Origin of the sequence: Mariprofundus sp. EBB-1 (assembly GCF_003665155.1) — a bacterium.
Lineage (GTDB): Bacteria > Pseudomonadota > Zetaproteobacteria > Mariprofundales > Mariprofundaceae > Mariprofundus.
In genome coordinates this window covers 1-57,671 of record NZ_RCFQ01000004.1, presented here as the reverse complement: position 1 = coordinate 57,671, position 57,671 = coordinate 1, and the positions used below count along the sequence as shown (strand labels likewise).

Here is a 57,671-nt window from a genome sequence, read left to right as displayed (position 1 = left end):
AGCGTACCTGCATGAGCTCTGAAGCCGTTGGAGAACTCATGCCAACGTCGTATGAGCAACTGATAGTAATCGCCCGTGACAGGGGGCGTGAAGACAGACGCATGGCATGGTTATCGCCGGTAGCCTTACTACTGGCAATAACCATGCATCTGCTTCTGCTGCTTCAAATCAATACCCCCGCCACAGAGATGACGCCCGCCATACAGAAAGAAACTATTTTTGATGTTGCTTTGATCTATGAAGCTCAGGCAGCACCTGTCCAACAAACAATTGAACCACCACAGCCTCCAGCCAAACCAGAACCAGAACCAGAACCAGAACCAGAAATTATACCGGCAAAGCCTAAACCGCCGATCATTAAACCGCTTAAAAAGGCGGTTGTGTTACCTAAAAAAATAGCACCAAAAGAACCTCGTTTGGAACAGAAAACGGTTACTACAACAATAGAAGTGCCTGAACGTAAGCTTGTCGCAGTACAACCTGTTAGCATCACAACCGTCACGCCTGCAGTACCTGTATCTTCTCCGGAGCAAATAAAGGCACTACGCCAACAGTATCTCGCACGTATTATGCGCATCATTGAGTCCCGCAAGTCTTACCCATTTTCTGCCCGCCGCCGTCATGTCGAAGGTGATATCCATGTAGCGTTTGAGATCGATCCAACAGGCCAGATCAGTGATGTTAAAATTGATGGAAAATCAGAACTGTTATGTGCATGCACCATGGATGCCGTTAAATCCGGCACACCACTCCCCAAACCACCCACCGAACTGAATGAAACCATCCATGCCAAGTTTATCATGCGCTATCGATTAAAATAAGTTCATCATTCATTTGCGAGTGGCTCTTTTCGAGCAACTCAGGACATTCGGGCGAATGTATAGTTGTGGACAAACTGAAGGGAGAAGCGTGTAGTGAAGCAGAGACGAATCTCGCGAGGAGAAGCATGGACTCCGGAATATACATTGTAACTTTAAACAATGAGCAGCCAATATCTGTTAATGCCCAAGACCCCAGAATTGCTGACCGTGCCATCAAAGTAACCAAACAGAACTGCAAAGTCGGAAAGGCTAAAAACCTTTATATACGAGAAAAGAATTATTTCAGAACATTCGGCAAAGAAAACGTTAACTTCAAGCCGATCGCTTTTGTGGAAAATATTGAAATTGCAGAGAAAGCCATCTTATCTAGGTTGGAATGTTATCGAGTTAGGGGCCGAACTGGTCGTAAAAATGAAAGGTTAGAGGGCATTAGTTCAGACGAAGTGTTGGATATGTATCTGAGGTCTTAGAAGCTTTAGGCATAGATGTTAATAGGTTAAATTACCTATTTAAGAACTGATGGAAAATCATTCAGGAAGCTTGATAAGGGTTGAAATGGTCGATGCTTAGATCGGGTTTCAATTGTTTTTTTGAGTTAGCTTTGCTTTCACCGCTGCTATCACTTATACCTTTTTAAGTTCGTCGCTCACGTTCTTTTATCATAAATATCTTAGACACTATCTTTGTTCCGCTGGCAGGAGCTGTGATCACCTACTGTACTCTTTCCATAGCCAGCCTAATTTAACAAACATATAAATATGTGGTCCGTATCTAGCAGAACACATAAGGGTATGGTGTCGGCCTGATCAGGTTTTGATGATTTCGCGGCCTTCATTAGCCCAGGCACCAAAGCCACCGGCCATGGATTTCACGTTGGTGAATCCCATCTCCTGCAGGGTTACAGCAGCAAGCAAGCTGCGACCACCACTGGCACAATAGATCACGACTTCCTGCTCACGATCAGCAAGTTTTGGATCACGCATCGGAAAATTCAGGTCAGCTTTCAGTTCCAGAATACCGCGCGGAATATTGATGGCTCCGGGTATAAATCCAGCTTGCAACTCGCCCGGCTCACGCACATCCAATAACAACACAGTCTCACCCAATGTGGATGCAACGGCTTCCGTGCTTGTTTCCTGTGCGCTTGCTTTGGCTGCTGCCACAAAATCCTGTAATCCTTTTGCCATCGTTGTCTCCTTCATAAGCGTATTCGTTCAATCATCACGCACTTAAATGGGTTGTGGTTTTTCTTTACCTTTAAGTAGCCTAACCAGCATAAATGCTGCAAAGGCCAGACCAGTCATTGAGATTGCTCCCAGACCTATATGTTTAAGCCACTGACAGAAAAAGACCCAAGCCGTCAGGGTAATAAAAATCAACAGGCCACCAAAGACCTGTAGAATGAACTTATTCACGCCACCAGCGCATTTCGCTGTGGTAAAGATGGCCAGGAACGGGGCACAAATCAAAGACTCTAAACGATTAAGATAATGCGGCTTTTTAAAAAAGAACCAGCCCATAGCAATTACCATCAGAGCAAACACACCGTAATTGACCAATAGCAGGCCAAAATCAATGCTATCCATCCACTGCGGAGGGGTTGAGCTAGTACATAAAAAGTCTCCTCTTTTTTTAACCCATTCTCCCTGCTACTTCCGGAATGTGGACTAGTCTAGCTGTTTGGCGACTGTCTCAAACCGGCCAAACCCGGTCGGTCGGAAGGCTTAGTTAAATATCAATCGAGTATCTGACCCTATCGATCTTTCCAGTCGATTTAGTGTTCGCTCTACCCAGGCGTAAATATCATCCTTGCTGCCCTACATCCGCAGTTCGGTCCGTTCTGTTCCTGCCAGAAATGCGGAAACATCTGCAACCATTTTTATCTTCTTTTCATCCATCTGGATAACCATCCCCATATGATTGACAGAGCTAATGACGATTTCAGACTCATTTCATATTTGAAACGACTCCAGATTGACAATTCACCAGTATACGTCTATTAATATATTGGACTCCTCGGGACGGGGCGTCTTTAATTCCACGGTGGGACTTATGACTGCTGACCAAATCTATTCTGCGATACAAAACATATCATGGTTCAAGGACTTGAATGGTGATTCCCTGCAGCATATTGCTGAACACTCTTACTGTTTCAGGTTTGAAAAAAAACACTCCATTATACGTCAAGGTGATGTCAGTAAAGGCTTGTACATAACGGTTCAGGGCAATATCAAGGTTGCTTTTCTATCGAGGAAAGGTAAGGAGCATATAGTGCGTATTGCCAGCCCCGGACATACCTTTGCAGAAGTTTTGGTATTCACCAAACAAGTTAGCCCTGTAAACGTTGAGACTCTTACTAAGGCTAAGGTAATATTAATCCCCTCTGAAATTCTATTAAAGCTTATTACAGAAGACTCTGTCGCTGCCTGCAACATAATTCACGATCTAAGCCATCAAATGTATATGATGGTTAAATCAATGGGATCCATGACGGTTACCTCTAGTAAGCACCGTGTTATCGGTTTCTTACTTAGTCGGTTACTCGCTAATTCCAATGATGGAGGGCAAGTTACACTGAAACTTGCCAAGTTAGATATTGCATCATCCCTGAACATTACCCCCGAAACATTTTCCAGAATTCTGCATGAACTCAGTGAAGATGGCCTTATAAGCATTAATAATAAAGTCATTGAGGTTCATAGTATTGAAAAATTACGGTCATCATCATAAGCTTTATTATTAGGCTATAATTTTCATCTCTCAATACCAGCCAATCTTGCTACATCTCCCTGCATATCCGCGTTGGGGCGTATTAGGCTCTGTTTACATTAATTTGATAAATAACGAGCAATCGTCCTGTATTACTCTCAGATTAAATGCATGAATACATAATACTTATTCTAGTTAAGGTAAACAGTCCTTAACACGAATTCATTCAGCAGAGGTATTGTTTTTTCAGGTAGGGCACCGAACTATTGATCTATATCAAGAAAAAACTGCCTCAAAGATAACTTGCATCAAGGTGTGCCTAGATTGTTTCGCATACAATTCGTTTTGTTTAGAGCAATGGCAATAACTTCCAACTCGTTGTTTGTCGCATTGTCCCGAGTTGTGAACTTAAAATCATTTAGAACTGGCGGTATCCTAGTATGTCCCGACGTCCGTCAGACTGGAGCACAATCGTGAGACATACTTTTTTGGAACGAATGAAAATAAAAAAGGGAGTGTTATCATGAAAAGATTATCAATAACAATATTATCAGTCTTAACCTTGGGTTTTATTCCTTCTGCTATGGCAGCGGGATCAACGAATCCAAGCGTAAACATTGATGAAGGTATGTTAAGCGCCTTTCAGGAGTTGGTGGTTGTAAACCCTGGTTTGGAAAGAATTAAATATCAAAGTAATACTGAATTTTCCATATCTAGCAAGGACCTGAAGCGTACTAAAAAGGCTGCAGTAGGCCCTGATGGCTTACTTATTACCCCTGTCAAAGGTAAAGTGGGATCCCATCGTACAGTGGCTGTGATGTCAGCTAGCTATGATACCCTTTTATCGGGCCCAGTGGACATAAATAATGTATTTAGTGTGTCGGTCGTTGTTCGCAAGGACAAACCAAAATTTCTCGAAACATTAACGGCTGCAAGACTTACTGGCTCCACCGCCCTTGTGTCCCTGGCAGGTGTGACGCTGCAGGAAGCAAAAGGCCAATTTGGAGGCCAGGTAAGGGTAACAGTGATTAACCCGGTTACAGGTCAAGTTACCTACACAGGTACATACACACACTCAGCTACGATGGGATATCTCGATGTTCGTTCTTCGGCTATCGTGGATGCTGACGGAGATGGTTCAGATGACCTTGTCATCCAGTACAGATCTCCGATCAGCAAACATATAGATCATGTGTCGATCCTTGTTATTTCACTCTCTACAGGGAATGCTATTAACTCATATTTTGAGAATGACACACATTGATTGTTCTTTGCTCTAGCTAAGGTCCTCTCCCCCGAGAATGGGAGAGGGCCTTAGTTTGGGCGTTTGAAAGGTATGTGCTGCATCATTACACTACGGTGTTGTCAAAAGAAATTACGTAGCAATAGCTAAAATAACAATTAGCTATGATGGTTGTCGGTGGCGCCATAGGTGTGGCAGCAGGCACTGTCCTTGGAAGCTCGCGTCTATTTAAACTTAGCTTATGAGATAAACCCTAAGGGTAACATGTGAGAAATCCTCACTTCTGATTTAGCTAAGCTAAACGATCATCCCCTTAGGGTTTTATTGGTGAGAAAAAGGGAGGGGCAAACCTTGATTCGCGGATTTTTTTTAAACCGGGCCCCGATTATATATTTAGAGATGCCCTGAGTGGCCGAAGTTGGCCGACTTGAGTCAGTCGCCAACAAGATGTTGAATGACCTGCTGAATTGATTGCTTTCTGCATAACTAAATTTATGTACTAATAGGAGTCTACAGGGTGGTGTATGCTTCACCTTGGTCTAAGGGGTCAGCAAAAGCCGTACCCGAAAAAAAGGTAAGTATTAAAAATATATATTTCATTGCATCCTCATCAAATAAGCCCCGCCTGGTTCACCCAAGCGAGGCTATAACATCTTATTCCTGCCAGTTCAGAGCATGACCATTCGGACGTGGCAATTGTGGATATGTAATCGCAGGCACTTCGCCGGTTAAGGTCTCAAGAAACGCAACAATATCACTTACATCTTTAGCAGAGAGTTCAGTGTCCAACTGTACCTTAGCCATGATCTTGACGGCTTCGGACAGAGTCGCTGCAGAGCCATCATGGAAGTAGGGCGCTGTCATGGCCACATTGCGCCACGACTGCACGCGGAAAACATGATCATCTGTATCTTTACCGGTCACACTTTGCAGGCCGGTATCTTTACCATACGCAAAGGGAACAAATGCATTGTTGCTGAACAAAGGCCCTGAGTGACAAGAAGTACAACCCACTGCATCTACTTTTTTCATGCCGCGTTTGGCTGCTGCACTAATATCTCCCTTGCCCTGTACAAAGAGATCAAAGGGGGCATTGGGTGTGATCAAAGTACGTTCAAAAGCCGCAATGGCTTTGGCCATATTATCGTATGAGACACTATTTTTACCAAAAACAGCTTCAAATTCAGCATCATAACCAGCCGCTTTCAGGCGTGCCACAGCATATGCTTCAGAATCTGCAGCCATTTCAACCGGGTTCAATGGTGGCCCCTTCGCCTGATCTTCCAGCAGTGGTGCGCGGCCATCCCAGAACTGTTTACTCCAGAAAGCAGCATTCAGTACGGTTGGTGCATTGCGACCACCACGTTGCCATTTATGGCCAAGGGAAAATTTCTGATTATCCACTCCCCAGGTCGCCAAATTATGACAGGAGTTACAAGAAAAATGACCACTTTTTGAAAGGGCTGGTTCAAAATAGAGCTTCTTGCCCAATTCTAATTTGGCCTTACTCATCGGGTTATCCGCCGGGACAGGTACAGCAGAAGGTAATACACCCATGCCGTCCGGAATCTCACTGGCTATCGCATTTAAAGATAGCCCCATCATTGATATCAACATTACAAAATATTTCAATATCTTCTCCTAGCCTGCATTACTGATTTTTTCACGCAATCGTTTTTGATTTTCTTCCAACATTCTCAATGCCTGAAGGCCTAATAACATCGCAAAACCAATGCCCGATGCACCTAAGCCATGCCAGCCCTGCACATCTAACCAGTGACAAGCCAATAGCCATACCACAAAAAGCGGCGCATAAATCAATAGTTGCACAATAGCTGCTCGCCCTTCAGCCAACTTCAATAATAGAAAAGGAATAAACCTGATCCATAATGATTGACGGTGATAAGCTCTCACACTTAGCCCATCAAGACAATGAACAGGACAAAATGTAATGCGACCATCATCATGAGTCTATTGGTACGCCTTTATCTACCAGAGGAAGCGTGAAAATACGTAGAACGATCCATAGTACTGGCCAGCTATGCCAGACCAAATCAAATATATCGACTGGCTTCACCATCGTGCCTGCCATCAGCATATTTATTTTTTGAAACAGATGTGGTTCGGGCACCAGAGGCATAGATCCGAGCAGCAATGCCGCCACAATCAACATCATCATGGGCGGATAGTGCAACCAGATGATGATACGATTCATTCTGCCGTAAATTCCTCAAACGCCTGCATCGCTTCAGCGGCGTACATCAAAGATGGACCTCCGCCCATATAGATGGCCATGCCAAGTGCTTCTGCCAACTCTTCCCTTGTCACTCCTAATGCAATCAGGGCTTTGACATGAAAGCCTATACACCCCTTACAATGACCAGCTACACCAATAGAAAGTGCAATCAGTTCCTTGGTCTTCTTGCTCAATGCACCATCGGCCAGTGCAGCTCCTGCCATCGCCGAAAAGCCCTGCATCACCTCGGGGATATCCTTACGGATGCCACCAATAGTTGCCGAAAGATCCTGGGTATATTCTGCATATGTTTCAGACATGGTTTTCTCCTTTTTTCACCACGAAGTTGCCCTGGGCATCTCCTCTTGCACAAGTGCAATTCACTTATAGTCAAAGACTTTCACCGCAAAGTACGCAGAGTTACGCAAAGTAAATTCAAAAGCAACGCAGCGGAAACCCATGCTAAACTGGACTCCCGATAAAACATCTCGGGAATAACACTTTTAACCGAAATGGTTTTGCCTCTACTCTGCGAAACGCTGTGTTTCTGTGACGTGCACGATGCACAAATGCCTCGGGTGCATGAATGCACTAGAGAGGCCGGTGAAATGTTTTTGATGCTTCTTTATTTCAGGCGTTCGATACCCATGCGTTTCAAGAATGCTTTCTCGATAAAGGGTTCAGATACACCCGTTTTCATTTTACGCATGAAATATTTTTCGAAACCAACTTTGGCAACATGCACCCAGCTACCGCCTTTAGCCCATACCATATTACGCGGTGGAATCTGCGGATATGCGACCAGTGCCACACCGCCATTACCGAAATCTGCCAAACAAATTGCACCCCATGTACCGCACTGCTCAGGTTCTTCACCTTTCAGGTCATGGACAATGTTATGTACAATTGCCGTAGTCATGGATTCAATCATAAAGCCTGTTTTTGGCGTTCCCACCATCAATGGGCATTCTTCTACTGGCGGAATCGCAACGATTACACCCGTGGCAAAAATATTTTTGAATTCCGGGCTTTGCTGATAATCATTGATCTTCACCATACCCAATGGGTTTACCAGACCTTCACAGTTGGCAACTGGGCCAACGCCGCGAAATGGAGGCATCAACATAGCAAATTTATGATCTAACGAACCAGAGGCAATCACTTCTGCGTGACGATTTACTTCTTCATAATCAATGCTGTGTTCATGAACTTCAGTAGTTCTGCAATTGGTAATAAATTTGATATCACGTTTACGCAGTTCTGATTCCAGTAATCCCTTAGAATCCTCTACACCACCCAGACCCAGGTGGCCAATATATGGCTCTGGAGTAATAAAGGTCATCGGTACTTTGTCGCGAATTTTACGGCGACGCAGTTCAGTATCAATAATACAGGCATATTCATAGGCCGGTCCGTAACAGGACACACCTTGCACAGCACCAATCACAATCGGACCAGGATCTTTACAGAACTCTTCAAAAGCATTGTAGGCTTCCACCGCATGATCAACATGACAGATGGAGTGTGAATGCCCTTCCGGCCCCATGCCGGGCACCAATTCAAAGGCTAGGCGTGGGCCCGATGCAATGATCAAATAATCATAATCCAGATGCTGACCGTTGCCCAAACGTAAACGACTTTCATCAGCTAAGATCTCATCCACACCACAGGATAAAAAGTTAATGCCTTTTTTATTCAGGTAAGGAGAACATTCAAAACTAATCTGTTCTTTATCACGCCAACCCACGGCAACCCACGGATTTGAAGGCGTGAAATGAAAGTAATCCACATTGGATATTACTGTCACCTCATGTTCACCACCGAGTTTTTTGAGGGCGTCTTTCATCTCATATGCTGCAGGCATACCGCCAATACCAGCTCCAATAATTGCAACATGTGCCATAGTTATATATCTCCTTCATCGAGGGTATTCACTATGACCCCCTGTAATTATTATATTTATTCGCATAGCCGTGTTATGCGATAGCACCTAAAATAAATGGCATCAGACTCTCAATGATCGGCTCCCAATGGAACCAGAGAGAAGTGCCTATCAGACCAAGTATCAAAAAATGGAACACCGAAAATCGCCCGAACAAATGATTATTTTGAACCATCGTCAGCTGTTCAATCTTCAGTATAATATCTTTAAAAGATTTCCATTCTAAATACCGAGCGTTTTACTCAGATATGCATATTATAATATGATAATATAATTAGTAAAGAATTATTTTACCGGACAGGAATTAATGCCTAGTAGTGTGTATAACGGACAGAAGCTAATCACTGAAGTCAATGCGAAAACCGCCCCTGCACCAATTGCCACCATATCCCATGGACCAGCTACTAGACCGAGTGCCCCTACAGCTATCAGCGCCAAGCCTGCCAACAAACGAACAATTCTATCAATACCACCTACATTTGATTTCATAACAATACCTCCATTAATTTAGGTGTATGCTAATATACTCATATATTAAGTCAGTGACATTGTCACCAAGTGCCTAAGAATAATCTGAAAAAGCAGGATATGGACAGCCGATCACAATTCCGCAGGAAAGCGCTGTGGGTATGCTTTATCACACCCTCTGGGTGAGGCGAATGGACTCCCGGAATCAGAATGATGCGCACAAGCGCCTGAGTTGATAATTGCTAATTAACCCTGATCAATTAACTTTTGCAGCGCTTTCAAATCGCATAAAGTGATCTGATTACGACTTAATTCGACTAGACCATTACGCTCAAAGCTTTTTAACAAGCGACTAATAACTTCTCTCGCTGTACCAAGTTCAACAGCAAGTTCTCTGTGTGTTCGAATCAATGTTAAATCTGTGTTGCTTGCATTTGTGTCGATATTTTTCAGTAATAATCGAGCCAGCCGTACATCCATACGACCAAAAGCCACATCCTCCAATAATAACATCAGATCACATATGCGCTCACCAATATTATTCATGACAAAGTGGCGAAACCCCTCAGAACCTGCCAAGGCATGTTCAAAGATTTTCAACGGCAGCATAACCAGATCCACTTCACTTTCAGCGATGCCTTCAGCCGGGTAACTGCGGGAACCCAATAGACAGGTTGTAGTGAGCATGCAGCTTTGCCCCTCTTCAACACGATACAATACAATTTCATGACCCTGTGGATCCATTTTCTGAACACGCACAGAACCGGAAACCACCAGCACATAAGCCTGGCAAGCATCTCCATCTCGAAATAACACTGTACCGGATTTGACCTGCATACGAACTGCTTTACCCGCATCCATTTGCCAAACATTGTCACTGATATCGTGCAAACGAGGAAATTCCGCCAACCATTCTCGGCTCGATGCTGCTACTGCGCTCATACTAAATACTTCGCAAGGCTTGCATCAAAAGCGGCTTTGCTTCTTTAACCAGACATTCCAAAGCAGCATTATCGATCATACCCCCCATCGATTCAGGATCGATGATTGATACGATCGTCTGCCCATTTTTTTCGCTATACACAATAACATTACAGGGCAACATCAAGCCGAGTTCAGGCTCTAAATTCAACGCCTGATTAGCAAGGTTCGGATTACAAGCTCCCAATATCACATACGGAGACCGATCCACATCGATTTTCTTTTTCAGCGTGTCCGCCACATCAATGCGTGTGAGAATGCCAAAACCAACAGCTTTCAAGGCATCAGTGATCGCGGCCTCAGCTTCCGCCATATCCCCATCAAATACTGTGCTCATGCCATATTCACTCATGATATTCTCCTTATAGACAAAATATTTTTACCACAAAGAACGCAAAGTTTCGCAGAGTAAAGTCAAAATCTATTTGGTATTTTATCCCGCTCTCGCGCTGATTGGTGCATGTTGCTTCTATATCAGCTTATTCTTCTTCGGTTTTACTTTGCGCCCTTTGCGGTGAATGCTTTTATGATTCTGCTACCGGATAACCTGCATTGATCCAGGCCTGCGTACCACCAGAAACATTGATTACGTTATTTCGTCCGCACTCTCTCTTTAAATAGGTCCCTGCCTGAGCTGATCGCATACCGGAGTGACAGATAAGAAACACATCACCCTCTTCTGGAATTTCATCAACACGCGCCATCAATGTATTGAGCGCAATCAACTTCGCACCCGGCACATGCCCATTCTGATACTCATCCAAGCCACGCACATCAATGATAACAAGCGGTTCACTTTTTTCCCGACCCAATAACCAAAGCGGATAGAGTTCATTTACATTTTTTGATTCAAGCATTATTTCTCCACCGGATATCCGGCATCTTTCCAAGCCACAATACCACCCATTATATTTTCAATATTTCTAAATCCGTGTTTGGCCAGTAATTTTGATGCCCGCGCTGAACGCGCGCCTGAATGGCAATACACATAAACCTGCTTATTCTTTGGCACTTCACTCAAACGTTCAGCCAACACCTGTATCGGAATCAGAGTTGCCCCTGCAATATGACCTTCTGCATATTCTTCTGAGGTACGCACATCCAATAGCATAAATGGTACGGGTGACTTATCGCCCTGCAACCAGTGATCATGTGTATGGGCAACAGTGGCATTTTCATAGCCATCCGCCGTCTGTTCACTAAGACCACACGCCGTCGCAACCAGTGGCATCGCCACAACAATTACAGCCATCATTATCAATCGTTTCATATTTCACTCCTTATCATGTGTTTATTATCCAACCTCGTTTCACTACTTCATTCAATCGCAAATAATTTCAGCAACATCCATCCACCCATCACAGTCAACATCAAACTAAAAGCCTTTTGCATATAAGTAGAGGAATACCTGTCAGCTATAAAATTACCCAAATATGTCCCCATGAAGGCCAAAATAACAATGGCGAAAACCGGACTCCAACTCATTTCCAGATTTCCAGCATACCTCAGAGCGGCAACCAGCGAACTTGGTACAATTAACGCCAGCGAATGTGCCACAGCCGATTGATAACTGGCCACACCGAGTATTAACAACAACGGTACGATCAAAAAACCGCCACCTACACCGAGCAGCCCCGTCATAAAACCTGTCCCAAGGCCAGCAAGTATCGAAAGACGACAATCACACGGCATACTTTTGGCATTCACCGTAATGGATTTCATCCATTCACCATGCATTAACCAGGCAACAAACAATACCAGCATAGCAAAAACCATAGATTGCAATTGATTGGACATGTACAAGCCAAGACTTGCCCCCCCAAAGCCACCCAACACACCTCCAAATGCAAAAAAACGATGCAGCCGCCATTCAATCAACTGCCAACGCTTCTTTTGCAACAACGCCATAAGACTAACGCAGGCAACAATCACCAAGCTTGTAGCAACAGCCTGTTTCAGCGGCATACCAAGGCCAAAATGCAGCAATGGAACAGCAACCATACCTCCACCTGCAGCAAACAACGACAACAGTAGTCCGATAAACGGTGCCGCCAACCACAGAGAAAGTGTCACCTTTTACGCACCCGATTGCGTCGGCAGACCAGCACCCTGCCAAGCTCCCATACCACCGGAAAAATTGTAAACCATATCAAAGCCTGCTTTGGCCAGGGCCGTTGCAGCCATTGCAGAACGGTTGCCCGATGCACAGATCACCACAACAGGCTTATCCCGGCTTATTTCATGCATATGTGCTCCCACTTCAGAAAGCGGCATATGCATTGCATCTTTGGCGTGGCCAGAGGACCATTCAGCAGGCTGGCGCACATCCAATATGATATGTTCTTGATGGCGAAACTGCATGTAATCAGCAGCGGAGAGTGATTTTACTCCGGCCAGCTTTGGTGCAAGCACACGCTTCCATAATATCCAGACAATCAAGAGAGCTGATACAACATACACCATGTTTTGTTCAATAAATTCCATTTTTTCTTCAACTCCAGAAAGATCGTTAAGTTAATAAGACAGGCACAGACGATGCCAACTAGGAAGGGAGGGAAGAGAGCACCATCTGTACCTATCAACTGTTTAGAAGTATGTCGGACTTTTGCATTGTTAATCGGCAACCGCTCGCTACAGCTACCTTCAGTCCTACATACTCCTGACTGGACGCAACCGTCTCAGCCGTGTTTGAAACCCAGTTTAGACAGAATAACTTCCATCAAACACCATTGGCTAAAACCAGACTGCAGCAGATTTGCTCCAACAAAAGCGGTGAACCAGAGCCATGTAGGCTCCATAAAGTTCACTCCGTTATAGCGTGTAGAAAGATAAATACTGAGCAGGATAAATGTGCCTGCGATAATGCGAATCATGCGACTAATTGTCATGGTTGAACTCCTATCAAAATCTAAATTTTTTCACCGCTGAGGACGCGAAGGACGCAGAGAAAATCCTTTTTTGTGTTTTTCTTCCCTCTATGCACTCTGTGTCCTGAAGGTGAGGGTGTTTACACAAGAAAAACTTCCCTGAGTGATCGAGGTAATCATTTGGCTCATGCCTTTTCCCGCTGCCACAGGTAATACATCAATGGTGTGATAAACATGGTTAAGATCGTGGCTGCCAGCGTACCAAAGGCCATCGATACACCTAAACCACCAAACACCGGATCACTTATCATCACAGACGTTCCTGCGATCACAGCCAGTGCTGTCAGCAGAATTGGACGAGCACGCACAGCTCCAGCTTCCAGAACTGAATCTTTCACTGAGAAACCCTTGCTGCGGTAATCAAGAATAAAATCAATCAACAGGGTGGAGTTGCGCACCACAATACCGGCCAGAGCGATCATACCGATCATCGATGTAGCGGTGAACGGCTGTCCGGTAATCCAATGACCCGGAAAAATACCGATCATGGTCAGCGCTGTCGGTGCCATCACCATCATCGGCAGGATAAGCTGCCCATAATAGGCCACCATCAATAGGTAAATAAGCACCATCGCCACAATAAAGGCCGCACCCAGATCGCGAAACACATCCAAGGTCAGACGCATCTCACCATCCCACAGCATGTGATAACCAAAAGTGTTATCAGGTGCAGTGTTGGTAAAGCGCATACCCCCGGTTTTGAGTTTAGCCCCGGGCACCACTTCAGTGCCATCTATGGCCCAATCCATCTCCAGAAGTGGATAGACCTGCGAACCCTGTTTCGGTTCGGCCATCACATAGACCACCTGATGGCCATCTTTACTATAGACCGGTTTGGAGGCCACACTCTCTTCAATAGTAGCAAATGCAGATAGCGGCACAGCACCCTGCGAACCGGACACATAGATACGGTGCAAATCTTCTGCATGCGCACGCAGCGCTTTGGGCAGGCGCACATGTAATTTTACCTGATGACGCTCATCATCCGTATGGATAGCCCCAAAATCATAACCCTGTAAAAAGTCGTGCAGGGCAGTTTCTACCTGTGATGTTGCCACACCAAGATGCGCAGCACGCTCTTTATCCACGTGAATATTCAACTGTAGTTGTTCGTCTCCAACTGAATCATCGACATCAACAACATCATAGGTCGCCTCAAATTTTTTGCGCACCTGTTTAGCCAATGCACGCTGGGTCTCATAGTCAGGCCCATAAATCTCAGCTAACAGTGTACCACGTACAGGTGGCCCCGGTGGATCTTCCACCAGCTTGATATTGGCACGCGGATTGGCTTTTAGAACAGGACTTAACAAGTCACGCAGTTCCAGCACGATGGCATCAGAACGGATAGAACGATCATGTTTATCCACCAGATTGACACGTATATCAGCCAGATTAGCTCCCTTACGCAGTACCGCACCACGCAACATACCGTTGAAATCAATGGGGCCGGCCTGACCAACAAAGGTCTCATAATCCACCACCATCGGATGGTTTCTCAGCACATCAGCCACTTCACGCGCCACGCGATCCGTCTCTTCCAGAGAGGCTCCTTCGTACAAATCAATGGTGATATTAAAAGTATTATTATCACCTTTAGGTAACATTTTCAGTTCAACCGTACCCGGCGTCAGTGGGCCGTTAATTCCAGCAGGACGTAAGAACTGCCAACCAGGCTGCATCATGGCAGCCACAAACAGCACCAGCGTCACTAGCCAGAATAACTTGCGTACAATCGGTGATTCAATCAACGGCGTGGCAAGCCGCACATAACTGCGATAAACCCAATCTTTCGTCGCATGATCTTCATGAACTGAATCAGTCGTCTGAATCGTAGTCGGTAAAAAGCGCTGTGCTATCCACGGTGTAAACATATAGGCAATCACCAGCGATGCAGCCATTGCTACCGGTGCATTGAATGGAATCGGCCCCATATATGGCCCCATCATACCGGTCACAAATGCCATCGGAACAAATGCCAGAATCACTGCAATGGTAGCAACAATGGTCGGTTTACCCGTTTCATTGGTCGCCATCACGATCAGGCGTGCTTTGTCCTTTACGGATTTCACACCCTTGTGCAGATGACGATGAATATTTTCGATCACCACGATGGCATCATCCACCAACAGACCAAGTGCTAAAATCAGGGCAAACAGGGTAATACGGTTAATCGTCTGGTCTGCCAGCAATCCAATTGCCAGCACCACAAACAGGATCAGCGGAATATTGAGGGTAACAATAGCCGCCTCACGCCAGCCCAAAAACAGCAACAGAATCAAAATCACCGTACCGATTGCAATACCGAGATGCTCAATCAGCATATTTACTGCTGCATTGGCACGGTTGCCCGAATCACGGGTGATGTTTACCTGCACATTATCGGGGATAAAATCACCTTTAAGTGCATTCAATTTCTCTTCAATGGCCTGCGTCACCACCACGGCATTGGTGCCGCGTTTCTTGGCCAGTGTAATGGACACGGCCGGCAATTCAGGCTCTCCTATCGCTCCCTGAGGTAGATGATGAGCACCAAAACCAATGCGATGAAAATGCTCTACATCACTGGCCCCATCGGAAATATCCGCCACATCTTTTAAATAGATCGGCTTGTTTTTCCACTCGCCAACCACCAGTTGACCGACTTCATTCGCCGTTTTGAGATAACCATCCAACCAGATTTTTGTCTCGTTATTATTGCCCACCAGCGAACCAACAGGTCCACCCGTATTGGCTGATAACAACACCTGATGCAACTGATCCAGTGCAATACGATAAGCCGCCAGCCTGACCGGGTCGAGTTTGATACTGACCTCATGATCACGGCCACCAATAATATTGGCCACCGACACACCTGGCAGTGGACTGAGTTGATCACGTACGCGCTCAGCCAGTCGCTTCAAGGACAAGCCATCCATCTCCGTCGATGAAAGCGTAATTACTGATGCCGGTACATCATCGACATCCAGCGGTTTGACCAGCGGCTGTGAAGCTCCGGCCGGAATACGGTCAAGATTATGCATAATACGATCATAGAGCTTCAACAGGCTTGATTCTTTATCTTCTCCAACCTTGAACACCACCGTCACAACAGCCATTGAATCCATAGCCATGCCGTAGGTATGATCCACCCCGGTCATCTCACGCAACACCATTTCCATTGGTCGGACAATCAGATTTTGCACTTCCTGCGGTGAAGCCCCCCGCATCTGCACAAACACATTAGCAGCCGGCACATCAATCTGGGGATTTTCTTCCCGTGGCGTTACCATCAGTGCAATCACGCCGATTAGAAAAATAAGAATACTGATCATCGGCGTTAAATTGGTGAACATCGCTGCCTTGCCGAGGCGGCCTGCTATATTTAACGGTGGCTGATTGGACATTATTTTTTCGCCTGCAGGCTCATGCCTGTCTGTAAGAAAGGATCCCCATCCCAGGCAATCACATCACCATCGCGTAAACCAGCCAAGATCTCTATCTTGTTATTGGCCGATGTCTCGCCTGTCCGCACCTGTCGATAATGTATAATTTTATGCGCATCAACAATATATACACCCTGCAAACCTGAACGCTCAACGACGGCCGCAGAGGGCACCACCACTGCTTTGCGCATGCCAGTGCTAAAACCTATTTGCACATACATGCCGGCATGTACCGCCGAATCCGCCTGTAGTGCAACTTTGACCAGGAACTGATGGGATACCGCATCTGCAGCTTCAACTACCTGACGCACAGTGCCTATAAGGTGTGATTGTATTGAGGGAATTTCCAAATTAACAGTATCACCGATGTGTATGCTGCTGACAAACTGCTCAGAAACATAGGTTTCCACCAACAAACTGGCAGGGTCTTCCAATGTTAAAATCATTGCTCCTGGCTGAGCCAAATCACCTTTACTTAGGCGTTTTTCAACCACAACACCATTAACCGGCGAACGCACCTCAGCATAGCCCAATTGATTACGCGCCTGAGCAGCCTGAGAACGCGCAACCTTGTAACGCAGACGCACCTTATCCAGCTGTTGCTGGCTGGTGGCATGCTCTTTATAAAGCAGTTCATAACGTTTCAGATCAGCCGTTGCATTGGCCAAAGCCGCCTCAGCCTGAACCAGTGATTGTTTCGCATTGACCGGATCAACACGTACCAGCACCTGACCTTTTTTCACACGGTCTCCTTCACGCACGGATAGTTTGCGAATATAACCTGAAATACGCGAACTGATCGAAACACGGTGATCCGAGGTCACCGTTCCACTGGTAACATAGTGGGATTCAACATCGATAGATTGCAATATTATGCTGCTAGCCTGCGTCACTACCACCTGGGCAGTGCTCTTGCTTCTTTCTCCATCTTCACTGCATGCCTGCAGCACAAATAGTGCCATCAATACCAATACGATTTTCTTATTCATTGGATTATTTTCTCATTCAATGTGCCTACGGCCAATTGCAATACTGCCTTGGCTATAGTCACATCGTATTTAGCCCGAATACTTGCTAAACGCGTCGTATCCACCTGCAACTGCGCGTCAAGCAGGTCGGATGTTTTGGCCAGGCCCTGCTGATAACGCAGTGACTTGATACGTAACGACTCTTCACTCTGCTTGAGTGCTTCGCGTTCACTGGCATCACTGATTTTACTTTCGTCCAGCATGCGCCAAGCCTGTGTTACTTCATTGTGAATCTGCTGTTTAAGGTCGCTAATTTTGTATGCCATATTCATTTCTTTAGCACGAGAAGCGCGCAACCTCGCTCTGTCTGCACCGCCCGAAAAAAGATTCATGCTGACTGTTGCACCAATCATGCTATTGCGATTCTTCAGGGCAGGGGTCGATGCATTCCACTCTTGCCCGGCCACCAGATCCACGCGCGGTAGAAAAGTCGCTTTTGATGCATCAACACCAGCCTTACTAGCCCGATATGAAGCTTCCATGGCTTTTAAATCAACACGCTGCTGTAATGATTTTTCCAGTGCTTCTGCCAGTGTCATCTGTGCAGTGGCAAGCTCAGGTTCACCATCTACGTTCAATCTTGCATCACTATCCAGCGCCAGCACACGTTGCAACAGCTCCAACGTATGCGCGTATATATTATTGGCCTGCTTGAATTTCAATTCACTACGCAAGAGGTGAACCCGTGCATCCATCACATCACTGGCGATCAATACACCCCGTTTTTCCAGTACCAATGTGTCCTGATAACGCTTTTCTGCCGCATTGACCGCTGCCTGCATAGCTTGAATGGCTGCTTTTGCCTGCCGTGCCCGTGTATAGGCATGAATCGTCTGAAACACAATCTGCTGCTGCATATATTCATGCTGCAACTCAGAAGCTTCAACATCATGATCAGCCTGTTCTTTTCCAGCCCACATCGCACCGCCCTGATAAAGAGGCATATTAATATTCAGGCGTGTTTGGTAATTGTTAATAAAACCGGGATTATTAAGAAAAGCTGGCGTGAAATCAGCAGCTTTAATCCGCTGTTGATTCAATTTGGTACCAAAAAATCTACCCGGTGCATCTGTTCGAACCACACCGGTAGAAAGATCTAAACGCGGCATAAACTGGCTTTTAACCAAATCCTGATTCGCTCGAGATTGATCAACCGAACTATTATCCATAGCCAGCATACGATTATGCGCCAGCGCATAATCCACACCCTGTCGCAACGAACTGATCTCAACAGCATTCGCACTTCCAGCCGTCATCAACAGCAATGTCAACAGCAATGGCTTATTCATAACTAAATTATAATTATCTAATATATAAGTGCGCACAGACATGTCTCACTCCTTACTCTCAGCTTTGGACGCACATTTCAGGGCAATAAATCTGTTTTAGCGATTCTACTAAACCTTCCCAGGCGGGGTTGGAAATGCGATAAAATACTTGTTGCCCTCGCTTCTCATTTTCAACAATTCCTAACAAGCGCATCTTCGCCAGATGCTGCGATAGATTAGACTGGGCTGCCCCTGTGGCTTCCATTAACTCATGCACACACATCGGTTTATCCAGCAACAGGCATAATACAGACAGGCGCAATTCATGCCCGATCGCTCTCAAGCCCTGACTCGCTTCTTTTACTTTATCTTCTGGTATTTCCTTCATTGCCGAAATATATTCTACTTTCATTATATAATCAATTTATTATTTAATTGACCCTCTGATCATTGCCCCTCAGTGTAAGGATTACACTGAAACTAACATGCAGTTCGGCCTGCAGCTGCAAATATTTGATACAGCAATATAAGGGTTCTATATGCGAGAAACACCTCTGATTCTTATAGTGGATGATGAAATTATCATTCGCGAAATATTGGCTAAAATGATTCATGCGCTCGGCTACAGTGCTTTACAGGCCGCCAACAGTACCGAAGCACAACATATTATTCGCCAGCATCAACCCGATGTAATTCTACTCGATATGATCATGCCCGGTGTCGATAGCATGGAAGTCCTCAAGTCTGTGCGCACAGATGAACGATTAAAACATATCTCTGTCATCCTGATTTCAGGCATTGATGACCTGGAAACTGTTGCAACATTTATTGAAGCCGGGGTTGACGACTTCTTGCCAAAACCATTCAACATGGCTCTATTCACGTTAAAAGTGAACAGCTGTTTAGCACATATGCAAAGCAACAATGCGGCTCAACAGGCTCAATTGCGCATGGAAAACTTCTGCAAGGAACTCTCTCATGACCTGAACAATGCCCTGACCGGCATTATCATGACCGCAGAACTGTTATTGATGAATGCCTCCTCGGAACAAACAAAAGAGCATATTGCAGGTATCATCGATTCAAGTGAACTTATCAACCGCTTAATCAAGAAGCATCGCCAAACACTCTCTACAAACACAAACGCTGAAACGTAAACGCACTCATGGCAGCATACGCCGGCCTATGAATAGCACAGCGACTGAATCCGGTAACAAACAGACCAATCAAACAGCCAGCCCCTTCAATGGATTGGCATGGCGTCTGGCTCAACTGGCCAAATCGAATCAATCAGCAGGACTGCATGTCTGGATTTGCCCGGATCTGCGCAGTTATCGGCAGCTATCTGAAGAGCTTGGTTTTTTTCTACAGGATCAACCAGCCTTGTTGTGGCGTTTCCCTGCCTGGGAAGTATTACCCTATGATCGCGTCTCTCCCCATCACAGTATCGTTGGTGAACGCTTTGCCACCCTCGGCCGTTTACTCAATACCCCCAACCCGACAGGCATCCTATTAACAGCTTTACCGGCCTGGTTGCAGCGTATTGCCCCACCGGAATCAGTCGCCGCACATGTATGGCAATTAAAAGTAAATATGCAACTGGATGTCTCTGGCCTTAAAACACGTCTGGCTGAAGCAGGCATGATTCCGGCTGACAGGGTGTTAGCACCCGGAGAGTTTGCTGCTCGTGGCGGCTTGTTCGATATCTGGCCTGCAACAGAAGATACGCCGCTACGCATTGATCTGTTTGGTGATGATGTTGAATCCATTCGCCGTTTTGACCCTGAAAATCAGCGTTCCGGAGAAGCTCTAGATCACTTCATTTCCGTACCCGTACGTGAAGTCATTCTCGACAAAACCGGTCGTGACACTTTTATCGCTAATTTTCGTAGCCGGTTCCCGCATTTACGCAAACATCCCATGCTCTCGGCAGTGCAATCCGGCCGCCCTCACCCGGGCATTGAAGCACTGCTTCCGCTGGCGTATCAGCAGATGGCACGCTTGCTTGATTATTTACCTGAGGGTTACCAGCTTTATGCTGATCACGATATTGAACAGCAGCGCCATGGTTTTTCGGAACAGGTGCGTGCCCAGTTTGAAATGGTTCGCGCCAGTGCTGAACCAAGTATCAGCCCGCAAGAGTTGTATGCCGTTGAGACACCGTTAAAAGCCAAAATCTTGCCGAATTTAAAGCTTGCTCCTGCCCCATCATTGAGTGATTACACTGACCGCGCCCAACCACTGCATGCCATGCGCAGCCTGTTACAAAAACAGTTGCAGGCTGGCTGGAAACTATGCCTTATTGCACACGGTTTGGGACAGCAGGAACGCATGATTGAAGCATGTGGTGAACTGGCATCTGATATTGTCGTGCAAACACGCTTAAAAAATTGTCATGATCTCTCGCTCTCTTCCACCATCGGCTATCTCGATAGTGGTTTTGCCATTCCGAAAGAGAAACTGCTGATATTGACCGGGCGTGAACTGCTTGGGCAACACCTGCCACGCAGACGTAGCCGTAACAGATCAGTCATACATGCCGATATCTTCTCCAGCCTCGCAGAGCTGCAAATTGGTGATCCGGTTGTACATGAAGATCATGGTGTCGGCCGCTATCAGGGTCTGGAAAGTATTGATGAAGATGGTGATCTGGCCGACTTCATCAAGATCGAATATGCCGAGAAAGCCAGTATTTTTGTACCGGTTGAAGAGTTGGCGCGCTTGCATCGCTATACCGGTGAAGAGTCTCCTAAACTAAATAAACTGGGCTCTGAAAAATGGAAACGTACCCGCGAACGGGTCAAACATGATCTGTTTGCCATGGCCCATGAATTGATCGAAGTTGAAGCGGCACGCAGTGGTAATAAGCGCGAACCCTATCCCATTGAGGGGCCTCTGCTTGATGCCTATGATGAATTTGCAGCCCGTTTCCCTTTTGAGGAGACCGATGACCAAGCCGAGAGTATCGATGCCATTTTACGTGATTTAACCCACCATAAACCGATGGACCGTGTCATCTGCGGTGATGTCGGTTTTGGCAAAACAGAAGTCGCCATGCGTGCTGCTTTTATCGTCGCCCAATCCGGCCGACAAGTCGCTGTGCTTGCACCAACGACCGTGCTGGCTAATCAACATTTCAGCAGTTTCTCCGAACGTTATGCCGGTACAGGTCTAAAAGTTGATCTTATTTCGCGTCTGCAGGGTAAAAAAGAAGCTGATCGCATCACCCGTGAACTAGCCAACGGTGATATTCGCATCATTATCGGCACGCATCGACTATTATCTGATCAATTTACATTTGCAGACATTGGTATGGTCATCGTTGATGAAGAACAACGTTTTGGTGTAAAACATAAACAGAAACTCAAAGCACTACATGCCAGTGTCGATCTACTTACACTCACTGCCACGCCCATTCCGCGCACCCTGCATCAAACGCTCTCCGGACTGCGTACGGTATCAATCATCAGTACCCCGCCAGCAGAGCGTGAAGCGATTCGCACCATGGTATCAAGTTTCGATCCGCATATTGCAGCAGAAGCGATCAGACGCGAGCTCTACCGCGGTGGTCAGATCTATTATCTACACAACCACGTTAAAAGCATCGAACGCATTGCTGCACGCTTAAGAGAGGATGTACCGGAAGCGGAAATAGGTGTCGCACATGGTCAGATGAGCCCGGCCGAACTTGACCGGCAGATGTTGGCCTTTTATGAAGGGCGTATTCACATCCTCTTATGTACCACGATTATCGAATCAGGTTTGGATGTGCCCAATGCCAATACCCTGATCGTGGAACGGGCTGATCTGCTTGGCCTCTCACAACTGCATCAAATTCGCGGGCGGGTAGGGCGCAGCCACAGACAGGCTTATGCCTACCTGTTCACCCCGGATGCACGTGCCATGACAGCGGACGCACGTGATCGCTTGCAGGCGATTGCTGAACACACGGAACTCGGTGCAGGTTTTTTACTAGCCCGACAGGACATGGAAATTCGTGGGGCCGGAAATCTACTCGGTGCCGAACAGAGTGGTAAAATTGAAGAGATTGGTCTGGATATGTATCTGGATATGTTAACCCAGGCTGTCTCTGAAGCGCGCGGTGAAAAAGTGAAAGCCAACCAGCCCATGGAACTACATTTGGGCATCAATGCCATCCTGCCTCCGGACTATATGCCACAATCAGGTGAACGCCTGAATCTGTATCGCCGTATCTCGCGGGCAGAAGATGATGCACAGGTCATTCTCTTGTTTGAGGAGATGACCGACCGCTTCGGACGCATGCCGGATGAAGCCAAATTCTGTCTGGAATCAGCCCGCCTGCGCTGGCGTGCCCAAGCACTATACTTATCCGGTATTCGTGGCATTGGCAGTTATGAAAATGGCGGCGGTTTCCGCCTCAACTTCACCGCTGAATCAACCATTGACCCGGCCGCATTGATGATACGCGTACAAAGTGAACCCAACCGTTTCCGTCTCACCCCGGATGGTAATTTAACGCTCTTACATGCTTCAGCCGATAAACGTGATCAGCTCAAATCATGTATCGCATTCCTTGATGAGCTGTTGGCTTAAATCAATACATCCGGTTCGATTTAAAGGAACCCAGCAAGTTAACAATATACCACATAGGTGAGCTGGCATAACGCATCGATGACAGCGATAAAGAGCACTTAGGGGCACGTAATACTTCGTTGCGATGACTTTCTTTGAGGTAATCAAGCACTTCTTTCCATCCTCTTTGGGTTATAGTTTATACATGCAGCAGTGCCTGTGAGCTTGCAATCAGCATGTAACCTGCTATAAAGTATTCGGGATTCTGTCGGGCCAGAGCGAATCGTAGCGAGCAGGTGGAGAAACTGGCTTGGTATATTGGTTCAAGGCGATGTATTTCAAATGATTTTGATAAAAATCCGGCAGATCACGGTATTGTATTGTAGCTATTTTAGACGATATCGATCCTCAATAATACAGAAAAGGTGTGAATATCATCATGACTGAAATAGAAATTAAAGACGCAGAAGATGCGAATATGTTCGTATTACCTCGATTCCTTACCCTCCCTTTATTGATGCTCTTGCCTCCCATCTATTATATAGGCGAAATATTAAAATATTTACTCATGCTCTTCGGGCTGGCCTTGTTGGCATTTTATGCCATTACATTTATCCCCGCAGACAATGAGACTGTACAGTTTTTTCTCAAACTAGAATCAGGTTTTCGTGATTTTTATTTACCCTTCCTGAGTCAGTTGCACGTGCTAACCGTGAATGGCGTAACTATCCCGCAGATTGTCATTATTATAGGCGTTTTTGTGGTGCGTTATATTCTAAATCTCATCACTGAAACGATCAGTGATCATATAAAATATCTAAAACTTAGAAGAGTGTTTCAGAAGCTGGAAGCTGCCAAAAGTGGTGATGGTGATTCAATGGATACCAAGGGGCTTGTAAAACTGGAGTCTAATCTGAAGGGACTTGTAAAAAACAATAAAATGGGCAGACAGGAAATGCTTGATCTATATGGTCAGGTTCACCGTAGCCTTGAAGAGATGAAGAGGGAACTCACCTTCCTATCTATTGATGTTGTTGACTCCACAGGCATGAAAAAAGGAGAAAAGGCCATCGATGCAGAGTTGGATTTCCAGCATTATAATCAGCTTGTAGAGGCCGCATTTAAACACCACGGCTACCTCAAAGCAGCCTGGACTCCAGATGGAGTCATGTGCTGCTTTCCCAGCGCTGATGGGGCTGTCGGGGCAGCCAAACAAATTCTTGCCGATTTAGAACCTTTTAATCATAAGGAACGCACCATTCAGCAACCGTTTCACATTCGTTGTGGCATTAATTCGGGTAAAGTTGCTTATGATGAAAACATGCCTTTGGAAACGCTGTGTGATCATGTGCTTGATATTGCCGGGCATTTTCAAAAATATGGTACACCGGACTACATTTGTATTTCAAAACATGCATACAATCTTTTGTCAGAACCAGAGGCATTCGCATATGCAGAGAAAGAAGTTGATGACGTGGCAATGTATATCAACAAATAATTTAATGCGTTCCTTCTAACACTATGAATTAGAAGGAACGCATTAAATATTCCACCCATCAAATAGTTATTAACATTCAATGCTGTTACAGGATCGCCTGGATCAAATCATTGCGATCATATTTTATCCATCACTGATCCACATTCATGGGTATATCACCCGAAAAAATAAAATTTAAACATGTTTTTGCTGCATTAAGGAAAGGATTTAGCTCGATACCGGCCATGAACTGCCTTCGCTCGGAGTGATCCGATACAATGGGGCCACATCTTTCGGCGCGCTTTTCGTTACTTTCAGGTCATGCAACAAGCCATCTTTCAGACTGTAAATCCAGCCGTGCACAGATAAGGGATCACCGCGTTCCCATGCATTCTGAATAATTCGGGTATGGCAGATATTTTCTACCTGACGCATCACATTCAGTTCACATAAACGGTTCATGCGCTTTGATTCATGCACGGCATCCAACTCATCATGATGCAGCACATAGGTATCACGGATACTGCGAATCCAGTTATCCACGATACCATGATGCTGACCTTGCATCGCAGCTTTCACCCCGCCGCAATCATAATGCCCGGTAATAATAATATGCTTCACCTTCAGCACATCGACTGCATATTGCGCTGCAGATAGGCAATTCAGATCCGTATGGTGTACCTGATTAGCCACATTACGATGCACAAATACACGACCTGATTCCAACCCTACGATTTCATTAGCTGGCACACGACTATCGGAACAGCCTATCCAGAAATACTCGGGGCTGTGCAGTGCTGAAAGGTGTTTAAAAAAATCCGGATTATTTACCAACTGCTGCTGCGACCAGTGTCGATTATTCTCTAACAGCGTGCCCGGATCACACATAGATTATGATTCCAACCACTGATTCAGTTCACCTCTATTTTCCAATGCATACAAATCATCACAACCACCAACATGACGGTCGTTAATGAAAATCTGAGGAATCGTACGGGAACCTGGGGCACGATCCTGCATTTCAGCCTGACGTTTCATATCCCGTTTCACATTATATTCTGAAAACTCAAGACCTTTCTTTTTTAATAGTGATTTTGCTTTCACGCAATAGGGGCAGAAATCCCCTGAATATACTTCTATCTTTGCCATATCGAAAACCTATCCTCTGTATGATGTACGTGCCAGCGACAACACCTTCACCGTAATGCCCAAATCCAAACAGGTTTTAGCGGCAAAGTATAATGTTGATCCAGTCGTTACAATATCATCCACCAACCAAACTGCATTCGGAGTAGGGGAAATATCCAGGCAACGTTGCTCATAGTCGGCTGCAAGGGCAAAAGCCTTACGTAAATTTTTTCGCCGCGCGCTTCCGCTCAAAGCAGACTGCCTTGGCTGTTCGCCAATGCGCCGCAATATACGCCAGTCCCATGCGCATCCAATATCATCCGCCAGCCAGCGACACATATTGGCAGCGTGATGCTGACCATGTTTGCGCATGCGAGATAGTGGCATGGGTACAGGCAACAAAAGCGCATGCTCATCAATACTTTCTCGCAAGCGCGGCATGGCCTGCTGCACCAACCAACGCACTGCACTATCATCGCCTTGCAGCTTCCAGGCCAAAACCGCATCCCGTACCGGCCCGTTATATTGGTACAGGCTATGGGTTTGCGACTGTGGCGGTGGATGTTGCAAACAGTGGCCACATGGCCCCGGCGCTAAGGACTCAGGCAGTTCAACCCCGCAAGCCAAACAACAATCATGCGCATAAACATGAATACTCTGCAAACAGCGGCTACAACAGCATGCCCCATCCCGCTCTGCCTTTTTACAAAAAAGACAGACCGGAGGAAACACAACATCCCGCATCCGGTTAACCAAACGGCTTCCTTTGGTTGACAGCTTCTCCATGCCTACCAGCATGCCGGATATGTTAAACGCACGCAATTGGTTTGCTGATGTCAGTGCTCATCGTAGCCGCCGCTTTCTCGCCTCACGACGAGACGGCGTAATGATTCATGTCGATGATGCAGCGCTAATCAATTTCGCCAGCAACGATTATTTGGGATTAAGTACACACACAGCTGTCTGTATGGGAGCACAAGGCGCCTGTGCGGAATCTGTTGGCAGCGGCGCATCGCGCTTGGTATCCGGTGATCATCCCATGATGCATCGACTGGAAGCAAAGCTGGCGAACTGGAAAGGTTTTGAAGCCTGTCTCCTCGTAGGTTCAGGCATGTTAGCCAATATAGGGCTATTGCAAGCACTGGCAGATCGCCACACGCATATTTTTTCTGACCGCCTTAATCATGCTTCTCTGGTCGATGGAGCCAGACTTTCCGGTGCGGCTGTGCATCGGTTCTCTCATCTCGACATCGCGCAACTCGAACGGTTATTGGTGAAACACCCTGCCAAGCGCCGCATCATTGTCTCCGATGGAATTTTCAGTATGGATGGTGATGCAGCAAGCCCCACCAATCTGCTGGCACTGGCCGAAGCACATGATGCCCTCTTAATCATCGATGATGCCCACGGCATTGGCTGCATGGGCCCTGATGGCAAGGGTATTACCGCTGTTTGTAATATTGAGAACCAGTCCCGCCTGATTGAGGTCGGCACATTTGGAAAATCTTTTGGTTCTTACGGCGCCTTTATTCTGGGCAATCATGAAATCATTGAAGGATTACGCCAACGTCAACGCAGTATGATTTATTCCACAGCCTTGCCTGTGGCCTTGATTGCTGCGGCAGAAACATCCTTGCTACTTATTCAACGCGGTGAAGAGCGCCGGCAACTGCAACAGAATTTGGCATTGTTTAAACGGCGCACGGCAGATTTCGGCTTCATGGCTTCTGATAGTCCGATTCAACCACTGGTCATTGGCAGCGATGCAGCGGCACTGAAGATGGCCATGCAGCTGCGCGAAGCCGGATTCTTTGTGCCGGCTATTCGCCCCCCCACAGTACCTGAAGGCACCGCTCGCCTGCGCTTTACTATCACCGCAAACCACACGCGTGAGCAGATTGAGCTGCTCACCGATTGTCTGAAAGGTTTACTATGACGGCATCCAATATCCCCATCGTATTCCTGCATGGCTGGGCCCAATCGCAACAGGTCTGGTATCAGCAGCGTGCACTGTTTCCCGATGCCTTGTTTCTCAATCTACCCGGCCACGGCGGAGCAGCCGACGCACCACTTGATACCTGGGTGGATACCATCGCCGCACAATTGCCCGAGCACCCCTGCCTGCTGGTTGGCTGGTCACTCGGAGGTATGCTTGCCATGCAGATTGCAACAGCTTTCCCTGAGCGTATTGCTGCCTTGGCGCTGATCTCCACCACGCCACGTTTCAAGGCATCACATGAGTGGCCACATGGCAGCTCCGATGAACTATTTGAAGGTTTCAGGCAGGCACTCTCTTCTGGTTCTCCCAAGGCGTTGAATCGCTTTTTTGCACTGATGTTGCACGGTGATGCAATCACTCGCAGTGATTATAATACCATAGCCAAAGCTGCGGTAAATCGGAAACACAGAGTCAGTCAGTCCGGACTGGAGCTTGGTCTGGCACTGCTCGAACAGCTCGACCTGCGCAGCACTGCAACAGAGATAACCCAACCCACACTGCTCATGCATGGCGATAGCGATGCCGTGATTCCCGTTCAGGCAGCGCATTGGCTGGCTAAGCAATGCGCTTCACAGCAACAGTTCTTTCACAACTGCGGCCATGCGCCCTTTCTGACGCAGGCAACAGCGTTTAACCAAACACTTCACACATGGTGGCAACAACAGTGAATCAATCCCATATCCATACCAATCAGGTCAAACGCTCGTTTTCCGGCGCATCAGACAGTTATGATGAACATGCAGTGCTGCAACGTGAAATAGGGGATCGCCTTATTGCGCACCTGAATTTCACCAAGTTGGAACCTAAGCGCATTCTCGATGTCGGTTGTGGCACTGGTTATTTCACACGTCTATTGCGTGATAAATATAAAAAGTCTGAAATCACCGCCCTTGATCTCTCTGACTCGATGGTCAATACCACCCGCAAAGCCCACAACCGCCGAATGCCATGGCATGGCCGCCATCTGCACAGCATTGGTAATGCCACCGCTATGCCGTTCAAAGATGCTAGTTTTGATCTGGTCTGCTCCAATTTAGCCATGCAGTGGATTGCCGATCCTGCCGATATGATGACGGAGATGCGCCGCGTACTCGCACCGGGTGGACTGATGCTCTTCTCCACCTTTGGCCGCCGCACCTTGTTTGAACTACGCCAAACGCTGGCAGAAATTGATCCGGTCAATGCCGGGCTGGTACTACCATTCCCCGATGTCATGAGCCTGGGTGATTCAATGATGAAAGTAGCCATTGAAATGCCGGTAACCGATGCTGATCTGTTTACCTTAACGTACCCGGATACCATCTCACTGGTACGTGAACTCAAAGGCTTGGGCGCATCTGCTTCCGCTATTCGCGGTCGCAAAAGCGGCCTCTATGGCCGTGCACTTATTCGCAAACTGGAAGAACAATACAGCGAAAAACACCGCAATGATGATGGTCGTATTCGTGCCACCTTCGAAGCGCTCTATGCACAGGCATGGTACAAAGAAGCAGGATATGAACACCGCGACAATATGATTCCCATTCGTGCCGATGGTGATGTGCGCACAGATGGTCTCTAAGTGAGTTGTTCAAAACAGACCATTTTCATCACTGCTACCGATACCGATGCTGGAAAAACCTGGGTTACAGCATCAGTAATTCGTGCGCTGTTAAAAAAGGGCATATCTGCCAAAGCACTCAAACCCATCGCCTGCGGTTTAAATGAAGCCGGACTGAATGATGATATTGAAATTCTACTTGCGGCTCAGGGCTTCAACGATGCAGACAAAATCAACCTGTTCCGTTACGCCATGCCCGCCGCTCCCTCACAAGCCGCCGCAGCAGAAAATGCGATTGTAGATACCGATAAGCTCACCACTTGGTGCAAAAAAGAAGCTGATCATGTCGATACCTGCCTGATTGAAGGAGTGGGGGGGCTGATGGTTCCGATCACCGACAACTGGCTAGTCTCCGACTGGATTGAAGCGACCCCCGATGCAGAAGTATGGCTGGTTGTTGGATGCAAACTCGGCGCCATCAATCAAACCCTGTTAACACTGGAACAACTCAAACAGATGGGCCGTTCACCCACTCGCATCTTCTTCAATGCGCCACAAAAAGTGTATAACGATTGGATCACACCAACCCGAAAAGCTGTAGAACCGTTCTTGAATGCTAATTGCCAGGTTTACAGTCTGAATTACGACTCTGAAGTTTCTCTGAACTGAACTTCCTTTCAGCCGATCAACTCTCCACTAAAAAGGTCTCTTTACGCTCGATAAAAAGTAGGGCGAAGCCTAGCAAACAGAAAAATATTTATTTTTTCATATCTCAAACTCACACCCTGTTTGTATCGCTATGCGTCCGCTGGCAAGATAAGCATATTCATCGTTCACGGAGGATCTGTGCGCAATAGCCTGCTTCTGTTAAAAAAACTTACGTTTCTTTCAGACAAACGACGTCTGGAGTTATTTCCTCCTTTTTTTCTAATGCGCGCTAAGGTGCTAACGATATCAGATGACTGGAGTAGCTTGCGGATTCGGCTACCGTTGAACTGGGCATCCGCCAATGCTGCCGGCAATATGTACGGAGGTTATCAGGCGAGCCTTGCCGATCCTGTTCCGGCACTGGCCTGTTTGAAAAAATTTCCGGGCTATCGCGTTGCAACAAAAAAACTGGAGCTTCATTTTATTCGCATCGGCAATTCTCATCTGACCTTACATTTTGATTTTGATGAAACACTTGAACAGACCATTAGACAGGATCTGGAAACACACGGACGCTCCACACCATGTTTTAAAATGCAGTATATACGCGATGATGGAAAGGTTTGTACCGAAATAAAAAATTGCGTAGCAATTCGTCCACAGGGTTACCTTAGTCACCATGAATAAACCTATTATTGATTTTTATTTCGATTTTATCAGTCCCTACAGCTATCTAGCTGCAACACAGATCAAATCATTTGAAATCCAACATGAGGTTACATTCCATTGGCTGCCAGTCAATTTACCCAGGCTCATGAAACAGTCTGGTAATATCTCTCCCGTTTCTGTGAAAAATAAAGCGCTCTATTCTCTGCGCGATCTCAAACGCTGGGCAACATATCTGGAACAACCTTTCAAAATGATTCGTCCCGGATCATTTGATAGCAGACCTGCCATGCGCATCGCCGGAGCATTGGAAGGGGATCAACGTACCCGATTCTGTGTGACCTTATTCGAAGCTATTTGGTCAGGTAGCGTAGATATGAAAGGGGAGACGTGGTTAACAGAGATCATTGAAAGCAGTGCTTTACCTCGACAATGGCTGAAGCTTGATAGCGATGCCTTTGAAGAGAACACCAAACTAGCACTCAAAACAGGTGCCTTTGGTGTCCCTTCATTTGTTTTGCATACACCATCTGCGCGACCGGAACTCTTCTTTGGCCTTGATCATATGAATGTTCTGGCCCGTTCATGCGATCTAGCCAAACGCTAAATCACTGGTATTGGAACTGTTTAGATAAAAATAGTGTTACAAGTAAAGACAAAGATAGGCGGTCTGACCAACTGAGCGAACGTCAAATGTGTTATCTTTTTCAACAACAAATTCATCACCCGCATTGTACGTAGCCCATTCCGATGCACCTGGTAATTTCACTTCAAGGCAACCGGAGGTAACCGACATAATCTCTTTCGTAGATGTACCAAAGGCGTAATCACCTGCCGCCATCACACCGATAGTAGCCGGGCCTTTGTCTGTTTCAAATGCGATGGATTTTACTTTTCCATCGAAGTATTCATTGGTTTTAAACATCTGTGACTCCCATCAATAGTTGCAGCACTGTAAAACACTATGCCCTCAGTTCAAGCGCCCGTGTTCATCTATACGTCGATTACACCCTTCCAACCAAAGGCCAGCATCAAAGCCAGCATCGGTGCACCGGAAGCAATTTTTCCTTCAGCCAACAACTCCAAACTAGTTTCACGTGAAACCCAACGCGTGCGAATATCTTCCTGCTCAGCATCGCAGCCGCCACCAACACCAGCCTGCTTACCTTTATCTACCAGGCCAAAAAACAGATCGATACGCTCAGAGCAAGCACCAGGGGTCGTATAATAACGACCTAAAAATGTGACCTGAGCAGGAATATAACCGGATTCTTCTGCTGCTTCGCGAATCACGGCCTGCTCAGCAGTTTCACCTTGATCTACCATGCCTGCAACAATTTCTGTCAACCATGGATTATCATCGCGCGCAGCAGGGCCAATACGAAACTGCTCCAATAATAGCACCTCATCCTGTTTGGGATCATATAATAGAATGGCTGCAGCATCGCCACGCTCCATGTTTTCGCGTTTTATTTGCAATGAGCCCCCATCAAATCGATCATGCTCAACCAGATATTCATCCATGCCAAAAAAACCCTGATATACCCGATCTTTTTTGAGTATTTTATAATCCATGCCGAACCTCCACACTGATAATCCTTCCCGCACACTATCCATCAATGATACAGTAAGCCGCATGAAGATTCTGGTTGTTGAAGATGAAGAACGGGTAGCCCACTTTATTCAGAAAGGTTTAAAGGAAGAAGGACATGCTGTTGACGTCTCTTATGATGGCGAAGATGGTGAATTTTTAGGCTCAGTCAATGATTATGATTTGATCATTCTTGACCTTATGCTGCCTAAGAAAAATGGTATTGTGGTCTGTCGTGAACTGCGCGCCGGCGGAGTATCTACGCCCGTATTGATGCTGACTGCACGCGATTCTGTCGAGGATAAAGTACGCGGTCTTGATGCTGGTGCTGATGATTATTTGCCCAAACCATTTGCCTTTGAAGAGCTGCTTGCACGCGTTCGCGCTCTGTTGCGTCGTCAGTCCGACAACAAATCTCCAGTACTCAGCATGGCCGACCTGTCACTTGATCCCATCAGTCGCCGGGTAACACGAAATGATAATCCTATTCGCCTGACCACCAAAGAATATGCGTTGTTGGAATACCTATTGCGTAATCCCAATAAAGTCTTGTCTCGCACCCTGATTGGTGAGCATGTATGGGATATGAATTTCGATCCGGAAAGTAATGTTATTGATGTGTATGTCAGTCATTTGCGCTCTAAAATTGATAAAGGTCATGAAATATCGCTGCTACACACCTTGCGTGGTCAGGGGTATCTGCTTAGCGATAATTCTCCACCAACCTAACCGGATTCATCACATTGTTTCTGAATCATTATTCATCCACGCAAAGCAGCAACCGTTTTGACAAGTAATCCTATGAGCATACTTCACTGGTTACGTTCTAATGTTTTCCGTACCTTTCGTGGTCGCTTGGCCATGCTCTACATTACCTTAGAACTCAGTATTTTATTGTTTACAGCAGTTGTACTGTACAATGTATTATCCAACCGTATTTATCATGAAGTAGATGAACAGTTGATGACTCAGGCAGGTTCTCTGGTTGATGAACTGGAGCGTTCCCCTTTTTATTTCTGGTCAGGTCATTTGGGTACCTATGCAGATCATTTTCAAGGTCCGGTTCAACTGGTAGGTGCAAACGGACTAATCCTTTTTAGCGCTAACCTCTCGCTGATTGATAAAGGCGGCAACGATGTAAGCCGGGCACTTGCGCATACCTTTAGCGACGGCACCCCCTCTTTTGCTTCAACAAAATCTCTGTTGAATAAAGCAAATATCCGCGTTATCGCATTTCCCGTTCATAAGGGTGGGCGAGTCACGGCAACACTGTTACTTGGTCATAGTACAGCCGATATTCGCTCCTTTTTTAATATTTTGTATGTTGTAGGTGGAATTCTTGGTCTGATTTCTATCATTATCAGTGCCGTAGCTGGTTATTACATGGCCAAACGGGCCTTGGAACCCATTCAGGAAATCACCACCACCGCACGTGGTGTCGCAGCAGGGGATCTATCCAGACGCCTAAAGTCCAAATCTCAGGATAAAGAGATTCAAATTCTTGTGCGTGTTTTGAATAAGATGTTCGGTGATCTCGAGACAAGTTTTAAAGCCCAGAAGCGCTTTACCGCCGACGCCTCACATGAATTACGCCTACCACTCACCATTTTAAAGGGTGAAATTGAAGTCGCTTTGCGCCACCCTCGCAGCGAAGAGGAATACCAACAAATTTTGCAACAACAACTTGGTACAATTGATCGCATTCAACGCATTGTGAATGATCTGCTCACACTAGCACGGGCTGAAGCAGGCCAATTTGAATTGGTGCAGACATCGGTAGATCTGTCACTTTTATTGCAGGAAGTGGGACAACAACACCTGATTCTATTCGACTCTCAGCACATTAATCTTGATATGCAAATCGAAGATGATCTCATTATGATGGGCGAGGAAAATCAAATTGAGCGCACCGTGATGAATTTACTCTCTAATGCGTTTAAACATGCCCCGGAAAAATCGAGCATTTTTCTCTCCGCCAGGTCGGAAGGAAATTCAGCCATTATTTGTATCCGCGATGAAGGTCCCGGGATTGCAGAAAAACAACAGAAGCAACTGTTTGATCGTTTTTACCGTGCTGATGATGCGCGCTGCCGTAAAGATGGTGAAGGTGCTGGTTTGGGATTGGCAATTTGCAAGCGCATTGTCGATGCCCACGATGGTGATATTTGGGTGGATAGCAAACTCGGTGAGGGCGCAGCATTCTATATACGCCTGCCCTTATCCGGTACTGCCCTGAATCTAAATCATCAGAATCGACTGAATGATATTCTCACCAAAACACACCCTGTCGTTTAAAAATTAGCATACTTATCGTCTGACTAACTTATAAAGCTCTGTTTTTTTCTTCAAATTTCCAGCAACACTCTCAGCAGCAACACCTGCAATAAAGGTTAAGCCTTTTCTACTTTTTGTCGCATTGCCCATCAATGTATCAAAGTTTTTATAAAAATAACGTCGATCTTCAACCTGAATATGGCTGATATAACCTACTTCAAGCGTATAATGTGAAAGATCATCCTTATCATATCCAACATTATATACGTTCGATGACAGTAAGGTTCGATCATGGATTGAATACAAATCAGCGGCTAGCACCATTCCCGGTCGATACGGTTTATATGGTGAACCAGATGCATAACCAAAACGTTTAATATCTACCCTTAACAAGGCATCAATATGTTTGCCACCAACATCTTGTTTACGATATTTTTTTTGTGCTTCCCAGTAGGTCATATCCAAATCAACCACACGATATCCCAAACGCCGCAAGCGATATTTAATACCTTTGCGCATCTTGGTTATCGCAACATGAAGTAATGCTGGGTTTGCATCTTGATATTTAATCCGTTTGGTTTCGCGCACCACTTGCTGTATCACCTTGGCGCTTACCCCAATAATGGCATAAATCGGGTTATCCCGGCGAATATCAATGCGCTTACTGACCTCAAACTTAGGTAAACCAATGGTACGAAGGGTATTGTTCTGACTCTGCTCCAGTGCAACGGGTTTACTATGGATGCCCGCACATGATGTGAGCACTACCAAAGCCACCAGACTCAACACTTGTGCCATTTTCCAACGAAACTGGCACCATATACGTTCCAAAAACATCAAACCTCCAACACACTTTCAAGCCTTATTCATTCGGTCGTGAGTATCGGTTCTGCTAATGTTTGTAATGTGATATAAATCACATAAAGGTGAGTAAATTATTGTTTTAAAAAGTAATTCTATTTCAGATAGATCAATTTATGATAACCAGATCACGCTACGACCATCAATTTTAAAACCCTGTTCAACCATACGTGTGAGTGTCTTCGGATAGAGTTGATGTTCTTCTTTCTGAATGCGTACATGCAGACTTTCGCGGGTATCATGATCGAGAACCGGCACTATGGCTTGTGCTAAAATTGAACCGCCATCGAGGACTTCATCCACCAGGTGCACAGTACATCCTGAAACTTTTACTCCATAAGAAAGTGCATCTTCAACCGCCCTGGCTCCTGCAAAAGAGGGTAGTATAGAAGGATGGATATTAATAATACGTTGTGGAAAACGGCGTACGAAAAAAGAGGAGAGAATGCGCATATAACCGGCCAGTACAATCCACTGACATCCATGATGATCAATCAAGTCAGCGCATGCCGCATCAAATTGAGCACGATCCTGATAATCTTTCGGATTCATCCAGACGACATGCGCCACACCGGCAGCGCGAGCAATCTGCAATGCTTCTGCATCCGCTTTATCAGAAATCACCAGGCGTACATCTACGGGACATGCTCCGGCTGCGACTGATTCAAGAATTACTTTGAGGTTACTACCGCGACCTGATGCCATCACCGCAATTGCTTTTTTTGAATTCATACATCACCCATCATTATCATTGATAATGCAAACTCTTAATCATCAGCAACAGAAAGCAAGCAGACGATCCAATTACCCTTTGTACTGTTACGAATGGTGGTCATTGGTGACATGAACAACACTGTCGCCATCATTCACAATAGCCGAAAATGCACTTAAAACCAACCGAGATCAAAAAAGAGGGCGCTTACACAAAGCACCCTCTTGTTATGAATATCAGGAGAACAAATTAATCGATCAAGGTAACGGCTTCACCATCGCGAGCATGGACATGACCAATACGATAGGTGGTTTCACCCGCTTCTTTCAACACAGCTTCCACTTTTTCTGCTTCCTTCTCAGGCAGCACAACAGCAAAACCAATCCCCATATTGAAGGTACGGTAGCGCTCATCACGCGCTACATCCGCAAAACCAAGCAGATATTCAAAGACTGGTGGCACAGCCCACGCACTTACATCAATCGTTACCGCCAGGTCATCACTCAACAGACGTTCGAAATTATCAAACATGCCACCACCGGTGATGTGTGAAAAACCGTGTATATCGGCATCAGATTTCATCAATGCATTCACAGCAGGTACATATAGACGAGTAGGGGCTAAAACGCCTTCTACGGCCTTACGGCCATCAGATAGCACATCATTGAGTAAATCGGCTTCACCAAGCTCCAGTAGCTTGCGAACCATCGAGAAACCATTTGAATGCGGACCATTAGAAGCCACACCGACAATAATGTCACCAGCTGTAATCTTGCTACCATCCACCATTTTCGGTTTATCAACTACACCAACACAGAAACCACCGATATCATAATGGCCCGGTGCATACATACCCGGCATTTCAGCGGTTTCACCACCCACCAGAGAGCATTCGCATGTATTACATGCGTCGGCGATGCCTTCAACCACACCGGCTAATGTTTCACCAGCCAGTTTACCCGTCGCCAGGTAATCGAGGAAAAACAGTGGGGTAGCACCAAGTGCAGCCAGATCATTAACACACATCGCTACAGCATCAATACCGGCAACATGTGGTTTATCATATTCCTGCAGCAGTAATAATTTGGTGCCCACACCATCAGTACCCGAAACCAAAACAGGCTCTTCCATATCCGAAAAATCAGGTTTAAACAGACCACCAAAACCACCAAGGCCGGATAAGACTTCCGGACGCATGGTGCTGTTTACCGCCTTTTTAATTCTGCCAACAAAGGCATTTCCTGCATCAATATCCACACCGCAATCGGCATAACTTAAACTCTTCTTATCAGTCACAATGAAATCCTTTATTACTACTTTATACGTCTAGATTGCGTACTTTGAGCGCATTGTCTTGAATGAATTTACGACGTGGTTCAACCGCATCACCCATCAAGGTAGAAAATGCTTCATCGGCATTCACTACATCTTCCAGTGTTACCTGCAAAAAGGTACGCACTTTAGGATCCATGGTGGTTTCCCATAGTTGTTCCGGATCCATTTCACCCAAACCTTTATAGCGCTGAATGTTCAAACCTTTACGGCCTTCTGATTCAATCAGAGCAGCCACATCATCAAAGTGTGAAACAGGCCAAACCTTATCACCATGTGTCAGCTGAGCACCTTCTTCAACAAGCCCTTGCAACGAGACACACAGTTTCTGTGCTTCAGCAAATTCTGCCGTACCTACCAGATCTTTGTCCAAGCGAGAAATCATCACCCGGCCATGATCACGACGTTGGAACTGAACCCAAAAACTACCATCTTCTGCATTTTCCATAATTTTCCAGCTCAATGTTTCATCTTCGCGTGTGAGTTTATTAAACGCTATAGATAGTGCATCCATACGTTCTGCTAACATCTCACGATCACGCATCATCGAAATACTGGTTTTACCACTTTCAATCAAAAATTTCAGTACGCTCGCATCAATGCGCTGAGATAAACGGCTCTGCAGACGCTGCAAGCGGTTAATACTACGCACCGTAGTTTGCAAACGCTCGCCTGACATCGCTGTTGCAGTTTTGTTGGAAAAATATTCTTTAGATTCACTGCCATACTCAAGTAAGAACTCGAATAACTCATCATCATTGGCAATATAACGGGCTTTTTTACCACGTGTAACCCGGTATAGAGGTGGCTGGGCAATATAGAGATGTCCGCGTTCGATCACTTCAGGCATCTGACGATAAAAGAAGGTCAACAGCAGCGTTAAAATATGCGATCCATCTACATCCGCATCGGTCATGATGACAATTTTATGATAACGCAACTTGGCAATATCAAAATCATCTTTACCAATACCGGTTCCCAAGGCAGTAATCATCGTACCAATTTCCTGCGAGGATAACATTTTATCAAAACGGGCTTTTTCTACATTTAAAATTTTACCTTTCAGCGGTAAAATAGCCTGTGCTTTACGATCACGTCCCTGCTTGGCTGAACCGCCAGCAGAATCCCCTTCCACCAGATAAATTTCGGATAAAGCCGGATCTTTTTCCTGACAATCTGCCAGTTTACCCGGTAAGTGGGATATATCGAGAACGCCTTTTCGACGGGTTAAGTCACGTGCTTTGCGTGCCGCATCACGTGCAATGGATGCTTCAGCCACTTTACCGACAATCTTTATTGCTTCTTTTGGATTCTCTTCAAACCATTCAGCCAGTTTTTCATTCACAATACTTTCCACAATCGGGCGTACTTCGGATGAAACCAGTTTATCTTTGGTCTGCGATGAAAACTTTGGATCAGGTACTTTCACAGAAAGAACTGCCGTTAAACCTTCACGACAATCTTCACCAGTGAGGCTCACTTTAAGCTTTTTGCTCAGGCCACTGGCATTAGCATAGTTATTCACCGTGCGTGTTAACGCACCACGTAAACCAGCCATATGAGAACCACCATCTTTTTGCGGGATATTATTAGTAAAACAGAAAATATGTTCCTGATACGAATCAGTCCATTGCATAGATAGCTCAACGGTCACATCATCTTTCTCAGAAATCATCGTCACACATTCAGCGTGCAGCGGAATACGTGCACGGTTCAAATGTGTTACAAAGGCAGAAATACCTCCCTCATATTCAAACACGACCTTATTATCTGTACGCTCATCGATGACCTCAATATGTACCCCTGAATTCAAAAAAGAGAGTTCACGCAGGCGTGATGAGAGGATATCAAAGGACATATTGCGATGCGAAAAAATATCCAGGCTGGGAAGGAAACGCACCTCAGTTCCAGTTCCGGTTGCATCACCAATCACTTTCAAAGGATCAACAGCATTGCCCATTTCATATTTTTGATAATGCACATGCCCTTCGCGACGAATCACCAACTCCAATGATTCAGACAGTGCATTCACCACCGAAATACCCACACCATGCAGGCCACCGGATACTTTATAGGAATTATCATCAAATTTACCACCAGCATGCAGTACGGTCATAATTACTTCAGCTGCAGATCGATTTTCCTCCGTGTGCATTCCAACTGGAATACCACGGCCATTATCACGTACCGTCACCGAATCATCAGAATGAACGATGACTTCAATTTTATCACAATGACCAGCTAGTGCTTCATCAATAGAGTTATCCACTGCTTCAAACACCATATGGTGTAAACCGGTACCATCATCCGTATCACCAATGTACATACCGGGACGTTTGCGCACTGCATCAAGACCACGCAAGACCTTGATACTGTCTGCACTGTATGCCGTCTGTTCTAGTTGCGACTCATCTGAAGCGCTCATGCTGCTTCCTCCATTACTCTTTTACTCGTAAACGGTTCATCCACCACACAGGTCGCTAAACCCTGGGATGTTAAACGTTGAATATTGATACCCAATTCTGGCGACACATACACACCATCCGGTGCTGTCATTAAAATTTGTGCAGGGCTTTTCTGCAAACGTTTAAACAGCCTTAATTGGCGTTGTTGATCCAATGATTCCAAACAATCATCCAATAATACTACCGGAATCAAGCGCCTATGTGTTGCCCACAAAGCGCACTCTGCCATTTTTATCGCTATAGCTGCCAGCTTTTGCTGGCCACGCGAGCCTGCACTACGAATCTCACGCTGATGAAAAGAGATATTCACCACATCTACATGTGGCCCAAAACGTAAACTACCAAGCTTGGCATCATCCATCCGTTTTTCTTTCAAACGCGCAAGCCATGCCTCTTTTGTATATTCAGGCATCTGCATGGACAAACTAATCTCGTCTTCTGTCAGTTCTTTTTCATGCACCAACAGCGCGTTCAGCTCTTCCAGGATCGTAGCCCGTGCCTGCACAATAGGCATACCATAGTGCACAATCTGCTGTTCCCAGACATCCAACTCATCAGAAAAGTTTTTTCTACGCAATAAACGACCACGCTGCATCACTGCTCGCAAATAACGTTCATAATGTGTGCGCATCTGCTGATAGCAAATCATAATCAACGCATCGAGCCAGCGTCTGCGCTCACCCGGTGCACCATCAATGATTTTTCTTCCCTGTGGTGCATCCACCAGTACTGGAAATGATTCACTGACATCTTTGCGACGCTGAATTTCACGCCCCTGCAAACGCACAGATGTTTGTCCCTGTCTACCCGCCACGCTCAAATGCATAGGCCCAAAACGATGCCATTGACCATGAACCATAAAACGTTTCTGACTATGTTGAACCAATAATGGACTACGTGACTGACGAAATGAACGTCCGTGTGCCATCAAACTGATTGATTCCAACAGTGTTGTTTTACCACTACCATTACCACCAATAATTAAATTCAGACCAGCGGTCACTACCCATTCCAATTCATCATGGCAACGCAAATGACTGACTTTCACGCGATGTAAAGTCAGCGGTGTTGCCCATTGAAAATTATCAGGGGAAGAATGCACTCAGATATTTACCCATATCATCATCGTAATAAGCGAACTAAATCCGCATTGGCATAATAACATACCTGGATTGCTGATGCTCATCACTGGAAATAAGAATAGGGGATAACTCATCTTTCAATGCGATGGACACAGAGGGAGATTTAATCGCACTCAATGTATCACGTAAATATTTACCATTAAAACCTACCGCAACTTCCGAACCATTATAATCTGCTGCAATATGCTCTTCCGCTTCTTCCTGTTCGGTATTATGTGCTGATACATCAATTCCCTGCTCAGAAAACACCAGACGGATATCATGGGTAAACTCATTGGCAACAATCATACTACGACGCAACACCTGATCAAAAGGGGTTCGTTCAACGACTGCTTTTGATGGGTTATCAACAGGAATCACATCCTGATAAACAGGGAAGCGTGCATCAATCAATTTTGAAACCAATACATTTGAACCCGCTTTCACCTTGATTTGACGTTCACCAAGAGAGAGTTCTATTTGCTCCTCACAATGATCACACAATTTACTTAAATCAATCACTGCTTTCCTTGGCACAATGCAGGTTTTCTTTTCAGAGGTCTGTTCTAATCGGATTTCAGATAGTGCTAATCGATGCCCATCTGTTGTCACTAATCGCAACATTTGTTGTTCATCAATTTCAAACAGTGTACCCGTAAGATACTTTCTTGTTTCATCTGTGGACATGGCAAAACTGGTAGCAGAAATCATATCACGCATGGTATCGCTAGATAATGAAATGGATGCTTCATTAGATTCTTCAGAAATAGATGGAAATTCACCTGCAGCAAGTGAAGCGACTCTGAAACGAGAGCGACCACTGCGAATCGCTATAAATCCATCACCTGTTTCTAAGCTAACATCCTCTTCAGGATCCAGCTCTTTAATAATTTCAAATAATTTACGTGCAGATACAGTTATTGATCCTTCGGCTTTCACATCGGCAGTAGATTGACTACGTAAACCAACTTCCAGGTCAGTAGCGGTAATCGATAGTAAGTTATCTTTCGCCTCTAATAAAAGATTAGCAAGAATTGGAATAGTATGACGTCTTTCAACAATGCTCTGACAATGCTGTACAGACTGTAATAAAGACGCTCTGGTTATGGTTAAATGCATACCTACTTCCTTTTTCTCTTATTTATTAAAGAAATTAGTCATCATCATAGGGCCTGTGGACGAAGTGGATAAGTCGTAAAAGCCTTACTCTGCTTAATAAATAAGTTTTTGTGATGTGGACACATACTATAAATTACTGTGGACAGTATGTGAATCGTTGATTATATCGATCGCTAGCTTATCGTTTTCGCGACTTATACTCAATCAATCCACAACTGTTCAGGGGTATTGTGCACAGGATATGCGTGCTTATGGAGAGGAAAAAATAAAACTGAGTTTTAGATTCATTGGATGAACACAGAAATAAAGAAAAAAATCCTGCTACCCATTGAATTAGTTTTTTAAACAGACTGTGCAGAAGAACTCATACCATCTACTAAAAAGATGAAAAAAGTTTGTTTTTACATCAATATTGATGATAAATAGTATATTTTATGCGTATAAAGTACTGGGTTTTATTGTCTGGGTTATGAGTTAAATAATGAAGTGTGAGGCTCTTTGGATGAATGAAGACTTTATTACATTCGAATAGCAGAATAAGTCTGCTTATGAACTAGTAAATAACCTAGATCTAAAGAAACGAAATCAAAAACTCTTTCTAGTGGTCTTTATAATAATGATTACCTAGTTATTAAGTGTCTATTTTCTATCAATATCTGACAAAAAATATTAAAGCAGTTAAAGGCGTTGTTCATAAAAACTCATCTGGATCTAATGATAAAAGGTTATATGACTATAAAAATGGAATCAGGAGAAACTGTTAGATATAAAATCCCTAGAGCATCATTAGTTAAGATCGGAGATACGGTTCTAGTATCTCAATACATATTTAGATAAATAAATTATTCGCCAAAATACTAACGGCCGATTTTAGTCTTCGATTCAATTGGTTATTGGTTTTTTTAATCGTTTTATTTATGAATTAATTCATGCTTTAGTATATTTTTCATTATTATATATTTATATCTCCCAGGATGAATCATCTGCTTGTTGAAGTTTCTGTATGTTTTCAATTATTTTATAGCTAGCAAGTTAGCAGTTATATTTGTAGTGCCCAGTTATTGCTCTACTCTTTTAGATACCCATATTTATAAAAAAATTAGTAGTAGTCATAGGGCCTGTGAACAAGGTGTATAAGTGATAAAAGCTTTAGCCTGTTTCATAATTTTTCTTAAAATATGTGAACAGATACTCCGGTTTTCTGTGGATAATATGTGAATGGTTGATTGTGTTGTTTGTGAAATTGTCATGGATGCCAGTTATAACCATCTTGTCCACAGGTGATGAGGGGTAGTATGCACATGATTTACATGGGGCTAAAAATCATAAATAGGTAGTTTTTTGTCAGTTATTATGAATATATTATCACCAGATAATCTTATTGGAGGCGATCAGGAAAGAGGTGTTTTTTCAGAAACATACTTAAAAGAAAACGATGGATGTGACGCAGGAACTATTCCTGTGACAAGAACCGTTTCGCTATTATTGATGTAGGAGTGCAGTGCCAAGCCGTTATTCAGGGCACTTCTGATGGTTTATTGTTTGAGTAGATTGATGATCCTGTTCATTTCTTCATTGAAATCATCAGATTCATCGCGCATTTTTTTTATCTTACGTACAGCATGCAGTACCGTGGTGTGATCTCTTCCACCAAAGTTCCTGCCTATTTCTGGTAGTGACATGGTAGTAAGCTCTTTTGTGGCATACATAGCCACCTGGCGAGGGTAGGCGATGTTTTTACTGCGTTTACTTGAAGACATTTCTCTGATGTTGATATTGAAATAGGAGGCAACCTTCTTTTGAATATCTTCAATATTCACAGAACGTACTTCTTCATGCAGTAGATCACGCAAGACATGACGGGCAAAGGTAAGATCAATAACACGTCCTGTTAAAGTAGAGTGCGCAGTCAATCGGGTTAATGCCCCCTCTAATTCACGTACGTTATTGGTAATGCGAGCTGCGAGCAGGTGGCCGACATCTTTATCCAGTGTTACTCCGGCCAGTTCAGCTTTACTGGAAAGAATAGCTAAGCGAGTTTCAAGATCAGGTGCCTGAATATCAGCAACCAGACCCCAGTTAAAGCGGGAGCGCAGACGTTCCATAAGATTGGTGAGTTCACGCGGGCTTCTATCCGAGGTTAAAATAATCTGTTTTTTCACTTCATAGAGTGCATTGAAGGTGTGGAAAAACTCTTCCTGAGTCTTCTCTTTACCGGCAATGAACTGGATATCATCAATAATGAGTACATCAACCTGACGATACTGGTTTCTAAATTGTTCAGATGTACCGTTACGAATGGCTTGAATCAGTTCGTTGGTAAAGCGTTCACCTGTGCGATAGGCAATTTTTGTAATGCCGCGATCAATTAAACAGTTGGCAACAGCATTAATAAGATGGGTTTTACCGAGACCAACACCACCATAGAGATAGAGTGGATTATAAATCTCGCCAGGATTATCTGCCACAGCATGGCTGGCGGCATGACAAAATTCATTGCCGGAACCAACTACGAAGTTGGCAAAGGTAAAACGAGGGTCAATAAAACCATCAACAAGAGATGCCGGAGAAGCAGGTTCTTCATTCTTATCGCTTTGTACTGAATGACTGGCCAATGAAGCATCCACTTCATAGCTGATGGTGACAGGAGATCCGGCTAAGTCACAGGCAATTTCAGTAATGCGTTGCCCATAATTGGATTTTAAACCATCAACAAAAAACCGACTGGGAACTTTTATGGTCAGTTTATGATCGCTGTAATGGGCTGAAAGAGAATGAATCCACGCATCAAACCGCGCCGCAGGAATCTCACTCTGCAGTTGGTCTGAAATGTGTTGCCAGAAGGAATCGTTCGAAATATGGGACATCGGCTGAATAATACATGCATCATTGTGATCATCCACATTAATAAATATTTACGGATTAAAAAATTGTGTTCTTGACACTATGTTTGTGGCATTTATTATGCGCGACCCTTTTTAAGTAGGGAAACAGGAGTAAGACCATGAGCTTTACATATAAACCCAGCCGCATCCGCCGCGCCCGCCGTCATGGCTTCCGTGCACGTATGGCAACACGTTCAGGCCGCGCCTTGATTAATCGTCGCAGAGCTAAAGGTCGCGTTCGTCTTTCAACCTGATTTCGGTTGATTCATTAAATGAATCAACGGTTTACCAAGTCGTTTAGATTATTATCCAAAGCTGATTTTGCAGGTATGCGTAAAGGCAGACGAATCAGCTATGGTGCTATTCGCTTGGTTTACCTGGATAATAAACTTGGTTTTTCACGTTTAGGTTTGGCTGTATCTCGAAAATATGGCAATGCAGTGCAGCGTAATCGTTTTAAAAGACAGTTGCGTGATACATTTCGTACCGGCGACTATCACCAGATGAGTGTCGATGTATTGGCAATTCCGATGCAGGGCGCAGAAAAAATATTGCACCCAGCCCATGATTTTCAGATGGCGCTGGGTAAAATACAGCGTTCATGAGCATGCTAGTGAAGATGCTTCGCCAACTTACCCAGCGCTCTATTCTATTGCTGGTTCGTTTTTATCAATTGTTTATTTCACCCGTTATTCCTCCGCATTGTGCGCATACACCAACATGCTCGAATTATATGGTGGAAGCGATTCAGAAGCATGGGGCAGGACGCGGTGTGTGGTTTGGTGTGAAACGTTTATTACGTTGCCATCCTTTTTCAAAAGGCGGTTATGATCCAGTTCCATAATGTAATAACAGTGTAATGGAAATGTGATGAGATCCGAGAATCAAGGTTAAGAAGAGTTTTAGGGAGAAGAAGCATGGAACAACGGAATTTAATTCTGGCAATGGCATTATCAATGATTGTGCTCTTGGGATGGGGAGTGATCTTTCCTGATGAGAAGAAGGTCGCTGTAACTGAACCAACACAATCGATTACAACTGATATTGTAGAGCGAAGTGTTGAAACCAGTTCTGATGAACTTGCACTTCCACCATTGAATAGTGATGCTGTACCTGTTTCAAATACTCAACCTGTTTCCGATATTGTTGATGATGCTTCTACCGGTCAAACATTTGAAATCAGTAATGATCTGATGCGTTTGACAGTGAATGATAAAGGGTGGTTAACACAAGCTCTGTTAAGTGATTACCTTGAATCGTTGGAGCCAGGTGCTGGAAATGTTGCTGCTTTGACCATTGCAGCTGATGGTGGACACTCTGTTTATGTGAATGCCGGTGTATTGAATAGAAGCCTGGAACAGCCATTCACAGTTGCTGAACAGACCGAAAGATCTATTCGCTTGCATGCAACTTTGGATGATGGTCATGTTTGGCAACGTCAGGTTACGCTGGTTCCCGGTTCTTATATTATTCAGATTGAAGACCGCATTGTTGATGGCGCGGGCATGAAGGTATATCGCCAAGTTGTTGAGCGCTTTCCAGACAAAAAACTCAATACATTTTATGAGCATATGGGGCCAACAGCGCTCTTTAATGGCAAGTTGATTGAGCCTGATTATGATGATCTGGACGAAGTTGGTTCTCAGCGCATGGCTTCACTGGGTGGTTGGACAGCGATCATGAATCGTTATTTCATAGCTGCTTTGATCTCTAACCCTGAGCAAAACTATCCGTATTATTTTAAAGGTGATGGTCGATCTTATCAGGCTGGCTTGATTGATGATGGAATAGTGGAAGGAAAAGACGCTGTTTTTACCTCTAATCTGTATGTTGGACCTAAAGCCACTCCAATTCTTGAAGCGGCAGGCTCTGAACTAGAGCGTTCTGTTGATTTTGGCTGGTTCTCACCGATTTCTAAGCCGATGCATAATTTCCTTGGCTGGATTTATGACTATATCCCTAACTTCGGATTTTGTATCATTATTTTGGTAATTCTTATCAAAACCATCTTCTTTTATCCTACTCAAAAATCCTATGAGTCCATGGCAGCGATGCGTAAGTTATCGCCGGAAATGGCACGTATTAAGGACCTGTATGGTGATGACCGCCAACGCGTGAGTAAGGAAGTAATGGAGTTGTATAAGAAACATAAGGTGAACCCGCTCGGCGGTTGTTTGCCAATTATTATTCAAATCCCAGTATTCTTTGCTTTGTATAAAGTACTGCTAATGTCGATTGAAATGCGTCAGGCGCCGTTTATTGGTTGGATTACAGATATGTCTGTACAGGATCCGTTCTTTGTATTGCCTGTATTGATGGGTATTTCCATGTACATTCAACAGAAACTAAACCCTCAGCCACCAGATCCAATTCAGGCTAAAGTGATGCAGTTCTTACCACCGATGTTTACAGTGATGTTCTTGTTCTTCCCTGCTGGTCTTGTTCTGTACTGGGTTGTGAATAACTGTTTGGCTATTGTTCAGCAGCGTTGGGTGATGAAGAGGATGAATGTCGATTAATCGGCTAGTTTTCTCTCATGACCTTGTAAAAAGTCCATTTGTAGGCTTTTTATGCAGTCATCGGCTATGAGTCATCAAGCTCAAAGCAGGCAGACAACGATAGCTGCAATTGCTACGCCTGCCGGTCGTGGTGGTGTTGGAATAGTGCGTATTTCGGGCCCGAATGCGCTGCCTATCATTCAGCAAATTAGTACATTAAAAGAGCCATTAGAACCCAGACTTGCAACATTCACCTATTGGCTTGATCAACAAGGTGATGTTCTGGATCACGGCTTAGTCGTTTATTTTCAACATCCGCATTCGTATACGGGTGAGGATGTTGTTGAAATTCAGGGGCATGGTAGCCCTGTATTATTACGTGCACTGCTAGAACGGTTGTATCAATTGGGTTGTTGTCCAGCTGAACCGGGTGAATTTACTCGCAGGGCCGTTGAAAATGGTAAAATTAATTTATCCCAAGCGGAGGCCGTGGCTGCCTGTATTGATGCAGCTACAGTAAGAGCAGGAAAACAGGCTCAGCGTCAGCTGCAAGGTGCTTTTGGGCAACATATTGAAGATCTGATGCAGAAGTTGACCGGGGAAGTTGCACACCTGGAAGCTAGTCTCGATTTTCCAGAAGAAGAAATTCCGGATCGTTTTTTTGAACAGATTGCCAAACAGTTGCAAGAGAATGTGCTTGATCCAATCAAGGCCTTGCTGGCAACGGCCACTTTGGGTGAGCGTCTATTTGATGGAGCTGTAGTTGCTATTATAGGGGCTCCTAATGTTGGCAAGTCGAGTCTGCTTAATGCTTTATCAGGACGTGATAGAGCTATTGTGAGTGATATACCCGGCACTACCCGCGATGTGCTTGAGATTGATTTTGAGGTGCATGGCATTCCTGTTCGGCTTGCCGATACGGCTGGATTGAGAGTGAGTGATGACCTTGTTGAGCAGGAGGGTGTTCGGCGGGCTAAATTAACCGCAAAACATGCTGATGCTACTATCCTTGTTGCTGATGCTTCCAGGCCTGAAACATGGGAAATATCTGATGAAGTGGATATTTATCTCATGAATAAAATTGATTTAGTGCATGATGACATTCCAGACCGTTTTATGCATGTAAGCATTAAACAAGACGGTAATCTCGAATCATTAACTGATGCGCTTGCCTTGCAATTGGGAGACACCCATTTGGCGGATGATGGTCTGTTGGTTACACGGGAACGTCACAGGCTTATTTTACAGCAGACGGTAGCTCATTTACAGATGGGGCTGGATACACTTCATCATGAAGAACATATGGATTTAACGGCCATGGAGTGGCGACGAGCTTGGAGCCTGCTAGGTAGCATTCTTGGTATTGGTGATGTTGAGTATATTTTAGATCGCGTATTTTCAGAGTTTTGTATCGGAAAATAGTACACCATATTTTTCAAATATTGAGCAGAGACTTGCGATATCATTCATCAAATATCCCTTTTCCTTGAATGTTAGTTGTGTTTTAAGGCATAATGGCCATCCTTTTTGTTAGTAATCACGAGGGAATGGGGAAAAGTCTAAGATAATTCATTCTAACTACCTGTTTTTAAAGAACTTATTTGGAGAGATTATGTCAACTAAATATCCAGTTATTTCTGTTACCGGTTCTTCCGGCGCAGGTACAAGCACTGCTAAAATTGCTTTAGAGCATATCTTTAGACGTGAGCAGGTTACCCCTGCAATCATCGAAGGCGATTGTTTCCATAAATTTGACCGCATGGAATTCCGCGCTAAAGCGAAAGAATTTGAAGCGGCGGGTAAACGTCTTAGTCACTTCTCTGATGAATCTAATTTATTCGATAAAATTGCTGAGTTGTTTGACTCTTATCAGCGCACTGGTCGTGGATATGCACGTACGTATGTGCATGATGATGAAGAAGCGAAGATATACGGCGTTGATGCTGGTAAATTTACCGATTGGCGTGAAGTAGGTGAAGGGTCTGACTTGTTGTTCTATGAAGGACTTCATGGTGGTGTAGAAGAAGTGCGTCCTTATGTTGATCTAATGTTGGGTGTAGTACCTGTTGTGAATCTGGAATGGATTCAGAAAATTCATCGTGATACGGCTATGCGTGGTTATTCTCAGGAAGCCGTTGTGGATAATATTCTTTCCCGTATGCATGACTATATACATTTCATTACGCCTCAATTCACCAATACTGATATTAACTTCCAGCGTGTTCCTTTAGTGGATACTTCTAACCCATTCATTGCTCGCGATGTGCCAACACCAGATGAGAGCTTGATGGTAATTAGGGTGCGTAAACCAGAAAAATGGGGTCTTGATTTCCCATGGTTGATGGCGATGTTGAATGGTTCTTTTATGTCTCGTCGTAACACACTGGTTGTTCCTTCATCTAAATTCTCATTAGCGATGGAGTTGATTCTTTCTCCAATTGTTCATGAATTACTGGAAGCTAAACGCAAAAACAGATGAAAAACGACAGATAATTCTGTTTGTTTTATGAAAGGGTAGCCAATGGCTACCCTTTTTATTTGCTAGTCATTCAGCCAAGCCTTATCGTTGTCGGCAAGAAATTAGAATTCTACATAGGGCGATTTTGATCAGCCTTGGTTGTTTTGCAATCTTAGCTGTGTGGTATTAATGGAGATTTGTTTCACGTGAAACACCCTGATGACGTTGATGTGATTGTTGTAGGCGCTGGCCATGCCGGTTGTGAAGCAGCATGGAGTGCTGCCGGCCGTGGTGCACAGGTGCGCCTGATTAGCCAAAACCTTGATACGATTGCAAAAATGTCATGCAATCCGGCTATTGGTGGCATTGGTAAAGGGCACCTTGTTCATGAGGTTGATGCGCTTTCAGGTTTAATGGGGATTGCTGCAGATAAAGCAGCATTGCAGTACCGGGTATTGAACCGGAAAAAAGGTCCTGCTGTTCAGGCGACTAGAGCGCAATGTGACAGGACGATTTATCACATGGTCATGCGAGGGCTGCTGGATCAGCATCCAAACATACATTTGCATCAGGGTACTATTTCCGAGTTGTTGTTTGAAGGGGATAAGGTTTGTGGTGTCGTCGATGAATTTGCAGTTCGTCATATGGCAAGAGCAGTAGTGTTAACAACCGGCACATTTCTTGGTGGATTGATACATGTTGGAAATAAAACGATTCCGGCGGGACGTGCTGGCGATTCTGCAGTGCATGGTTTGACTGATGAATTATATCAGAGGGAACTGAAACTTGGGCGTCTGAAAACAGGGACTCCTCCCCGGTTGGATAAAAAAAGCATTCGCTGGGATGATCTGTTATCACAACCCGGTGAAGTGGATATGTTGCCTTTTTCAACAAAGCATAGTGCAGTAATACAGGACCAGGTTCCATGTGCCATCACCAGAACGAGTGAAGCAGGGCATGATATTATACGTGCAAACCTACAACACTCTCCAATGTATTCTGGCAAAATTGAAAGCACTGGACCGCGCTATTGTCCAAGCATTGAAGATAAAGTTGTGCGATTTGCAGATAAAAATAGTCATCAGATATTTCTTGAACCAGAAGGAAGAAATCATAATGAGGTGTACCCAAATGGCATTTCAACTTCCTTGCCTGTCGATGTTCAGTGGAAATTTATTCGTAGTATAGAGGGTTTGGAACAAGCAATTATTATTCGCCCAGGCTATGCCATTGAATATGATTATGTAGACCCAACTGAATTGAAGCCAACATTTGAGACGAAAAAAGTCTCTGGTCTGTTTCATGCAGGGCAAATCAATGGCACAACTGGTTATGAAGAAGCTGCTGCACAAGGCGTTCTGGCGGGCATCAATGCGGCAGCTCGTGCTAACGATCTAGAGTCGTGGGTGCCTAATCGCTCAGAAGCATATATCGGCGTGATGGTAGATGATCTGGTTACAAAGGGAATTACTGAGCCCTACCGTATGTTTACCTCGCGTGCAGAGTTCAGGCTTCAATTGCGGGAAGATAATGCATTCTTACGATTGGGTGATGCGGCAATCCAACTTGGTTTGTACGATTTGGACCGCATTCGTAAATATGAAATGAGTAAGGAGCGGTTGGCAACGGGCTTAGAAATTGCCCGCTCCACAACAATCGGCACCGGTGTTGCATGGAAAGAGAAATTATCGGAACTGGATCTGCCGTCACCATCGCAACCGATGAGTGTTGTAGCTTATGCGCATCGTTCGGATGTGAAACCTTTGCAGGCTATAAAATTGCTTGATGGTTATCAGGATCTAGATAATCGTGAAGTGAAGACATTATTATCACTTATTCATTATGATGGTTACCTCGATAAACAACAGGATGAAGTTGATCGATTCCGTTTGCTGGAGGGTATGTCTATACCCGAAGGCGTGGATTACAGCGCAATAAAAGGTATTAGTATTGAATGTGCTCAGCGTTTGACTGCTGGTGAACCAAGAACACTTGGACATGCGTCACGCATGACTGGCATTACTCCGGCAGCGATTAGTAGTTTAATGTTGTATTTGAGGAAGAGTCGAAATGCCTGATTTATGTGATGCTTATGTTCAAGAGGTGCTCAAGTTCCGATTGGCTCTGAATTTAACATCAGTAAAAGATGGAGATATTTTCCATGCTAGATTCATTCGTCCTTCACTGGCGATGGTGGATATGATGCCTGATCAAGGACGAGTGCTGGATGTCGGTAGTGGTATGGGGGTGCCTGGGATTCCACTGTTGGCGGCTAAGCCAGGACTCACTGGTGTGTTGGTGGAGCGTAGAAAAAAACGTGCCGAATTTTTGAGGCATGTGGTAAGAAAATTGAAATTGAATGCAGAAGTGTATGATGCTGATATTAATGACTTACCATCACTGAACATTGATGTGTGTGTGGCGCGAGCTGTTGCTGACGAGGCGATGCTTCTAAAAATGTTCACCGGTCATGTAAATGATGGGGCAATTGCTGTACTGCCCGTACCCCGAGCTCACCCTCCTGTTCATGTAGAGGGTTGGGAAATGACAGCTGAATATTCAGTGAATGTAGATAATTGGACAGATGAAAATCAATTGATTCGCTGTTATCGGTTTTGTTGAAATGACAGGGAGGTTTCACGTGAAACATCAAGGAATGGGGCCGGTTACTGCCATTGCAAATCAGAAGGGGGGAGTAGGTAAAACTACAACCAGTATCAATTTGGCTGCATCACTTGCAGCCCTTGATCATCGGGTTCTACTTATAGATTTAGATCCTCAAGGTAACACAACTTCTGGGCTTGGAACGGATCAAAGTAATGTAACTACAGGTACCTATGATGTGTTGATGGGTGATGCTGTATTGAGTGAAAGTATTATTCAAACAGAGTGTGAACGCCTGTGGCTATTACCTGCTAGCATGGATTTGGCTGGTGCTGAGATTGAGTTGGTTAATGAAATGGCCCGAGAGTCTCGCTTGAATGAGGCTTTTTCTTCCTACCAAGGCGAACCATTTGATTATGTCTTTATTGATTGCCCACCTGCATTGAGCTTGTTAACAGTAAATGCTTTAACAGCAGCAGATGAAGTAATGGTCACGTTGCAGACAGAGTTTTATGCAATGGAAGGACTTACTCAGTTATTGGATTCCATTCGTCGTGTACGGCAGGCATTGAATAAGGCTTTGAGTATTGAAGGAGTGCTGTTAACGATGGTGGATCGTCGCAACAAACTGTCCATGCTAGTCGAGCAGGATGTCAGAGAGTATTTCGGCTCTCAGGTCTATAACGAAGTCATTCCGAGAAATGTACGTTTGTCTGAAGCGCCGAGTTATGGTGTTCCTGTGATGTATCATGATGTGCGTTCAAAAGGTGCGCAGGCCTATTTGTCTGTTGCGCGTGAATTTATTCATCGCAGAAAAGTAGTGACCTGATTAAAGAATGGTTTGAGTGGAGGAGGGGATTATGGCAGTGATCAAAAATCGTGGGCTGGGGCGTGGCCTGAATGCGCTATTGGGAGATACACCTACACCTGAAGTGATGCGACAGTCTTCACAAATTCTGATATCAAAAATTCAACCCAATAGTTATCAACCGAGAACAAATTTCTCTTCTGATGAGCTGAATTTATTAACGGATTCAATTAGACGGGATGGTGTATTGATGCCGGTTTTATTGCGTCCTCTGGGTGATGGGTATGAACTGATTGCGGGTGAACGCCGTTGGAGAGCATCACAGGCAGCTGGTCTTACAGAGATTCCAGCCGTTGTTCGACATGTTAGTGATCTGCAAGCATTAGAATTAGCGATTGTTGAAAATGAACAACGTGATGATTTAACTTCCATTGAATCTGCTGCTGCATACCAGCGCTTGATCAGTGAATTTGGTTGTACGCAGCAACAAGTTGCTGAAAAAGTTGGAGTGTCTCGAGTTCAGGTCAGTAACTTGATTCGTCTGCTACAACTCTCTGACCTTATACAGACTATGATCGGCTTACGTCAGTTAAGTATGGGGCAGGCCCGTCCATTGGTGGGCTTGCCAACAGACACGGCAGAGCGTCTCGCGCGCATGTGTGTTGATCATGGTTGGAGTGCTCGCCAAATGGAGCAAGAGGCAAAAAAAGCAGCCAAAGCACCGACAATAACAAAAGAAAAAGTAGTGGATGCTGATGTAATAGCATTGCAGGAAGAGTTGACCCGAACACTAGGATTACCTATACAGATTTGTTGCAAGAAGAATGGAGCTGGTGAAATGCGTATTGCTTACACCCAGGCTGCTGAACTTGATGGTGTGTTAAGAAGACTGCGCTCAGAATAGTCTCGAAAAGAATGAATAGAAAATTACCAGGGGTTTCGTATGCGGGTAAATGGTAAGTCGTGCCGAGCTGTGTGTTGGCATGGAGAATCGGAATCTGTTGAGTGGATTGAACAACGATTATTGCCGCATCAATTTAAGCAAGTTAGTAGTCGTAAACCGGAAGATGTGGCTATTGCCATTGAATCCATGCAAGTGCGTGGCGCACCATCAATTGGAGCGACTGCAGCTTATGGCTTGGCGCTGGCTTGGCAGGAAGATGAACAAGGATTCTTCACGCATTGGTTACCACGTTTTCGTGCAACACGTCCGACAGCGATCAATCTTTTTCATGCCTGTGACACCATGCAAAACTGTGCTGAAGAGAGTCCGACTGCTGCTCAAATGATAGAACGCGCTCAGGCCTATGCCGATGCAGAGGTGGCTGCAAATCAGCGCATGGGTCAAACGATGGCTGACCTGTTGGCAGTAGGTGAGCGCCGTATTCTCACCCATTGTAATGCCGGATGGCTCGCGGCTGTTGATTGGGGCACTGCAACATCAGGTATTTATCAGTTGGCGAAAGCGGGAGAGAGCCCATTCGTCTGGGTGGATGAAACGAGACCGCGCCTGCAAGGTGCGCGTTTGACTGCCTGGGAATTAAATCAGGAAGGTATTGATTGTCGCATTCAGGCTGATGGAGCGGCGGCGTGGATGATGGCACAGGGTAAGGTGGATGCGATCGTTGTTGGTGCAGATCGCATTGCGGCTAATGGCGATGTAGCCAATAAGATTGGCACCTATGCATTGTCACTGGCAGCGAAAGAACATGGTGTACCGATGTATGTTGCAGCACCAAGTTCAACCTTTGATACAGCCTGTCTAACGGGAAAAGATATTCCGATTGAACAACGTGATGATGATGAGATCTGTCGCATGGATGGAATGAACGAAGCAGGAGAGTTGCACGATGTCCGGATTGCGGCTGCCGGTGTGCGAGCTAATAACCCCGCATTTGATGTCACACCCAGTGCCAACCTTACAGGTATTGTAAGCGAGAACGGTCTCTGGTCAGTTTGATAAGATCCTGATTCATGGCATCCTGCCAAGAATCAGTTCGCAATTTATGTGGTCGGATTGGCAGCCCATCCATAAGCTGAATGGAAACGCTGATTAAAACAGCGCTTCCTTAAATGCCAGATGATGAATATTGATATGGAGTACTCATGAAGCGTACAGCAATTTATCCAGGCACCTTTGATCCGATTACATTGGGTCATGTTGATGTGGCTAGACGCGGATTGAAAATGTTTGATCGTGTAGTGATCGGTGTTGCCGATAATCCGGGTAAGGGTCCGATGTTCGATGTTGAGACACGATTGAAGATGGTGCGCGAAACATTTAAGGATGAGGAGCATGTCGAGGCCGTACGATTCTCTGGTCTGTTGGTTGATCTGGCCCATGAACATCAGGGCACAGCGCTACTGCGCGGTCTGCGAGCAGCATCCGATTTTGAATATGAGTTTCAGATGGCAACGATGAATCGCCGACTCGATGAGCGCATCGAAACAGTATTTGTCATGGCTCGTGAAGATTACACCTTCGTCTCATCCCGATTCATCCGAGAGATTTCTAGTATGGGTGGCGATGTTTCCGAATTGGTTCCACCTGTAGTGATTCCATACCTGGCCAAAAACCATGAATAATGTTTTGAGCGGAAATTTATAGCCAAGACGGTAAGAAAAGTTTTTATCCTGTGGGAGTCAGTCCCTATATCATACTTGTTGTATAATTTAATTTTTCCAGCTTGGAGCAATTTCAAAGCGTCGAAAATATCAAAGTCAGGTTCCGACTACTCAAGTTTATTTAACGTTATTTTTATAGGTTGTGGAAACTTCCAGGATTTTTCTGCATATACTTGTTTACCATTAATAAGCTCATCCCGGATAGTCGATAACAAGGCAAAAATAAGCGCCGCCTTACTTTGTTGAAGTAAGCTAGATTTACGATTAAATATTATTGATAATTGACCTAGGACACCTATTACCACTACTAGTGATAAAATTATCTTATAAAAAGATACTACAATACCAATGATCACACTGCGGTTGTATTTGATACTTAAGTACGTCGTGGCAGTGCATAAAAAAATAATCACGATCCATTCAATATACCAGACACTTTGTTGAACCATTGATAAGTTTTGATAATTCACTTCGCTTCCTGGTTCCTGCATAGATACCAGAGATGAAAGTCCAAAAAAAAGAACTAGCCATGGTGAAAAGGATAGCCAAAAATCTTTTTTGTCTAAATACATCACGATTTGATCGCGTACTGTTGCAATCAGAATGACTAGACTCAACACAAGGCTCGACAAAAGAACCGTCCAACTTACGATTTCAATCCAAGTAATCATAGTTTTCCTTTTGATGCGAAATTCAAAATTACCTGCCTCTAACTATTTCATATATATATCTATAAACAGTAAGAGAAACGCTAGTGAGTTGAGTCTTGGTGTAGGAAATGTCTCATGAGCTAGACGTTTATTTTATGGAATCTCAATAGTCGATAGTTGAGTTACTGCACAATAAAGTCAAGGGCTATACATAATCAGTAAGCTTGTTAAAGATTCTATTTTAGCAATGGAATGAAGGATAAGGATAGACAAATGAATTAATACTTCCAACGAGAGCAAGTTGCTCGACATTGGCATGATTAAAAAAGTAAACTTATGGAGAAAGCGTGTGCATTCATCATCTGTAAGCTAAGAAATTGTTATAAATTAAGTGTTGGTATGAGAGTGAAAGTAGGGGCTTAATGCATAATCAGATGGGTGAGATGATAAGAAATCAGAGAAAAAGTGAATAATTATTTAATATCAATAGTTTATGCTTGTTATCATAAGAGGTGAGTAGATTTAGAGTGCGCAAAACCATATAAATATAGTTCGTGTTATCTCTCGAAAAGCAGAGCTATATGACGGAAAGAATAGCCATTTTTAAT

59 protein-coding genes are annotated in these 57,671 nt (G+C 44.8%); 27 read left to right on the top strand and 32 right to left on the bottom strand.

Translation table 11 applies throughout. The features are described from left to right. Positions 1-11 precede the first annotated feature (11 nt). Positions 12-821, top strand: coding sequence for a TonB family protein (locus D8Y20_RS02900; RefSeq protein WP_121541538.1), 810 nt, complete (start codon positions 12-14; stop codon positions 819-821). A 65-nt stretch (positions 822-886) separates the two neighbouring features. After that, entirely contained in the window at positions 887-1,291 is a 405-nt protein-coding gene (locus D8Y20_RS02895) for a hypothetical protein (protein ID WP_236075213.1), read from the top strand. Positions 1,292-1,627: 336 nt separating this feature from the next. On the opposite strand, the gene D8Y20_RS02890 is transcribed toward D8Y20_RS02895, so the two are convergent. Both D8Y20_RS02890 and D8Y20_RS02885 read right to left on the bottom strand, forming a co-directional pair. Beyond that, positions 1,628-2,008, bottom strand: coding sequence for a rhodanese-like domain-containing protein (locus D8Y20_RS02890; protein WP_121541536.1), 381 nt, complete (start codon positions 2,006-2,008; stop codon positions 1,628-1,630). A gap of 42 nt (positions 2,009-2,050) precedes the next feature. Further along, positions 2,051-2,407: a hypothetical protein gene (locus D8Y20_RS02885; protein ID WP_121541535.1), complete on the bottom strand. Its 357-nt coding sequence runs from the start codon at positions 2,405-2,407 to the stop codon at positions 2,051-2,053. Between the two features lie 466 nt (positions 2,408-2,873). On the opposite strand from D8Y20_RS02885, the gene D8Y20_RS02880 reads away from it, so the two are divergent. Together D8Y20_RS02880 and D8Y20_RS02875 are read left to right on the top strand one after the other, a co-directional pair. Then, the gene (locus tag D8Y20_RS02880) at positions 2,874-3,551 is read left to right on the top strand and encodes a Crp/Fnr family transcriptional regulator (protein ID WP_121541534.1); all 678 of its coding nucleotides are present in this window, start codon (positions 2,874-2,876) and stop codon (positions 3,549-3,551) included. 502 nt (positions 3,552-4,053) lie between these two features. Continuing rightward, positions 4,054-4,794 (top strand): hypothetical protein, encoded by a 741-nt coding sequence (locus D8Y20_RS02875; RefSeq protein ID WP_121541533.1) that lies wholly within the window; start codon positions 4,054-4,056, stop codon positions 4,792-4,794. A gap of 633 nt (positions 4,795-5,427) precedes the next feature. Here the strand turns inward: D8Y20_RS02875 and D8Y20_RS02870 are convergent. The 17 genes from D8Y20_RS02870 to D8Y20_RS02790 all read right to left on the bottom strand — a co-directional run bounded on the left by D8Y20_RS02870 (position 5,428) and on the right by D8Y20_RS02790 (position 19,436). After that, entirely contained in the window at positions 5,428-6,405 is a 978-nt protein-coding gene (locus D8Y20_RS02870; protein ID WP_236075212.1) for a cytochrome-c peroxidase, read from the bottom strand. A 9-nt stretch (positions 6,406-6,414) separates the two neighbouring features. Then, on the bottom strand, positions 6,415-6,687 hold the full coding sequence (locus D8Y20_RS02865) for a hypothetical protein (RefSeq protein ID WP_121541532.1): 273 nt from the start codon (positions 6,685-6,687) through the stop codon (positions 6,415-6,417). A gap of 49 nt (positions 6,688-6,736) precedes the next feature. Beyond that, positions 6,737-6,988, bottom strand: a complete 252-nt coding sequence (locus tag D8Y20_RS02860; RefSeq protein WP_121541531.1) for a hypothetical protein — start codon at positions 6,986-6,988, stop codon at positions 6,737-6,739. Continuing rightward, entirely contained in the window at positions 6,985-7,329 is a 345-nt protein-coding gene (locus D8Y20_RS02855; protein ID WP_121541530.1) for a carboxymuconolactone decarboxylase family protein, read from the bottom strand. The genes D8Y20_RS02860 and D8Y20_RS02855 overlap by 4 nt, the downstream gene beginning before the upstream one ends. Positions 7,330-7,634: 305 nt before the next feature. Beyond that, positions 7,635-8,912 carry an NAD(P)/FAD-dependent oxidoreductase gene (locus D8Y20_RS02850; protein WP_121541529.1) on the bottom strand — a complete coding sequence of 426 codons (1,278 nt, stop codon included), beginning with the start codon at positions 8,910-8,912 and terminating at the stop codon, positions 7,635-7,637. Between the two features lie 324 nt (positions 8,913-9,236). Continuing rightward, entirely contained in the window at positions 9,237-9,440 is a 204-nt protein-coding gene (locus D8Y20_RS02845; protein ID WP_121541528.1) for a DUF2892 domain-containing protein, read from the bottom strand. 225 nt (positions 9,441-9,665) lie between these two features. Next, positions 9,666-10,361 carry a Crp/Fnr family transcriptional regulator gene (locus D8Y20_RS02840; protein ID WP_121541527.1) on the bottom strand — a complete coding sequence of 232 codons (696 nt, stop codon included), beginning with the start codon at positions 10,359-10,361 and terminating at the stop codon, positions 9,666-9,668. Position 10,362: 1 nt separating this feature from the next. After that, entirely contained in the window at positions 10,363-10,752 is a 390-nt protein-coding gene (locus tag D8Y20_RS02835) for a DUF302 domain-containing protein (protein ID WP_121541526.1), read from the bottom strand. A gap of 172 nt (positions 10,753-10,924) precedes the next feature. Next, complete coding sequence (locus tag D8Y20_RS02830; RefSeq protein ID WP_121541525.1) at positions 10,925-11,257, bottom strand: rhodanese-like domain-containing protein; 333 nt, start codon at positions 11,255-11,257, stop codon at positions 10,925-10,927. Further along, a complete protein-coding gene (locus tag D8Y20_RS02825) occupies positions 11,257-11,670 on the bottom strand; it encodes a rhodanese-like domain-containing protein (RefSeq protein WP_121541524.1) in 414 nt (137 codons plus the stop codon). Before D8Y20_RS02825 ends, D8Y20_RS02830 begins: the two co-directional genes overlap by 1 nt. A gap of 47 nt (positions 11,671-11,717) precedes the next feature. Next, positions 11,718-12,473, bottom strand: a complete 756-nt coding sequence (locus tag D8Y20_RS02820) for a sulfite exporter TauE/SafE family protein (protein WP_121541523.1) — start codon at positions 12,471-12,473, stop codon at positions 11,718-11,720. Between the two features lie 3 nt (positions 12,474-12,476). Continuing rightward, positions 12,477-12,884: a rhodanese-like domain-containing protein gene (locus D8Y20_RS02815; protein WP_121541522.1), complete on the bottom strand. Its 408-nt coding sequence runs from the start codon at positions 12,882-12,884 to the stop codon at positions 12,477-12,479. A gap of 194 nt (positions 12,885-13,078) precedes the next feature. Further along, entirely contained in the window at positions 13,079-13,288 is a 210-nt protein-coding gene (locus D8Y20_RS02810) for a DUF2892 domain-containing protein (protein WP_121541521.1), read from the bottom strand. A 164-nt stretch (positions 13,289-13,452) separates the two neighbouring features. Beyond that, a complete protein-coding gene (locus D8Y20_RS02805) occupies positions 13,453-16,713 on the bottom strand; it encodes an efflux RND transporter permease subunit (protein ID WP_121541520.1) in 3,261 nt (1,086 codons plus the stop codon). Continuing rightward, positions 16,713-17,741, bottom strand: coding sequence for an efflux RND transporter periplasmic adaptor subunit (locus D8Y20_RS02800; protein WP_121541519.1), 1,029 nt, complete (start codon positions 17,739-17,741; stop codon positions 16,713-16,715). Before D8Y20_RS02800 ends, D8Y20_RS02805 begins: the two co-directional genes overlap by 1 nt. Then, a complete protein-coding gene (locus D8Y20_RS02795) occupies positions 17,738-19,069 on the bottom strand; it encodes a TolC family protein (RefSeq protein ID WP_161957561.1) in 1,332 nt (443 codons plus the stop codon). Before D8Y20_RS02795 ends, D8Y20_RS02800 begins: the two co-directional genes overlap by 4 nt. A gap of 58 nt (positions 19,070-19,127) precedes the next feature. Next, on the bottom strand, positions 19,128-19,436 hold the full coding sequence (locus D8Y20_RS02790; protein WP_121541597.1) for a helix-turn-helix transcriptional regulator: 309 nt from the start codon (positions 19,434-19,436) through the stop codon (positions 19,128-19,130). Positions 19,437-19,587: 151 nt separating this feature from the next. Between D8Y20_RS02790 and D8Y20_RS02785 the strand changes: the two genes are divergently transcribed. From D8Y20_RS02785 to D8Y20_RS02775, 3 genes are all read left to right on the top strand, one after another. Further along, a complete protein-coding gene (locus D8Y20_RS02785; protein ID WP_121541517.1) occupies positions 19,588-20,205 on the top strand; it encodes a response regulator in 618 nt (205 codons plus the stop codon). 28 nt (positions 20,206-20,233) lie between these two features. Then, positions 20,234-23,623, top strand: a complete 3,390-nt coding sequence (mfd, locus tag D8Y20_RS02780; protein WP_121541516.1) for a transcription-repair coupling factor — start codon at positions 20,234-20,236, stop codon at positions 23,621-23,623. 418 nt (positions 23,624-24,041) lie between these two features. After that, entirely contained in the window at positions 24,042-25,100 is a 1,059-nt protein-coding gene (locus tag D8Y20_RS02775; RefSeq protein ID WP_121541515.1) for an adenylate/guanylate cyclase domain-containing protein, read from the top strand. A gap of 207 nt (positions 25,101-25,307) precedes the next feature. Here D8Y20_RS02775 and can read toward each other — a convergent pair whose 3' ends face one another. From can to D8Y20_RS02760, 3 genes are read right to left on the bottom strand one after another with little or no spacing between them, the layout of a single operon-like run. Then, complete coding sequence (gene can, locus D8Y20_RS02770; protein WP_121541514.1) at positions 25,308-25,967, bottom strand: carbonate dehydratase; 660 nt, start codon at positions 25,965-25,967, stop codon at positions 25,308-25,310. A 3-nt stretch (positions 25,968-25,970) separates the two neighbouring features. Continuing rightward, positions 25,971-26,228, bottom strand: a complete 258-nt coding sequence (grxC, locus tag D8Y20_RS02765) for a glutaredoxin 3 (protein WP_121541513.1) — start codon at positions 26,226-26,228, stop codon at positions 25,971-25,973. A 9-nt stretch (positions 26,229-26,237) separates the two neighbouring features. After that, the gene (locus D8Y20_RS02760; protein WP_236075211.1) at positions 26,238-26,993 is read right to left on the bottom strand and encodes a ComF family protein; all 756 of its coding nucleotides are present in this window, start codon (positions 26,991-26,993) and stop codon (positions 26,238-26,240) included. A gap of 10 nt (positions 26,994-27,003) precedes the next feature. Between D8Y20_RS02760 and D8Y20_RS02755 the strand changes: the two genes are divergently transcribed. From D8Y20_RS02755 to D8Y20_RS02730, 6 genes are all read left to right on the top strand, one after another. Continuing rightward, entirely contained in the window at positions 27,004-28,143 is a 1,140-nt protein-coding gene (locus D8Y20_RS02755) for an 8-amino-7-oxononanoate synthase (RefSeq protein ID WP_121541512.1), read from the top strand. Further along, positions 28,140-28,874: an alpha/beta fold hydrolase gene (locus tag D8Y20_RS02750; protein ID WP_121541511.1), complete on the top strand. Its 735-nt coding sequence runs from the start codon at positions 28,140-28,142 to the stop codon at positions 28,872-28,874. Before D8Y20_RS02755 ends, D8Y20_RS02750 begins: the two co-directional genes overlap by 4 nt. Continuing rightward, positions 28,856-29,767 carry a malonyl-ACP O-methyltransferase BioC gene (gene bioC, locus D8Y20_RS02745; RefSeq protein WP_236075210.1) on the top strand — a complete coding sequence of 304 codons (912 nt, stop codon included), beginning with the start codon at positions 28,856-28,858 and terminating at the stop codon, positions 29,765-29,767. Before D8Y20_RS02750 ends, bioC begins: the two co-directional genes overlap by 19 nt. Next, complete coding sequence (gene bioD, locus D8Y20_RS02740; protein WP_121541509.1) at positions 29,768-30,415, top strand: dethiobiotin synthase; 648 nt, start codon at positions 29,768-29,770, stop codon at positions 30,413-30,415. Positions 30,416-30,592: 177 nt separating this feature from the next. Further along, a complete protein-coding gene (locus D8Y20_RS02735; protein WP_121541508.1) occupies positions 30,593-31,081 on the top strand; it encodes a PaaI family thioesterase in 489 nt (162 codons plus the stop codon). Further along, positions 31,074-31,667, top strand: a complete 594-nt coding sequence (locus D8Y20_RS02730; protein ID WP_121541507.1) for a 2-hydroxychromene-2-carboxylate isomerase — start codon at positions 31,074-31,076, stop codon at positions 31,665-31,667. Before D8Y20_RS02735 ends, D8Y20_RS02730 begins: the two co-directional genes overlap by 8 nt. Positions 31,668-31,703: 36 nt before the next feature. Here the strand turns inward: D8Y20_RS02730 and D8Y20_RS02725 are convergent, their stop codons facing one another. Together D8Y20_RS02725 and D8Y20_RS02720 are read right to left on the bottom strand one after the other, a co-directional pair. Further along, positions 31,704-31,985: a pyrimidine/purine nucleoside phosphorylase gene (locus tag D8Y20_RS02725; protein ID WP_121541506.1), complete on the bottom strand. Its 282-nt coding sequence runs from the start codon at positions 31,983-31,985 to the stop codon at positions 31,704-31,706. Between the two features lie 68 nt (positions 31,986-32,053). Then, entirely contained in the window at positions 32,054-32,635 is a 582-nt protein-coding gene (locus D8Y20_RS02720) for an NUDIX domain-containing protein (protein WP_121541505.1), read from the bottom strand. A gap of 61 nt (positions 32,636-32,696) precedes the next feature. Between D8Y20_RS02720 and D8Y20_RS02715 the strand changes: the two genes are divergently transcribed. Together D8Y20_RS02715 and D8Y20_RS02710 are read left to right on the top strand one after the other, a co-directional pair. After that, complete coding sequence (locus D8Y20_RS02715) at positions 32,697-33,380, top strand: response regulator transcription factor (protein ID WP_121541595.1); 684 nt, start codon at positions 32,697-32,699, stop codon at positions 33,378-33,380. Between the two features lie 72 nt (positions 33,381-33,452). Further along, positions 33,453-34,946 (top strand): cell wall metabolism sensor histidine kinase WalK, encoded by a 1,494-nt coding sequence (locus D8Y20_RS02710; protein WP_121541504.1) that lies wholly within the window; start codon positions 33,453-33,455, stop codon positions 34,944-34,946. Between the two features lie 12 nt (positions 34,947-34,958). Here the strand turns inward: D8Y20_RS02710 and D8Y20_RS02705 are convergent, their stop codons facing one another. From D8Y20_RS02705 to dnaA, 7 genes are all read right to left on the bottom strand, one after another. Beyond that, the gene (locus tag D8Y20_RS02705; protein WP_236075209.1) at positions 34,959-35,762 is read right to left on the bottom strand and encodes a hypothetical protein; all 804 of its coding nucleotides are present in this window, start codon (positions 35,760-35,762) and stop codon (positions 34,959-34,961) included. A 138-nt stretch (positions 35,763-35,900) separates the two neighbouring features. After that, complete coding sequence (purN, locus tag D8Y20_RS02700; RefSeq protein ID WP_236075208.1) at positions 35,901-36,518, bottom strand: phosphoribosylglycinamide formyltransferase; 618 nt, start codon at positions 36,516-36,518, stop codon at positions 35,901-35,903. Between the two features lie 229 nt (positions 36,519-36,747). Continuing rightward, complete coding sequence (gene purM, locus D8Y20_RS02695) at positions 36,748-37,794, bottom strand: phosphoribosylformylglycinamidine cyclo-ligase (protein ID WP_161957560.1); 1,047 nt, start codon at positions 37,792-37,794, stop codon at positions 36,748-36,750. 22 nt (positions 37,795-37,816) lie between these two features. After that, on the bottom strand, positions 37,817-40,255 hold the full coding sequence (gene gyrB, locus D8Y20_RS02690; protein WP_121541502.1) for a DNA topoisomerase (ATP-hydrolyzing) subunit B: 2,439 nt from the start codon (positions 40,253-40,255) through the stop codon (positions 37,817-37,819). After that, a complete protein-coding gene (locus D8Y20_RS02685) occupies positions 40,252-41,343 on the bottom strand; it encodes a DNA replication/repair protein RecF (RefSeq protein WP_236075207.1) in 1,092 nt (363 codons plus the stop codon). Before D8Y20_RS02685 ends, gyrB begins: the two co-directional genes overlap by 4 nt. A 91-nt stretch (positions 41,344-41,434) precedes the next feature. After that, complete coding sequence (gene dnaN / locus D8Y20_RS02680) at positions 41,435-42,535, bottom strand: DNA polymerase III subunit beta (RefSeq protein ID WP_121541500.1); 1,101 nt, start codon at positions 42,533-42,535, stop codon at positions 41,435-41,437. Between the two features lie 1,535 nt (positions 42,536-44,070). Further along, complete coding sequence (gene dnaA, locus D8Y20_RS02675; RefSeq protein WP_121541499.1) at positions 44,071-45,402, bottom strand: chromosomal replication initiator protein DnaA; 1,332 nt, start codon at positions 45,400-45,402, stop codon at positions 44,071-44,073. A gap of 137 nt (positions 45,403-45,539) precedes the next feature. Here dnaA and rpmH point away from each other — a divergent pair, with 137 nt between their 5' ends. From rpmH to coaD, 12 genes are all read left to right on the top strand, one after another. After that, on the top strand, positions 45,540-45,674 hold the full coding sequence (gene rpmH, locus D8Y20_RS02670; protein WP_121541498.1) for a 50S ribosomal protein L34: 135 nt from the start codon (positions 45,540-45,542) through the stop codon (positions 45,672-45,674). Between the two features lie 18 nt (positions 45,675-45,692). Continuing rightward, positions 45,693-46,025, top strand: a complete 333-nt coding sequence (gene rnpA, locus D8Y20_RS02665) for a ribonuclease P protein component (protein WP_121541497.1) — start codon at positions 45,693-45,695, stop codon at positions 46,023-46,025. Positions 46,026-46,039: 14 nt separating this feature from the next. Next, positions 46,040-46,264: a membrane protein insertion efficiency factor YidD gene (gene yidD, locus D8Y20_RS02660; RefSeq protein ID WP_121541592.1), complete on the top strand. Its 225-nt coding sequence runs from the start codon at positions 46,040-46,042 to the stop codon at positions 46,262-46,264. Positions 46,265-46,337: 73 nt separating this feature from the next. Next, on the top strand, positions 46,338-47,939 hold the full coding sequence (gene yidC / locus D8Y20_RS02655; RefSeq protein ID WP_121541496.1) for a membrane protein insertase YidC: 1,602 nt from the start codon (positions 46,338-46,340) through the stop codon (positions 47,937-47,939). 66 nt (positions 47,940-48,005) lie between these two features. Next, positions 48,006-49,340, top strand: coding sequence for a tRNA uridine-5-carboxymethylaminomethyl(34) synthesis GTPase MnmE (gene mnmE, locus D8Y20_RS02650; protein WP_121541495.1), 1,335 nt, complete (start codon positions 48,006-48,008; stop codon positions 49,338-49,340). A 190-nt stretch (positions 49,341-49,530) separates the two neighbouring features. Further along, a complete protein-coding gene (locus tag D8Y20_RS02645) occupies positions 49,531-50,397 on the top strand; it encodes a phosphoribulokinase (RefSeq protein ID WP_121541494.1) in 867 nt (288 codons plus the stop codon). 185 nt (positions 50,398-50,582) lie between these two features. Then, on the top strand, positions 50,583-52,454 hold the full coding sequence (gene mnmG, locus D8Y20_RS02640) for a tRNA uridine-5-carboxymethylaminomethyl(34) synthesis enzyme MnmG (protein ID WP_236075206.1): 1,872 nt from the start codon (positions 50,583-50,585) through the stop codon (positions 52,452-52,454). Next, the gene (locus D8Y20_RS02635) at positions 52,447-52,998 is read left to right on the top strand and encodes a 16S rRNA (guanine(527)-N(7))-methyltransferase RsmG (RefSeq protein WP_121541492.1); all 552 of its coding nucleotides are present in this window, start codon (positions 52,447-52,449) and stop codon (positions 52,996-52,998) included. Before mnmG ends, D8Y20_RS02635 begins: the two co-directional genes overlap by 8 nt. 19 nt (positions 52,999-53,017) lie before the next feature. Further along, positions 53,018-53,809 carry a ParA family protein gene (locus D8Y20_RS02630; RefSeq protein ID WP_121541491.1) on the top strand — a complete coding sequence of 264 codons (792 nt, stop codon included), beginning with the start codon at positions 53,018-53,020 and terminating at the stop codon, positions 53,807-53,809. 31 nt (positions 53,810-53,840) lie between these two features. After that, positions 53,841-54,692, top strand: a complete 852-nt coding sequence (locus D8Y20_RS02625; protein ID WP_121541490.1) for a ParB/RepB/Spo0J family partition protein — start codon at positions 53,841-53,843, stop codon at positions 54,690-54,692. A gap of 39 nt (positions 54,693-54,731) precedes the next feature. After that, positions 54,732-55,748: an S-methyl-5-thioribose-1-phosphate isomerase gene (gene mtnA, locus D8Y20_RS02620; RefSeq protein ID WP_121541489.1), complete on the top strand. Its 1,017-nt coding sequence runs from the start codon at positions 54,732-54,734 to the stop codon at positions 55,746-55,748. A 146-nt stretch (positions 55,749-55,894) separates the two neighbouring features. After that, positions 55,895-56,374, top strand: a complete 480-nt coding sequence (coaD, locus tag D8Y20_RS02615; protein WP_121541488.1) for a pantetheine-phosphate adenylyltransferase — start codon at positions 55,895-55,897, stop codon at positions 56,372-56,374. A 146-nt stretch (positions 56,375-56,520) separates the two neighbouring features. Here the strand turns inward: coaD and D8Y20_RS02610 are convergent, their stop codons facing one another. Next, positions 56,521-57,084 carry a hypothetical protein gene (locus D8Y20_RS02610; RefSeq protein ID WP_121541487.1) on the bottom strand — a complete coding sequence of 188 codons (564 nt, stop codon included), beginning with the start codon at positions 57,082-57,084 and terminating at the stop codon, positions 56,521-56,523. Positions 57,085-57,671: the final 587 nt, after the last annotated feature.

What these genes read in the sequence shown, in the direction of transcription:
- D8Y20_RS02815 (WP_121541522.1), bottom strand. Translation starts at nt 12,884, where the DNA reads ATGGAATTTATTGAACAAAACATGGTGTATGTTGTATCAGCTCTCTTG.
- D8Y20_RS02635 (WP_121541492.1), top strand. Translation starts at nt 52,447, where the DNA reads ATGCCTGATTTATGTGATGCTTATGTTCAAGAGGTGCTCAAGTTCCGA.
- D8Y20_RS02625 (WP_121541490.1), top strand. Translation starts at nt 53,841, where the DNA reads ATGGCAGTGATCAAAAATCGTGGGCTGGGGCGTGGCCTGAATGCGCTA.
- dnaA (WP_121541499.1), bottom strand. Translation starts at nt 45,402, where the DNA reads ATGTCCCATATTTCGAACGATTCCTTCTGGCAACACATTTCAGACCAA.
- yidC (WP_121541496.1), top strand. Translation starts at nt 46,338, where the DNA reads ATGGAACAACGGAATTTAATTCTGGCAATGGCATTATCAATGATTGTG.
- D8Y20_RS02880 (WP_121541534.1), top strand. Translation starts at nt 2,874, where the DNA reads ATGACTGCTGACCAAATCTATTCTGCGATACAAAACATATCATGGTTC.
- yidD (WP_121541592.1), top strand. Translation starts at nt 46,040, where the DNA reads ATGCTTCGCCAACTTACCCAGCGCTCTATTCTATTGCTGGTTCGTTTT.
- D8Y20_RS02835 (WP_121541526.1), bottom strand. Translation starts at nt 10,752, where the DNA reads ATGAGTGAATATGGCATGAGCACAGTATTTGATGGGGATATGGCGGAA.
- rnpA (WP_121541497.1), top strand. Translation starts at nt 45,693, where the DNA reads ATGAATCAACGGTTTACCAAGTCGTTTAGATTATTATCCAAAGCTGAT.
- D8Y20_RS02840 (WP_121541527.1), bottom strand. Translation starts at nt 10,361, where the DNA reads ATGAGCGCAGTAGCAGCATCGAGCCGAGAATGGTTGGCGGAATTTCCT.
- D8Y20_RS02645 (WP_121541494.1), top strand. Translation starts at nt 49,531, where the DNA reads ATGTCAACTAAATATCCAGTTATTTCTGTTACCGGTTCTTCCGGCGCA.
- D8Y20_RS02890 (WP_121541536.1), bottom strand. Translation starts at nt 2,008, where the DNA reads ATGGCAAAAGGATTACAGGATTTTGTGGCAGCAGCCAAAGCAAGCGCA.
- purN (WP_236075208.1), bottom strand. Translation starts at nt 36,518, where the DNA reads ATGAATTCAAAAAAAGCAATTGCGGTGATGGCATCAGGTCGCGGTAGT.
- dnaN (WP_121541500.1), bottom strand. Translation starts at nt 42,535, where the DNA reads ATGCATTTAACCATAACCAGAGCGTCTTTATTACAGTCTGTACAGCAT.
- D8Y20_RS02790 (WP_121541597.1), bottom strand. Translation starts at nt 19,436, where the DNA reads ATGAAGGAAATACCAGAAGATAAAGTAAAAGAAGCGAGTCAGGGCTTG.
- D8Y20_RS02705 (WP_236075209.1), bottom strand. Translation starts at nt 35,762, where the DNA reads ATGTTTTTGGAACGTATATGGTGCCAGTTTCGTTGGAAAATGGCACAA.
- D8Y20_RS02850 (WP_121541529.1), bottom strand. Translation starts at nt 8,912, where the DNA reads ATGGCACATGTTGCAATTATTGGAGCTGGTATTGGCGGTATGCCTGCA.
- D8Y20_RS02710 (WP_121541504.1), top strand. Translation starts at nt 33,453, where the DNA reads ATGAGCATACTTCACTGGTTACGTTCTAATGTTTTCCGTACCTTTCGT.
- D8Y20_RS02825 (WP_121541524.1), bottom strand. Translation starts at nt 11,670, where the DNA reads ATGAAACGATTGATAATGATGGCTGTAATTGTTGTGGCGATGCCACTG.
- gyrB (WP_121541502.1), bottom strand. Translation starts at nt 40,255, where the DNA reads ATGAGCGCTTCAGATGAGTCGCAACTAGAACAGACGGCATACAGTGCA.
- D8Y20_RS02855 (WP_121541530.1), bottom strand. Translation starts at nt 7,329, where the DNA reads ATGTCTGAAACATATGCAGAATATACCCAGGATCTTTCGGCAACTATT.
- D8Y20_RS02900 (WP_121541538.1), top strand. Translation starts at nt 12, where the DNA reads ATGAGCTCTGAAGCCGTTGGAGAACTCATGCCAACGTCGTATGAGCAA.
- D8Y20_RS02845 (WP_121541528.1), bottom strand. Translation starts at nt 9,440, where the DNA reads ATGAAATCAAATGTAGGTGGTATTGATAGAATTGTTCGTTTGTTGGCA.
- D8Y20_RS02810 (WP_121541521.1), bottom strand. Translation starts at nt 13,288, where the DNA reads ATGACAATTAGTCGCATGATTCGCATTATCGCAGGCACATTTATCCTG.
- D8Y20_RS02860 (WP_121541531.1), bottom strand. Translation starts at nt 6,988, where the DNA reads ATGAATCGTATCATCATCTGGTTGCACTATCCGCCCATGATGATGTTG.
- D8Y20_RS02715 (WP_121541595.1), top strand. Translation starts at nt 32,697, where the DNA reads ATGAAGATTCTGGTTGTTGAAGATGAAGAACGGGTAGCCCACTTTATT.
- rpmH (WP_121541498.1), top strand. Translation starts at nt 45,540, where the DNA reads ATGAGCTTTACATATAAACCCAGCCGCATCCGCCGCGCCCGCCGTCAT.
- D8Y20_RS02785 (WP_121541517.1), top strand. Translation starts at nt 19,588, where the DNA reads ATGCGAGAAACACCTCTGATTCTTATAGTGGATGATGAAATTATCATT.
- can (WP_121541514.1), bottom strand. Translation starts at nt 25,967, where the DNA reads ATGTGTGATCCGGGCACGCTGTTAGAGAATAATCGACACTGGTCGCAG.
- mnmE (WP_121541495.1), top strand. Translation starts at nt 48,006, where the DNA reads ATGAGTCATCAAGCTCAAAGCAGGCAGACAACGATAGCTGCAATTGCT.
- D8Y20_RS02755 (WP_121541512.1), top strand. Translation starts at nt 27,004, where the DNA reads ATGCCGGATATGTTAAACGCACGCAATTGGTTTGCTGATGTCAGTGCT.
- D8Y20_RS02760 (WP_236075211.1), bottom strand. Translation starts at nt 26,993, where the DNA reads ATGGAGAAGCTGTCAACCAAAGGAAGCCGTTTGGTTAACCGGATGCGG.
- D8Y20_RS02610 (WP_121541487.1), bottom strand. Translation starts at nt 57,084, where the DNA reads ATGATTACTTGGATTGAAATCGTAAGTTGGACGGTTCTTTTGTCGAGC.
- D8Y20_RS02830 (WP_121541525.1), bottom strand. Translation starts at nt 11,257, where the DNA reads ATGCTTGAATCAAAAAATGTAAATGAACTCTATCCGCTTTGGTTATTG.
- D8Y20_RS02795 (WP_161957561.1), bottom strand. Translation starts at nt 19,069, where the DNA reads ATGAATAAGCCATTGCTGTTGACATTGCTGTTGATGACGGCTGGAAGT.
- D8Y20_RS02800 (WP_121541519.1), bottom strand. Translation starts at nt 17,741, where the DNA reads ATGAATAAGAAAATCGTATTGGTATTGATGGCACTATTTGTGCTGCAG.
- D8Y20_RS02775 (WP_121541515.1), top strand. Translation starts at nt 24,042, where the DNA reads ATGACTGAAATAGAAATTAAAGACGCAGAAGATGCGAATATGTTCGTA.
- D8Y20_RS02885 (WP_121541535.1), bottom strand. Translation starts at nt 2,407, where the DNA reads ATGGATAGCATTGATTTTGGCCTGCTATTGGTCAATTACGGTGTGTTT.
- mfd (WP_121541516.1), top strand. Translation starts at nt 20,234, where the DNA reads ATGAATAGCACAGCGACTGAATCCGGTAACAAACAGACCAATCAAACA.
- D8Y20_RS02805 (WP_121541520.1), bottom strand. Translation starts at nt 16,713, where the DNA reads ATGTCCAATCAGCCACCGTTAAATATAGCAGGCCGCCTCGGCAAGGCA.
- bioC (WP_236075210.1), top strand. Translation starts at nt 28,856, where the DNA reads ATGGTGGCAACAACAGTGAATCAATCCCATATCCATACCAATCAGGTC.
- mtnA (WP_121541489.1), top strand. Translation starts at nt 54,732, where the DNA reads ATGCGGGTAAATGGTAAGTCGTGCCGAGCTGTGTGTTGGCATGGAGAA.
- D8Y20_RS02750 (WP_121541511.1), top strand. Translation starts at nt 28,140, where the DNA reads ATGACGGCATCCAATATCCCCATCGTATTCCTGCATGGCTGGGCCCAA.
- D8Y20_RS02720 (WP_121541505.1), bottom strand. Translation starts at nt 32,635, where the DNA reads ATGGATTATAAAATACTCAAAAAAGATCGGGTATATCAGGGTTTTTTT.
- coaD (WP_121541488.1), top strand. Translation starts at nt 55,895, where the DNA reads ATGAAGCGTACAGCAATTTATCCAGGCACCTTTGATCCGATTACATTG.
- D8Y20_RS02730 (WP_121541507.1), top strand. Translation starts at nt 31,074, where the DNA reads ATGAATAAACCTATTATTGATTTTTATTTCGATTTTATCAGTCCCTAC.
- D8Y20_RS02875 (WP_121541533.1), top strand. Translation starts at nt 4,054, where the DNA reads ATGAAAAGATTATCAATAACAATATTATCAGTCTTAACCTTGGGTTTT.
- grxC (WP_121541513.1), bottom strand. Translation starts at nt 26,228, where the DNA reads ATGGCAAAGATAGAAGTATATTCAGGGGATTTCTGCCCCTATTGCGTG.
- D8Y20_RS02725 (WP_121541506.1), bottom strand. Translation starts at nt 31,985, where the DNA reads ATGTTTAAAACCAATGAATACTTCGATGGAAAAGTAAAATCCATCGCA.